47 protein-coding genes (1 of these 47 running past the window's edge) are annotated in these 57,671 nt (G+C 41.7%); 20 read left to right on the top strand and 27 right to left on the bottom strand.

The window, feature by feature from the left end; genetic code table 11:
* The 5 genes from dprA to fmt form a co-directional block, all read right to left on the bottom strand.
* A protein-coding gene (gene dprA / locus QO187_RS07420; RefSeq protein WP_371547882.1) for a DNA-processing protein DprA crosses the window boundary here: on the bottom strand, positions 1 to 937 show its 5' portion. Its footprint begins 314 nt before the window's first position; 937 of the gene's 1,251 nt are visible here — the first part of the coding sequence; it begins with the start codon at positions 935 to 937; its stop codon lies beyond the left edge, outside the window.
* A 75-nt stretch (positions 938 to 1,012) separates the two neighbouring features.
* A complete protein-coding gene (locus QO187_RS07415) occupies positions 1,013 to 2,116 on the bottom strand; it encodes a LysM peptidoglycan-binding domain-containing protein (protein WP_335731824.1) in 1,104 nt (367 codons plus the stop codon).
* A gap of 331 nt (positions 2,117 to 2,447) precedes the next feature.
* Positions 2,448 to 3,869 carry a threonine synthase gene (gene thrC / locus QO187_RS07410; protein ID WP_371547865.1) on the bottom strand — a complete coding sequence of 474 codons (1,422 nt, stop codon included), beginning with the start codon at positions 3,867 to 3,869 and terminating at the stop codon, positions 2,448 to 2,450.
* Positions 3,870 to 3,915: 46 nt separating this feature from the next.
* Positions 3,916 to 5,517 carry a transcription antitermination factor NusB gene (locus QO187_RS07405; protein ID WP_102094848.1) on the bottom strand — a complete coding sequence of 534 codons (1,602 nt, stop codon included), beginning with the start codon at positions 5,515 to 5,517 and terminating at the stop codon, positions 3,916 to 3,918.
* 75 nt (positions 5,518 to 5,592) lie between these two features.
* On the bottom strand, positions 5,593 to 6,654 hold the full coding sequence (fmt, locus tag QO187_RS07400) for a methionyl-tRNA formyltransferase (protein ID WP_102094884.1): 1,062 nt from the start codon (positions 6,652 to 6,654) through the stop codon (positions 5,593 to 5,595).
* 327 nt (positions 6,655 to 6,981) lie between these two features.
* On the opposite strand from fmt, the gene QO187_RS07395 reads away from it, so the two are divergent.
* Complete coding sequence (locus QO187_RS07395; protein WP_102094847.1) at positions 6,982 to 9,738, top strand: hybrid sensor histidine kinase/response regulator; 2,757 nt, start codon at positions 6,982 to 6,984, stop codon at positions 9,736 to 9,738.
* A 105-nt stretch (positions 9,739 to 9,843) separates the two neighbouring features.
* Here the strand turns inward: QO187_RS07395 and QO187_RS07390 are convergent, their stop codons facing one another.
* The 8 genes from QO187_RS07390 to rpmH all read right to left on the bottom strand — a co-directional run bounded on the left by QO187_RS07390 (position 9,844) and on the right by rpmH (position 17,300).
* Positions 9,844 to 10,518, bottom strand: coding sequence for a riboflavin synthase (locus QO187_RS07390; RefSeq protein WP_102094846.1), 675 nt, complete (start codon positions 10,516 to 10,518; stop codon positions 9,844 to 9,846).
* Between the two features lie 432 nt (positions 10,519 to 10,950).
* Positions 10,951 to 12,006 carry a bifunctional diaminohydroxyphosphoribosylaminopyrimidine deaminase/5-amino-6-(5-phosphoribosylamino)uracil reductase RibD gene (ribD, locus tag QO187_RS07385; protein WP_102094845.1) on the bottom strand — a complete coding sequence of 352 codons (1,056 nt, stop codon included), beginning with the start codon at positions 12,004 to 12,006 and terminating at the stop codon, positions 10,951 to 10,953.
* Positions 12,007 to 12,119: 113 nt separating this feature from the next.
* Positions 12,120 to 12,578, bottom strand: coding sequence for a transcriptional regulator NrdR (gene nrdR / locus QO187_RS07380; RefSeq protein ID WP_057762240.1), 459 nt, complete (start codon positions 12,576 to 12,578; stop codon positions 12,120 to 12,122).
* A gap of 87 nt (positions 12,579 to 12,665) precedes the next feature.
* Entirely contained in the window at positions 12,666 to 14,054 is a 1,389-nt protein-coding gene (gene mnmE, locus QO187_RS07375) for a tRNA uridine-5-carboxymethylaminomethyl(34) synthesis GTPase MnmE (RefSeq protein ID WP_102094883.1), read from the bottom strand.
* Positions 14,055 to 14,334: 280 nt separating this feature from the next.
* A complete protein-coding gene (gene yidC / locus QO187_RS07370) occupies positions 14,335 to 16,017 on the bottom strand; it encodes a membrane protein insertase YidC (protein ID WP_102094844.1) in 1,683 nt (560 codons plus the stop codon).
* Between the two features lie 215 nt (positions 16,018 to 16,232).
* Positions 16,233 to 16,613 (bottom strand): membrane protein insertion efficiency factor YidD, encoded by a 381-nt coding sequence (yidD, locus tag QO187_RS07365; protein WP_102094843.1) that lies wholly within the window; start codon positions 16,611 to 16,613, stop codon positions 16,233 to 16,235.
* Between the two features lies 1 nt (position 16,614).
* Positions 16,615 to 16,986 (bottom strand): ribonuclease P protein component, encoded by a 372-nt coding sequence (gene rnpA, locus QO187_RS07360; RefSeq protein WP_102094842.1) that lies wholly within the window; start codon positions 16,984 to 16,986, stop codon positions 16,615 to 16,617.
* 179 nt (positions 16,987 to 17,165) lie between these two features.
* Complete coding sequence (rpmH, locus tag QO187_RS07355; protein WP_007394757.1) at positions 17,166 to 17,300, bottom strand: 50S ribosomal protein L34; 135 nt, start codon at positions 17,298 to 17,300, stop codon at positions 17,166 to 17,168.
* Between the two features lie 591 nt (positions 17,301 to 17,891).
* On the opposite strand from rpmH, the gene dnaA reads away from it, so the two are divergent.
* From dnaA to QO187_RS07330, 5 genes are all read left to right on the top strand, one after another.
* The gene (gene dnaA / locus QO187_RS07350; RefSeq protein ID WP_102094841.1) at positions 17,892 to 19,331 is read left to right on the top strand and encodes a chromosomal replication initiator protein DnaA; all 1,440 of its coding nucleotides are present in this window, start codon (positions 17,892 to 17,894) and stop codon (positions 19,329 to 19,331) included.
* Between the two features lie 160 nt (positions 19,332 to 19,491).
* Positions 19,492 to 20,667, top strand: coding sequence for a DNA polymerase III subunit beta (gene dnaN, locus QO187_RS07345; RefSeq protein ID WP_371547859.1), 1,176 nt, complete (start codon positions 19,492 to 19,494; stop codon positions 20,665 to 20,667).
* Positions 20,668 to 20,805: 138 nt separating this feature from the next.
* Complete coding sequence (locus QO187_RS07340; RefSeq protein WP_102094839.1) at positions 20,806 to 22,017, top strand: DNA replication/repair protein RecF; 1,212 nt, start codon at positions 20,806 to 20,808, stop codon at positions 22,015 to 22,017.
* A 511-nt stretch (positions 22,018 to 22,528) separates the two neighbouring features.
* Positions 22,529 to 25,144 (top strand): DNA topoisomerase (ATP-hydrolyzing) subunit B, encoded by a 2,616-nt coding sequence (gene gyrB / locus QO187_RS07335; protein ID WP_102094838.1) that lies wholly within the window; start codon positions 22,529 to 22,531, stop codon positions 25,142 to 25,144.
* Positions 25,145 to 25,270: 126 nt separating this feature from the next.
* Entirely contained in the window at positions 25,271 to 25,894 is a 624-nt protein-coding gene (locus QO187_RS07330; protein ID WP_102094837.1) for a manganese efflux pump MntP family protein, read from the top strand.
* A 106-nt stretch (positions 25,895 to 26,000) separates the two neighbouring features.
* On the opposite strand, the gene rlmF is transcribed toward QO187_RS07330, so the two are convergent.
* Together rlmF and QO187_RS07320 are read right to left on the bottom strand one after the other, a co-directional pair.
* Positions 26,001 to 27,038: a 23S rRNA (adenine(1618)-N(6))-methyltransferase RlmF gene (gene rlmF / locus QO187_RS07325; RefSeq protein ID WP_102094836.1), complete on the bottom strand. Its 1,038-nt coding sequence runs from the start codon at positions 27,036 to 27,038 to the stop codon at positions 26,001 to 26,003.
* 87 nt (positions 27,039 to 27,125) lie between these two features.
* Positions 27,126 to 27,881: a LysE family translocator gene (locus QO187_RS07320; protein ID WP_102094835.1), complete on the bottom strand. Its 756-nt coding sequence runs from the start codon at positions 27,879 to 27,881 to the stop codon at positions 27,126 to 27,128.
* A 229-nt stretch (positions 27,882 to 28,110) separates the two neighbouring features.
* Between QO187_RS07320 and QO187_RS07315 the strand changes: the two genes are divergently transcribed.
* The 3 genes from QO187_RS07315 to QO187_RS07305 are packed head-to-tail and all read left to right on the top strand — an operon-like array spanning position 28,111 to position 32,502.
* Complete coding sequence (locus QO187_RS07315; RefSeq protein WP_102094834.1) at positions 28,111 to 28,911, top strand: crotonase/enoyl-CoA hydratase family protein; 801 nt, start codon at positions 28,111 to 28,113, stop codon at positions 28,909 to 28,911.
* A 44-nt stretch (positions 28,912 to 28,955) separates the two neighbouring features.
* Entirely contained in the window at positions 28,956 to 31,112 is a 2,157-nt protein-coding gene (locus QO187_RS07310; protein ID WP_102094833.1) for an McrB family protein, read from the top strand.
* Entirely contained in the window at positions 31,090 to 32,502 is a 1,413-nt protein-coding gene (locus QO187_RS07305) for an McrC family protein (protein WP_102094832.1), read from the top strand. The genes QO187_RS07310 and QO187_RS07305 overlap by 23 nt, the downstream gene beginning before the upstream one ends.
* A gap of 235 nt (positions 32,503 to 32,737) precedes the next feature.
* Here QO187_RS07305 and QO187_RS07300 read toward each other — a convergent pair whose 3' ends face one another.
* Entirely contained in the window at positions 32,738 to 33,556 is an 819-nt protein-coding gene (locus QO187_RS07300; protein WP_102094831.1) for a hypothetical protein, read from the bottom strand.
* Between the two features lie 366 nt (positions 33,557 to 33,922).
* Here QO187_RS07300 and QO187_RS07295 point away from each other — a divergent pair, with 366 nt between their 5' ends.
* From QO187_RS07295 to QO187_RS07285, 3 genes are all read left to right on the top strand, one after another.
* A complete protein-coding gene (locus tag QO187_RS07295) occupies positions 33,923 to 35,080 on the top strand; it encodes a MalY/PatB family protein (RefSeq protein ID WP_102094830.1) in 1,158 nt (385 codons plus the stop codon).
* 221 nt (positions 35,081 to 35,301) lie between these two features.
* Complete coding sequence (gene guaA / locus QO187_RS07290) at positions 35,302 to 36,912, top strand: glutamine-hydrolyzing GMP synthase (RefSeq protein WP_102094829.1); 1,611 nt, start codon at positions 35,302 to 35,304, stop codon at positions 36,910 to 36,912.
* A 278-nt stretch (positions 36,913 to 37,190) separates the two neighbouring features.
* Positions 37,191 to 38,237: an RES family NAD+ phosphorylase gene (locus tag QO187_RS07285; protein ID WP_102094828.1), complete on the top strand. Its 1,047-nt coding sequence runs from the start codon at positions 37,191 to 37,193 to the stop codon at positions 38,235 to 38,237.
* Positions 38,238 to 38,381: 144 nt separating this feature from the next.
* Here the strand turns inward: QO187_RS07285 and QO187_RS07280 are convergent, their stop codons facing one another.
* The 3 genes from QO187_RS07280 to QO187_RS07270 form a co-directional block, all read right to left on the bottom strand.
* The gene (locus QO187_RS07280) at positions 38,382 to 39,386 is read right to left on the bottom strand and encodes a YhdH/YhfP family quinone oxidoreductase (protein ID WP_102094827.1); all 1,005 of its coding nucleotides are present in this window, start codon (positions 39,384 to 39,386) and stop codon (positions 38,382 to 38,384) included.
* Between the two features lie 192 nt (positions 39,387 to 39,578).
* A complete protein-coding gene (locus tag QO187_RS07275) occupies positions 39,579 to 40,556 on the bottom strand; it encodes a zinc-binding dehydrogenase (protein ID WP_102094826.1) in 978 nt (325 codons plus the stop codon).
* Positions 40,557 to 40,958: 402 nt separating this feature from the next.
* Positions 40,959 to 41,213 carry a DUF2798 domain-containing protein gene (locus QO187_RS07270; RefSeq protein ID WP_102094825.1) on the bottom strand — a complete coding sequence of 85 codons (255 nt, stop codon included), beginning with the start codon at positions 41,211 to 41,213 and terminating at the stop codon, positions 40,959 to 40,961.
* 340 nt (positions 41,214 to 41,553) lie between these two features.
* On the opposite strand from QO187_RS07270, the gene QO187_RS07265 reads away from it, so the two are divergent.
* Complete coding sequence (locus QO187_RS07265; protein WP_102094824.1) at positions 41,554 to 42,273, top strand: aspartate/glutamate racemase family protein; 720 nt, start codon at positions 41,554 to 41,556, stop codon at positions 42,271 to 42,273.
* 25 nt (positions 42,274 to 42,298) lie between these two features.
* Here QO187_RS07265 and QO187_RS07260 read toward each other — a convergent pair whose 3' ends face one another.
* Positions 42,299 to 43,342 (bottom strand): nitronate monooxygenase family protein, encoded by a 1,044-nt coding sequence (locus tag QO187_RS07260; protein ID WP_102094823.1) that lies wholly within the window; start codon positions 43,340 to 43,342, stop codon positions 42,299 to 42,301.
* Positions 43,343 to 43,524: 182 nt separating this feature from the next.
* On the opposite strand from QO187_RS07260, the gene QO187_RS07255 reads away from it, so the two are divergent.
* Positions 43,525 to 45,417 carry an AAA family ATPase gene (locus QO187_RS07255; RefSeq protein ID WP_102094822.1) on the top strand — a complete coding sequence of 631 codons (1,893 nt, stop codon included), beginning with the start codon at positions 43,525 to 43,527 and terminating at the stop codon, positions 45,415 to 45,417.
* A 98-nt stretch (positions 45,418 to 45,515) separates the two neighbouring features.
* Here the strand turns inward: QO187_RS07255 and QO187_RS07250 are convergent, their stop codons facing one another.
* The 4 genes from QO187_RS07250 to QO187_RS07235 all read right to left on the bottom strand — a co-directional run bounded on the left by QO187_RS07250 (position 45,516) and on the right by QO187_RS07235 (position 48,745).
* A complete protein-coding gene (locus QO187_RS07250; RefSeq protein WP_102094821.1) occupies positions 45,516 to 45,893 on the bottom strand; it encodes a DsrE family protein in 378 nt (125 codons plus the stop codon).
* Between the two features lie 177 nt (positions 45,894 to 46,070).
* Entirely contained in the window at positions 46,071 to 46,622 is a 552-nt protein-coding gene (locus tag QO187_RS07245; RefSeq protein WP_057757622.1) for an acyl-CoA thioesterase, read from the bottom strand.
* A gap of 59 nt (positions 46,623 to 46,681) precedes the next feature.
* The gene (locus tag QO187_RS07240) at positions 46,682 to 47,779 is read right to left on the bottom strand and encodes a YheT family hydrolase (RefSeq protein WP_102094820.1); all 1,098 of its coding nucleotides are present in this window, start codon (positions 47,777 to 47,779) and stop codon (positions 46,682 to 46,684) included.
* 363 nt (positions 47,780 to 48,142) lie between these two features.
* The gene (locus QO187_RS07235) at positions 48,143 to 48,745 is read right to left on the bottom strand and encodes a YigZ family protein (RefSeq protein ID WP_102094819.1); all 603 of its coding nucleotides are present in this window, start codon (positions 48,743 to 48,745) and stop codon (positions 48,143 to 48,145) included.
* Positions 48,746 to 48,941: 196 nt separating this feature from the next.
* Here QO187_RS07235 and QO187_RS07230 point away from each other — a divergent pair, with 196 nt between their 5' ends.
* On the top strand, positions 48,942 to 49,646 hold the full coding sequence (locus QO187_RS07230; RefSeq protein WP_102091327.1) for a pseudouridine synthase: 705 nt from the start codon (positions 48,942 to 48,944) through the stop codon (positions 49,644 to 49,646).
* A 377-nt stretch (positions 49,647 to 50,023) separates the two neighbouring features.
* Complete coding sequence (locus QO187_RS07225) at positions 50,024 to 51,088, top strand: thioredoxin fold domain-containing protein (RefSeq protein WP_102094818.1); 1,065 nt, start codon at positions 50,024 to 50,026, stop codon at positions 51,086 to 51,088.
* Positions 51,089 to 51,241: 153 nt separating this feature from the next.
* Here QO187_RS07225 and QO187_RS07220 read toward each other — a convergent pair whose 3' ends face one another.
* Complete coding sequence (locus QO187_RS07220) at positions 51,242 to 51,892, bottom strand: DUF2939 domain-containing protein (protein ID WP_102094817.1); 651 nt, start codon at positions 51,890 to 51,892, stop codon at positions 51,242 to 51,244.
* A gap of 43 nt (positions 51,893 to 51,935) precedes the next feature.
* On the opposite strand from QO187_RS07220, the gene QO187_RS07215 reads away from it, so the two are divergent.
* The 4 genes from QO187_RS07215 (at position 51,936) to QO187_RS07200 (ending at position 55,480) form a co-directional block, all read left to right on the top strand.
* Entirely contained in the window at positions 51,936 to 52,064 is a 129-nt protein-coding gene (locus QO187_RS07215) for a hypothetical protein (RefSeq protein ID WP_264757037.1), read from the top strand.
* Positions 52,065 to 52,315: 251 nt separating this feature from the next.
* A complete protein-coding gene (dnaJ, locus tag QO187_RS07210; RefSeq protein ID WP_057757637.1) occupies positions 52,316 to 53,452 on the top strand; it encodes a molecular chaperone DnaJ in 1,137 nt (378 codons plus the stop codon).
* Between the two features lie 172 nt (positions 53,453 to 53,624).
* Entirely contained in the window at positions 53,625 to 54,455 is an 831-nt protein-coding gene (gene dapB / locus QO187_RS07205) for a 4-hydroxy-tetrahydrodipicolinate reductase (RefSeq protein WP_102094816.1), read from the top strand.
* 98 nt (positions 54,456 to 54,553) lie between these two features.
* Positions 54,554 to 55,480, top strand: coding sequence for a hypothetical protein (locus QO187_RS07200; protein ID WP_102094815.1), 927 nt, complete (start codon positions 54,554 to 54,556; stop codon positions 55,478 to 55,480).
* 78 nt (positions 55,481 to 55,558) lie between these two features.
* Here the strand turns inward: QO187_RS07200 and QO187_RS07195 are convergent, their stop codons facing one another.
* On the bottom strand, positions 55,559 to 56,734 hold the full coding sequence (locus QO187_RS07195; RefSeq protein ID WP_102094882.1) for a type III PLP-dependent enzyme: 1,176 nt from the start codon (positions 56,732 to 56,734) through the stop codon (positions 55,559 to 55,561).
* 146 nt (positions 56,735 to 56,880) lie between these two features.
* Positions 56,881 to 57,435 carry a peptide deformylase gene (def, locus tag QO187_RS07190; protein WP_057757649.1) on the bottom strand — a complete coding sequence of 185 codons (555 nt, stop codon included), beginning with the start codon at positions 57,433 to 57,435 and terminating at the stop codon, positions 56,881 to 56,883.
* Between the last annotated feature and the right edge of the window lie 236 nt (positions 57,436 to 57,671).

Raw genomic sequence — 57,671 nt, 5'->3', positions numbered from 1 at the left:
TATAAGCGCCTTTATCGTAATCAAGCTGACCATTGACGTCTTCTAGTACTTGCTGCGGATGATAAATCAAGGTCGCACCTTCACGTATCAAATGATGGCAACCCTCTGCATTACTATTATCAATATGACTGGGAATAGCAAAGACCTGTTTACCTTGTTCAGACGTGAGACGTGCTGTTATAAGCGAGCCGCTTTTGATGGTCGCTTCCGTTACAATGGTCGCGAGACTCAGCCCAGCTACCAAACGATTGCGACGCGGAAAAGTATGTTTATGTGGCTGCGTATGCGGTAGTAGCTCACTAATAATGCAGCCACCTTGCTCGATAATTTGAGTAAATAACTGATCCCGATGATTGGGATAGTTTACATCGATCCCCGTACCCATTACACCAACTGTACGTCCCTGATAGTCAGGGTCTGCCTGTGCTAGTGCACCTAAATGTGCGCGTTTATCTACACCCATAGCTAAGCCGCTAGTAACAATATAGCCTGCTTGCGCTAAATACTGTGCCATATCAAACGTGATTTTTTGCGCATGCGCGGTGGGTTTGCGGCTACCTACTATAGCGATTTGTGCTTGATGTAGGCGTGCGCTATTCCCACGATAAAATAATAAAGGTGGCGGGTCGTAGATTTGTGAGAGTTGGGCAGGATAATCGGCGTCATCAGCGAACAGCAAACCATAACGCCCCTCTATCAATGCTTGCTGAATCTTATCGATATTGGCGAGTGTTTGCTCTGGCTGTTCATGACGTTTGAGATGGGTATGGTGAATACCGAGCTGCTTCCATGCCTCTACTTTGGCTTGCCAAGCAAGCTGCGGATAACCGAAAGAAGTGATCAGTGTGTGATAAGCAGATAACGACGCATTCACCTCGTACCACAGCGCTAAGATAGCGCGCTGATCGTCGGATAAAGAAGAGGTGACTGCCGTCATTGTCATCTGTCTCGTATAGGCAAGCTTAGATTAGTATTTAGTTTAATATATTGCTTAATACAGCCTTATAGCTATTTATAAATAAGGGGGTGTTAATAACTGATCGCCAATATTAAGTGGTAGCTCAGAGTCTAGTACATAAGCATAACTGATGTGGTCAAAGGTATTAAAAACCATTACCATACCGCTAGGCTCGTTTGGTAGACGGACTGGTGTGTCATTATCTTTAGTATCACGTACCAAAGGCCCTTTTTGATAAACCGTCAGCACATCACCTGGTTTAGCACCTTGTAAGCTACCCAAATTGATGGCGACCACACTACCCTTCGCAGCCGAGCTGATAGAGTCCATGACACGCACGATCATACCGCCGCGACTGACACTTGCAGGCGTTGGATAAAAGACAGGAGGAATAGCGTTATCTAACTCTACAAATACGCGATCTCCTTCACGCACTTCTTTGCCATAACTATCAATAAGCTGCAAGCTAGTCACACCATTATTTTCTGTAGAAGTTACTAGTCCTGTCGCTACTTGTGTAACTTCCAAGCCGATCACTTCTTGAGTTTTGGGATCTACATATAGCTCACCCTCACGGTAGACGCCGTAACGCTGACCTACGATAAGCGGTACGCCTTTAGCATAGACTTTATCACCACGCGCAGTAATCAAGTTACGGTTTTTAGAAGCTAAAATATAAGGCGTGGTATTAAAGTCTTGAGGATTAACGATAAGCGTTTTATCAAGCCAATGCTGAATAGCTGACCACGGAATAGGAGGAATACTATTGGCCGTCGAGGTAATCGCGACCGTACTCGTACTTACATTTCCAGTAAGCTGCTTTTCAACGCCAGCACAGCCTTCACCAGTATCAACGCCAATCAGTGTTTTTCCTTGAATCACACAAAGGATAAGAACGTCATTAGGGTAAATAAGGTTTGGATTTTTGATTTGCTTATTGGTTGCCCAAATTTCTTTCCAGCGCCATGGGCTGTCTAGGTAGCGACCTGAGATATCCCATAAGGTATCGCCTTTTTTAACGATATAACGATTGGGCGCATCAGCTTTGATAGTTGGCGGCGGATTGTTAGCTTGAGCCGTGCTCATCAACATGGCACTACTAAACGTCGTAACTAATAATCCTTTTGCCAGTGCTTTTGCTGTCTTTTTTAAGCTCATCTTCATCGTTATATCCACAATATGTACCACTGTGTTCGACGCAAAGAACTGTACTAGATTTATTACTGTAAAAATTTCTTAAATTAATAAAAAATCAAATTTATCAGCAATTTATCAATAAAATTCTCATGGCGATTATAGGGTAACTGTTCAGTGTAATTGGCTAGAATAATTCCTAAAAAAGCGCCTAGCACGATGATGACTTGCTGACGCTGTTTCTAATATTACAATTATATCTACCATAACACAATCATAAACACTTTATTACAATGGTGTAACTTTTACGCGGATACTTTTCCTTGTTGATGATAAGCCTTAAGACCGTAATTACTCAAGCAGGATTCGGCGTAACATGTTGGCGGATTTGTTCAGCAACCAGTTCAGCCTTATTATCCAGTACCACTACGTGCTGCGGTAAATCTTCTAACCCTTCAGTGTGCGCTGGACGCTCAATGTCTATTTGACCTACTGCTTCCACAATAGTGTCAGCGAATTTAACGGGTAATGCTGTCTCTGCACAAACAATAAGTTCGCCATCTAACTGTAGCTCTTTGGCAACTTTAATGCCGTCTGCAGTATGTGGATCAACCAATTCACCATGCTGCTCATAAAGCGCTTTGATAGTCTGCAAGCGGTCGCTATGAGTAGATTTACCAGCAGCAAAGCCATAACGCGTATTAACTGCTTCCATCAAGTCAGACAAGTCAAACCCTCGACCTGATTTTACGCCGTCAAATAACTCATGAACGCGCGCACTGTCTTTTTCTAATAATAAATAAACAAAACGCTCAAAGTTAGAGGCTTTTGAAATATCCATTGACGGACTAGAGGTTACATAGGTTTTTTCAGTCGGACGCGGCTGATAAGCGCCTTGGTTAAAGAAATCATTCAACACGTCGTTTTCATTGGTTGCAACAATCAGACGGTCAACTGGCAATCCCATTTCGCGAGCGATGTGACCAGCACAAATATTACCGAAGTTGCCTGATGGTACGCTAAAACTGACTTTTTCATCGTTACTCGTCGTGACCGCAAAGTAAGCTTTAAAGTAATAAACAATCTGCGCTAGGATACGACCCCAGTTGATAGAGTTTACCGTGCCTAGGTTATAAGCCGCTTTAAATTCAGCATCTTGCTGTAGCGCTTTGACGATATCTTGGCAATCATCAAACATCCCATCGATAGCGATATTGTGAATATTAGCATCGGTCAAGCTATACATTTGCGCACGCTGGAATTTACTCATTTTGCCATGTGGTGACAGCATAAATACTTCGATGTTTTCTTTGCCGCGCAATGCATACTCTGCTGCACTACCCGTGTCACCACTGGTCGCACCAATGATCGTAATACGCGCGTCTTTTTTCTTAAGCACATACTCAAAGCCATTGCCCAAAAACTGCATGGCGACATCTTTAAATGCCAATGTCGGACCGTTTGATAATCCTAGAATATATAAGTTATCTTCGAGCTTACGGACAGGAACAATCTCGTCAGAGCCAAACACCTCAGTGGTATAAGTACGCTCAATAATATCTTGCAAATCAGCCGCAGGAATATCCGTCGCAAAACGCTGCATAATCGCCATCGCAAGCTTTGGATAGCTGAGCGTACGCCATTCATCAAGCGTTGCGCTATCGATGTTTGGATAGTGCTCAGGCAACATCAAACCACCATCTGGGGCAAGACCCATCAAAAGCACATCACTAAAATCCATCGGCGCTGTCTGACCACGGGTACTGATATATTTCATTAGATTGTCCTGTCTACAATAATGTTATTCAATAGTTAAAAATGGTTTATTCAGCAGTTTTTTGTAGCAATGCATAATAAAAACCATCGCCACTCGCGCTATCAATCGGTAAGCACTGACGACCGATCGCTTGTTCGATGCCCCATTTGCAATCGTCGGTAAACTCAATCACTACCGCATCATTATGATGAGTAATAAAGTCCTGCATTTGCTCGACGTTTTCTTGCTTTAAGATAGAACATGTCACATACAACAGATAACCACCAGCTTTGAGTTGTGGCCATAAATTATGCAAGATGTCTGCTTGTAGCAGCGCTGTTTGCTCGATATCTTCTTCGGTACGCAAGATACTGATATCTGGATGACGGCGAATCACGCCAGTCGCAGTACAAGGAGAGTCCAATAATATCGCATCAAATACGGGTTCATTTGTCGCCGCTTTTTTATTTTTTCCATGCTGCCATCTGGTCGCATCTGCACAGACGATATTAAGTGCAATGCTGTTATCTGCTTGCTGCAAATCATGCTGACTTAAATTTAGGCGCTGTAAATTCTCACGAATACGCTCGATACGTGGTGCTTCGTTATCGATAGCTGTTACTTTGATGTTGGTATTTTCAGGCGACGTTTCAGATGACATCCCATTGTTATCTTGTTTCACGTGAAACAACGATGACTGGTCGTTAGCACTTATAAGCTCTAACCAATGAGCAAGCTTACCACCAGGGGCTGCACAAGCATCTAGAATATGTATCTCTTTCCTAACACTATCACTGTCAGTATCGTCAGCACTTTTACTTTCAACGCTGAGCTTAGCCATCAATGCTTGATTAATAATAGGTGCAGCTAACTGAGCATGCATATCTTGAACGCTAGCTGTTCCTAAAGCAAAATCAGGCAAAGCGTTAACGGCAGTGCTTTGATGTAGTCTAAGACCTTTGGTTGATAGCGTGGTGGAAGTGGCAGACCCTGATGAGTTTGCTACCTTAAAACCAGTCGTTAGCTCAACGATATCTGCATCAATTTCTGCGCCATCCAATGCATGCTGATAATCCTCTACCGAAGTAACCGCCGAATTCACTCGTAAAAACATCGGGGCTGGTTGGCGCAAGCCTTGTGTCAGCTCATCATACTGTTCGCTCCAATCTTGTTTAAGCTGATAAGCGAGCCAATTCGGTAGACTATGCTTTTTATCGCATTTCTTACGGAATTTGCTTGGATTCTTGGCGACTTTACGCAAAATAGCATTTACTAAACCAGTCGAATGAGCGAACTCAATTTCTTTGGCAGCTTCAACGGTTTCATGAATTGCAGCATGGTCAGCCACTTCTAAATATAGCAACTGTACTAAGCCGACTTGAATAGTGGTACGCACTTCAACTTCGTCGATAGGGTTGTCTGCTAAGCTATCGAGCAAACGTGCCAGCGCATGCCACTGGCGCAATGTCGTGAGCAGTAACGCATGAGCAAAGCCTTTATCGCCATCGTGCAGACTATTCAGTAACGGGTCAAGGACGCTTGAGAGCGACTGACCATTTTGAATAGCCAGTAAGGTACGAATCACACGCACGCGTACGCTGCCATTCATAATAAGATTGCTTGATGGTTTGAGCTTATTGTTTCTAGGCGCAGTACTGTTTTGTCTCATTAAATTTCATTTCCTTGACGTATGATCGATAGCGTCTTGTGCAAGTAGGTTAAATATAAGTAAAAGTTATTTTGATTATGACGTAAATTGATCGCCGTCATTTAATTGGTTGCCGTGGCAAACTTGTTCAGCAGTCATCGGCTTACCACCCGCAAACTGTAAATGGGTAATGGCTAAAGTGGTGGCTGACGATTCAGCGTCACTCTCTTTACCACAAGCGACTAAGATCGCTTTTCGTCCGACACTGATGACAGTTCCAGCAGGCTCATTGGTTTGCTGCGATGTATTTACAGGCAAGCTAGCCAACACTTTGACACGTTGCCCCGCCAAAAAAGTATAAGCACCTGGCCATGGTGTCAGCCCTCGAATTTGGCGTTCAATAGCGGCAGCAGGCTGCGACCAATCAACTTCGCCTTCGGTTTTGACCAGCTTTTCAGCGTAGTTGGCTTGACTATCATCTTGAGCGATAGCTTGAGCTTGATAAGCAGCTAAATCTTTTAGCACCGTACTAATGGCTGTCGCACCAAGTGCAGCCATCTTATCATGTAGGCTAGCAGCGGTATCATCAGAGGCAATACTTTCGCTAACTTTATAAAGCATGTCACCCGTATCAAGACCTTTGTCCATCTGCATAATGGTAATGCCGGTCTCATCGTCTCCGGCCAAGAGTGCTCGATGGATAGGTGCAGCACCGCGCCAGCGTGGCAACAGTGAAGCGTGAATATTCAAGCAACCATGAGTAGGCGTCTCTAATACACCGATAGGTAAAATCAATCCGTAAGCGGCGACAATCATCACATCTGGTTGGTAGGTGCGCAGGGTTTGCCTAGCAGCTAGCCCTTCTGCACTAGACTTTTTAAAAGTGACTGGTTGCTCTACAGCGATATCATGTGCCAATGCAACTTCTTTTACCGCAGATGCTGACAGCTTTTGACCACGACCTGCTTTACGATCAGGCTGCGTATAAACAGCAACTATCTCTATATTCAGCGCTTCTTGCTGATTAATTAACGATTCAAGGCTAATAGCAGCGAATTCAGGTGTACCCGCAAATACTACCCTTAATCGGTTAGTAGTTGGGTTATCATGGTCAGTAAGCGAGTTAGATGTATCAAAGGTAGGAGCAGTTGTAGTCATAATCATGCATTATATAAGGTTTATTTGTTCATTATAGGTGAGTTTACGGCGCAGTGCCATGATTGTAATGACCTCACTTCATGATAACCAATGACATTATTTGCCTTTATAATATCAAGGACATCGAACGTTCTATTTATATCTTTTACAAAACAATTTGGTGTTAATAACCACTCTCTGTAAACAGTAAGCCGTTATTCTGCTATAAATAGAAGGTAACACTAAAAATTTTAGACAATTCAACTGTCGTATAATTCACCTACTATATGTAGAAACCTCATTTTTATTTCACTATATTCTTTCGTGTCGAGATAGGGCCACGCTTTCATGCAACAGTTTCAGTCCTTACAGCGCTTATTGATTTTCTATACCTTGTCTCTCACGGTTATGTTACTGCTGTACTATGTCACACTGTTTGATGGGATAAAAAAACATAGTGAGCAACATAGCATAGATACTTTTTATTCCCTACAGCACAGTATTATTGAGCATGCAGCACCTGTAGATAGTGAAATAAAAAAAATCTTAGAACAACCTACTTTTGATCAACTGAGTTATCAGCTGATTTTGATGATGCCTTCTGGGCAAACCTATATTCATCATAATACTCGTCCTAATGAATCTGCTTTTTCTACCGTTGCTTTCCCTACCATCGGTACATCAGCTTCTAGCAGCAGCGACCATAGCTCCTATACAGTTAATAGCAATGAACTAACAGGAATCATTACTCTAAAAAGCGGACATCAGATTTATATCGTATTACGCCATGAACCTTTTGTTGTCGACTGGATATCTTACCGTTATTGGCTCCCCTTGATGGTCGCCATCGTACTGTTCTTCATGGCATTGCTCTATATGCTCAATCGTCGAACCAACTGGGAACAGTTACTGGTTTATACGGATAATTTGAGTAGCCGCGCAAAAGAATCTTATACGCCGCCGCCATTTCTACAAAAGAAATCTACTACCGAGTTCATGCTGTTAGGTCATGCATTAAGTCGAGTCAGCTACCAACTACATAATGACTATCGGCGTATAAAAACATTGACTCATCGGTTAGAACGCTTGGTTGATCAAGCACCCTTACCAATGTTGATGAGTATACGACATGGTCAAATTAGCTTCTATAATCAACGCTTTGAGCAAGTATTTACCCCTCCTACACAGAGGGAACAGAGCTATGAGCTGACTGATTTCGTTGAAGGGAAAGATGAGGCCACTCAAATACTGTTAAAAACCATCTCAAGTTTACGCGTTACTCGCACACTGATAGTTTATGGCTTGGAGAATAAACAAGCCTACCAACTACACGTAACACCATGGTTCGGTGAACATGGGCAAGTTCATGGTTTTACTGTGATTTTTAATAATGTCGATGAGATTTTCCATCAATCTGAGCAATTACAGCTGCACAACCAACAACTGCAATTACAAATTGATGAATCAAACGAAGCCCAGGCATTTATAGGTCGTAAGTTAAGGTTACCACTAGAGAAGATAATTGATTCGTTGGAACCCATCGACCCTTCAACATTGACAGCTCAAGGCAAAAAAACTCTAAATACATTGATTACAACCAGTCAAAGCATGTTGACTGTGCTCAATGAGACGCTAGCAACAGAGGAAGTTGAAGTCAGAAAAACACGTCTAAGTATAGAAACGGTTGATATTTATAAGGTAAGCAAAGAGGTTAGCAATTTAGTCACAAAAGAAATAAGACAACAAGGGTTAGAATTGATCTATTTCTTTGCGCCAGACTGTCCTCGTTACATCGAAACTGATTACATTCGACTGCACCATATCCTATTAAACATGTTGAAAAACGCTATTAGCTTTACAACATCAGGCTATGTCGCGCTCACTGTTGATCGTGTACCTGAAGATAAAGTAACGCGAATAAGTAATCAGCATTTAACTCCTAACAATGACACGACAATGCCTGCGCAGACATCTTATTGGATTCGGTTTAGCGTAAAAGACACTGGAGCAACTATTACTCCTGAGAGAAAAAATCAATTAGTCAATATCTTGAATCAAAGCAATCATAACTTAGTTGAAGACAGTAATATTGGCTTGAGTGATGCCAATAGCTTTGCTCAGTTACTCGGCGGTTTTATCGAACTAAATAATACGGTGGATAAAGAAACGATATTTAGCCTCTACCTTCCTTATCCTCATGCCACTTATCAATCGGTATATCATCGTTGTTCGCAGCTGCCCCATATTCACCTTATCGCTGTCATCAATCAGCCTCTAGTTGCTGAACATTTACAACGTTTGTGCGAGTACTTAACGATATCCGTGACTATCTACAGCACTTTAGATAGAGCTACTGTACAGCAGCTAAAAAATAAATTAAAACAAGATGAGCAAACCGTCATTCCTATCTTGTTATTAGATTATGAATACAGCCAATCCATCACCTTATCAGCTCATGCGAGCAACAAGTATAGCGAGCAGCAAGAAGCATTAAATGACCTAGTCACTACGCCTTCACTACCAAAGATATTACTTAGCATGAAACTTGAAAGGCATATCCCTTCTACTTTACTAGGCCAGTATGATGGATTTTTGACCAAACCCTTGGACGCAAGTTTACTACTGTCTGAGCTACTACGCTTAACCTTGTTTGCAAGGAAAACGCTAAACATACTGGTCAAACATCAATATGACAGCAGTTCATCTTTTATGGAAGAAGAGATACCTAAGAAAGAAATCTTGTCTCCACTGATTTTGGTGGTAGAGGACAGTCCTACTAACCAAAAGATAGCCTGTAAGATGTTAAGTAAGCTTGGTTATCGTAGTATTGTCGCAGAAGATGGACAGCAAGCACTCGAGAAACTCAAAAGCCAACGTGAAGAGATTTCTTTGATTTTGATGGACTGCAGAATGCCCGTTATGGATGGCTTACAAGCCACACAAGCGATTCGCTCGCAAGGTGATAAAATACCGATTGTGGCGCTAACTGCAAATAATACAGAAGAAGATCGCGAGGCTTGTATGCAAGTTGGTATGGACGAGTTTTTATCCAAACCCATTAGTAAGAAAGACTTAGAATCCGTTTTGCAGAGTTTTATACAATAAATCTCTAGTGCAAATAAAAAACACCCTATCGATATCATTTAATCAAAATAATATCGATAGGGTCGAAAACTTGGTACGAGGATAATATTTCGGTAAGCTTAATTATTATTTCATAAACCCATTATCGGCCAAAAATGTTTCTGTGATTTGGCTTTGCGGGCTTGATGCATTCATACCGCCAGATTGAGATTTATTTAGTAGACGTTCTAGATAACGAGCAACGATATCTACTTCAATATTAACTTTGTTACCTACTAACCAATGCTTAGCGATATTCGTCACTTGAGCAGTATGCGGAATGATATTTAGAGAGACAATATTGTCACGCACTAAATTGGTCGTCAGACTAATACCATCTACTGTAATAGAGCCTTTGGTCGCTGTATAGTGCGCTAGCTCTTGCGGTATCTCAATCTCAATATAGATAGAACGAGCATCTTGTTGTAATTTACTAACGATCCCTACGCCATCTACATGACCAGCGACAATATGACCACCAAAACGAGTTGTCGGTAGCATGGCCTTTTCTAGATTGACCGTATGTCCTGCTTTTAACCCTTCTAATGCTGTTCTAGCAATCGTTTCACGTGAGACATCAACAGAGTAGTAGTTGCTTCCGAGCTCCACCACGGTTAAACAAATACCATTTGATGCAATAGAATCGCCTAGCTTCACGTCACTGAAATCCAAGTCATCAGACTCTACTGTCAAACGTATGTCACCGCCTGTCGCCTGCATCGATTTAATTTTTCCAACGCTTTCTATAATTCCAGTAAACATATTATCCTCATCTCATTACTGAATTGCCTTCATAGGCGAATATTTTAGTTTATCAAATCAGCTATCAATTCTTTATCACAATTTGTTCAAATAGATGACAGTGAAACATCGTTAGACTTGACCTTTAATAGGATAGATTGTGGATAAGTAGGGATAAATCAATAGAGGTATAGCTAGAACCCGCTATAAATACATAGTTATCCACAATAAATAAAAATTTCACATCAAACCTATTTACTTATGAATAGACTTTTAAGGTATTGATTTATATAAGCATTTATTAAAATAATCAAGATATTAACATCTTTTGTGTTTCATGTGGAACAAAGTTATACACAGTTCCATGTGAAACACGTAAAACGAATAACTAATTTATCCACATTTTGGGATTATTATCAGAACTCATGGAAAACATACTTATTTGAAAGATATTTATAAAGGTAATAAGGTTAATTTGAGATCTGGACCAAGCTGCTGATGACTTTCTATATCAAACCGTAATTGCTGAGCAAGGAACATAGGATTGAAATCAACCATTGGCCGAGCGTCATCACCAAGTAAACAAGGTGCTTGATACACGATTAACTCATCTACCAACTGTTGACTCAAAAAACTACCTGCAACGCTAGCACCTGCTTCCACCAACACGTCATAGCATTGATGCTCACTGACTAACTTTACTAACAACGCTGGTAAATCGTCTTCATGCCAATAGATAGTATCTGGATGCTGACACAGCTGATACTCAGACTGTAGACTTCGCTTTAAACGCTGACGCCTATCAAGTATGACTATCTTAGGGTTAGGTATTTTCTCAGGTGGTACGTCCAGTTGTCTTGAGCGCACATTGAGCTGTGGGTTATCAGTTATTACAGTTTCACTACCTGTAATAATCGCGCCACTTTGTGCTCGTAGTTTTTGTACATCTTCGCGAGCAGCTGTCGAGGTAATCCACTTTGATTCACCAGATGCCATCGCTGTACGGCCGTCTAAACTGGTCGCTATTTTCAATCGTACATAGGGCATCTGAGTGCGCATAGCTTTTAGAAACCCACGGTTTAGTGCCTCTGCCTGCTCTGTCAGGACACCGACCGTTACCTCAATACCAGCTTGCTCTAATAGTTTCACACCGCGACCTGCGACCTGCGGATTTGGATCCAGACCTGCAATCACAACGCGCTTTACCTTAGCGGCAACAAGCGCCAATGCACATGGCGGCGTACGTCCCGTATGACTACATGGCTCTAATGTAACGTAAGCAGTTGCCCCTGCTGCCTGTGTACCAGCCTCTTTCAGCGCAAACACTTCTGCATGTGGCTCACCAGCTTTAGGGTGAAACCCTTGACCAACAATCTGCTCTGCCTGAACAATAACGCAGCCCACTGCAGGATTCGGTCTAGTAGTATACAAACCGCGCTTCGCTTGTTCGATAGCAAGCATCATAAAGTAGCGGTCTTGAGCATCTTGAGCATGGCTTTGAGTAGACATAAGGCTAGGCTTAATAAATGATTAAGGGTTCTATATAAGAAAATAAGGTTTGAAAGCTGATTGGTAATTAGAAATTACTTATCAACTAAGGATTACTTAAAAGCTTGCTTCACTTACTTCTCATTTGGACGAATATTGGCAATTTCTTGATGGAATGCATCGATATCTTGAAAGTCGCGATACACGCTAGCAAAGCGTACATAGGCGACATCATCCAAAGTTTTGAGTTCACTCATGATGATTTCACCCAAGACTTTACTACTGATTTCTCGCTCACCCATCTGCCTAACACGCTTTTCAATACGACTAATCATCGCCTCTTGTTCATCGATAGTGATAGGACGCTTTTGTAAAGGTAGTAAAATAGAACGGCGCAGCTTTTCATTGTCATAAGGTTCAATCTTGTTGCTTGATTTGATAATCCTTGGCATGACAACTTCTACCATCTCAAAAGTCGTAAAACGTTCTTGGCAGCTGTTACACGAACGGCGTCGACGCACTTGTGCACCTTCCGCAGCAAGACGTGAGTCAATAACCTTGGTCTCTGACGCATTACAGTACGGACAGTGCATAGCATTTCCTTATTTTACGATTGAGAATAAGAGCAGTATTTCCAAAATAGCTAATTTTATTAAAAAATAAAGAATACCGTTTATCAGTTATTTACCAATACAAAAGCTGCCGAATATCTTACCCAATAAGTCATCAGCACTAAACTCACCTGTGATTTCACCCAAGCTCTGTTGGGCCTGACGTAAACTATCAGCAACCAACTCACCTGCTTCAAATACGGTTAATTGTTCATGTGCTTCTGCCAAGAAATTAGCTGTCCGTCTAAGCGCGTCTAAATGTCTGGTACGAGCAATTAAACTGTTTTCTGGTGGATGAAAGCCTACTTTCTCACATAGTGCTTCAACTAAATCATCAATACCAATACCTGTTTCACATGAAACATTGACTTGCTGATAACCTCTTTTCTTGATCTCAGCTTGAGTCTTAGCAGCACTTTCTTCTCTATCATTATTGCTCAATAAGTCGCTTTTATTAGCAATGATTAGTAAGCGTTTAGCTTCTGGTAACTCACCAAATAACTGTTCAGCAAGCTGTAACGGTGTACTTTCTTCTTCAACATCGCGAGTCACATCGTAGACCATCAGTAGCATATCAGCTTGCGTGATGGCAGTACGGGCACGCTCAATTCCGATACGTTCCACAGTGTCTTCTGTCTCGCGTAGGCCTGCTGTGTCGGTCAGATGTAGTGTCAAACCATTGAGCACAACTGTCTCTTGCAGCGTATCACGTGTAGTACCAGCGACATCAGTCACGATAGCACGCTCTTGTCCTGCAAGACGGTTGAGCAAGCTAGATTTACCTGCGTTTGGCCTACCTGCTAGCACGACATGGATACCATCGCGCAAAAGCTGACCTTGCTTTGCCGTTGATAAAACTTGTTGTATCTTATCTTGCGTCTGCTCAAGTTTGCTTTGTATGACGCCATCAGACAAAAAGTCCACATCCTCTTCATCAGGGAAATCAATCGCTGCTTCGACATGTAAACGAAGGTGAATGAGTTGTTCTAGTAGCTGGTTAATTTTTTGTGAAAACTCACCGCTTAGAGAACGAATCGCACTACTGGCCGCGGCAGCACTAGTCGCATCAATCGCATCAGCGATCGCTTCGGCCTGTACCAAGTCCAATTTATCGTTATCAAAGGCACGGTAAGAGAACTCTCCTGCACTCGCTTGCTTGGCACCTAGCTCAAAAACTCGTGCAAGCAACTGGTTTTGCAAAATAACACCACCATGCCCTTGTAGCTCAATAACGTCCTCACCTGTGAATGAATGCGGACCTTTGAAAAACAAGACCAATCCCTCATCGATGACAGTGCCATCAGCTTGATAAAAACGACAAAAGCTGGCCATCCGCGGCGTAAAAGCAGACTTACCTGTTAAAGCACATGCCATATCGTAAGCACGGCTGCCTGATAGACGTATGACACCCACACCCCCTCGCCCGAGCGGCGTTGCAATCGCAGCAATTGTAGCCAATCCAGATGTATTAGACTTTTCAGAAGAATTAGGTACGGCTAATGCTGTCTCTAAGGAATCCACAATGACTCTCAATGTTTAAAAGCTCCATTATAGACGTCTGGACTCATACTGACAAAGCAAACTTTGAAAGGTAGCCGCATCAGACATATTTTCGTTTTAATATTTATAAACTATGGATAATGTTGATAAGCTGTGGATAACATTTACCACTTATACACCACCTATAAAAAAACCACCGCTTGCGCGATGGTTTTTTATATTTCTAAAAAAGAACTAATTAATCGACTACTTTTACCGTACGACGCTTCTGCTCTTCATCGACTTTCTTATTAACGATATATTGCTGAGTCATACTAAACAAGTTGTTGACTGTCCAATATAAAACCAAACCTGCTGGGAAGAACAACATGAACGCAGTAAAGATAATCGGCAAGAACTTCATGACTTTTGCTTGCATCGGATCTGCTGGCTGCGGGTTCAACTGCTGCTGTACAAACATCGACGCACCCATTAGCAATGGTAAGATAAACCATGGGTCCATCGCTGATAGATCTTGAATCCACAAAATCCATGGTGCATGACGCAGCTCAACACTCTCTACCAACACCCAATATAAAGCTAAGAAAATAGGCATCTGCATCAAGATTGGTAGACAACCTGCCATCGGATTGACTTTTTCTTCTTTGTATATCGCCATCATTTCTTGCGACATTTTCATCCGATCATCGCCATGCTCTTCTTTAAGCACTTTAAGTCTTGGTGCAATGGCACGCATTTTAGCCATCGAGTAGTAGCTCTTATTAGAGAACCACATCAAGGCAATTTTTACTAAGATAGTCAGTAAAATAATTGACCACCCCCAGTTACCAACAACCTTATGCACACCTTCCAAGATAGCAAATAAGACCTTTGATATTGGCCACAGCAGACCATAATCAACTGTTTTGTTAAGGCCTACCGCAACGTCTTTTAGCTCAGACTGAACTTTTGGACCTGCATACAGTGTTGCATTTAAAGTAACTTGTTTGTTTGGTGCTACGTTCACTGGTTGACTATTGAAGCCAATAAAGTAATCACTACCTGTTTCACGTGTAAAGAATTTGCCAGTGAAATTTTCAGGTGTCCAAGCAGATACAAAGTAATGCTGTACGATACCAACCCAGCCTTTATCGCTAGTCGTCGTCAACTCACCATCACTAAAGTCGCCAAATTTCAGCTTATTATAAGGATCATCTGGTGTACCCCAAGCGCCGCCTAGATAAGTCGCCATGCTCAGCGCGCCTTTATCAGACATACCAGGGTCTTTACTATCATCACGCTTTAATTGCGCAAACATCTGACCTTGCCAAGCATTGGTAGACGCGTTTTGGATCTGATAACTAATATCGATTGGATATTTATTTTCAGTGAAAGTGAAAGTCTTGGTGATCGTCACGCCGTCTTTTTTGTAAGTAAGCGGCACTGACAACGTTTGCTGTCCATCTTCCATCACATAATTGTTAGCAGTATGGCTATAAGTCGCTCTACCTTCTGCTGTATCAATACCGTTCTGACCAATAAGTCCAGATTGAGCCACATACACACGGTTACTATTGTTTTCTAACAATACGAAAGGCTTATCGCTATCGAGCGTTGCGTCATACTGCTTTAGCGCAGCATAAACAATATCACCACCTTCTGGATTGATTTTTATATCATAGCGATCAGTTGTTACCGTGATTAGACCAGCGTTTTTCGCAGGCGTCGCTGTCACAGCACTGTTATCCACAGGTAATGTCTGTACCGGGATATCACCTGCTGCACCAGTAGTAGAAGGAATGTCAGCACCTACCGAACTCGTAGTTTCTGGCACCGCATCTACAGCTGGAGCATCGGCATAATCATCTCGCCATGCCAAAATCAGCAGATAAGCGGTAATTAGCATCGCAATGATGATCATCACCCGAAATATCTTTTGCATAAACCTTTCCTAGATTAAAAAATTAGGGAATGAAAAATTAGGGCATGTGTCATGACTGACCTACACAGCTGTCCTGTCACATTGCAACTGAATTAGTAGTCATTTACATAAAATGTGCATCATTTTACTAAAAATCTGTCTCAAATGATACCAAGAGTGTGGATAACTTGTGGGTAACTCAACAGAGTATCTATCTGAGACTAAAGAGGTCAACTTTATGTTGATTTCATCAAATAATTAAGCTGTGAAACATAGCTAGTATTGTCTCGATAGACACCCAAACCCTGAAGGTTGATATTTAGTACATCACTAAAAGATATATATTGATAACTATAGGAAGCTAAGGGTAAGGGTACAAAGTCTATACCGTGCCCACCTAAAGGGTGACACCTACTAAGACGTTTTAACAACAACCAACCACCCTTACAGGCACCATGCCATGTTAAAGCTTGTTTGCCATAATTTGAGCATGTCGGATAATAGCGACAACGAGCAGGTATTACAGGACTAACTATTTTTTGATAAAAAACAATAAAATCAAAAAATACTTTATAGAAAAATTTATTTATATTTTTTATTTTTAATAAAATATTCATTTTATTTTTTTTCTATTTTTTTAAAGATATTAATTATTTGATTTTTTAATTCTTCATTATCTATATCTTTAATAGATTTTTTGACAATAAAAACAATATCTTTATTTTCCATTTTAAAAGCTTTGGTACGGAACTCTTCACGCACATATCTTTTGATTAGATTACGAGCGACAGCAGTAGGGACTTTACGCTTGGTAATAGCCATACCGACTCGCGGCTGTGCATGCTCGTTAGCACGTACAAAAGCCATTAAATGACTCTGATGAATCTTGCGCTCAGGTGCGTCAAATACCTCACGAAAGGCTGCAGGAGTAAGCAGGCGTTGCTGTTTAGTGAAACTAGCTGCAGGTGTATCTGATAGAGTATTGGACATAGTACAACCTAGTAGAATAACGATAGGAGAAATAATAACAAATTATAGAGACAAAAAAAGCGCCGATGTAGGCGCTTTTAATATATGGCTAAGTATCAGTTGTGATGATTGACTATCGCAATCTATAAACAATAAGAACACAACAAGCACTATTAGCCATGCTTATCGCAATCTACTGATTATACAGTAAGGCGATGACGTCCTTTAGCGCGGCGACGAGCTAAGACCTGACGGCCTTTTTTAGTTGCCATACGAGCACGGAAACCGTGAGTACGTTTACGCTTGATCACGCTTGGTTGGAATGTACGTTTCATAACTCACCTATCAAAATAATGGACTAAATTCGTAATAACGGAGGATTATACCATTCAGTATAGTTTTGGTCAATAAACTAATTTGCTTTGTCCCTAAATAGGAAATACCTCATACGAACTTAGTAGAGATATTTCCTTAAAAACTTATTTCTAGTAATCAAATTTTATAGTTATATATTCTATAATTTACAAGGTTATCCACAGCTAGACTGAAATACTATAATAATAATTAATTAATATAAATATAGTATTGTTATTATTGGGACCATGATTATCTGTGGTTAAGTCCATTTTCCTTTTTATTATCAAATTACTAGACTATGGGTAAGCCTGTGGATAAACTGTGGGTTAAATATGGATAACTAACTTATAAAAGTTATACACAAAATTATCCACAGTCTTATCCACAAAAAAACGAGGTTTTATCCACAGGGTATCTGTGTTAAATTAGGCGCTACTTGATATACACCTTCGTATAGGGTGCTAGTACGAACTCTTTGGTTAGTTGTTACGTGTAATATCGAGGCTTAGGTAGCAAGTTATATTGCTAAAAAATAACTATTATTTCAGATCACAAGGTCAGTACTTTTCATGATAGACACAGCAAATATTTGGGATAAATGTCTAAACGATTTGCGTTACAACGTCAAAGACAACGTGTTTACTATGTGGCTGAGACCTCTGTCAGCTCATCAAGAAGCGCAAACTTTGATTATTCTTGCTCCCAATGATTATTTTGTGACGTATATCAAGAAGAATCATCTTCAAGATATTCAGCAGTTGGTGACCAAACACAGTCAAGGTAGTATTGAAGAGGTCGTCGTACGTGTTGATAATGCTGGCCGCAATGCAGAAGATAATAGTCAATCAGGTTCTTTGTTTATAGAAGACGAGGTCTCCCCTACCCCATTCGAACATAAATTTGAATCTATTCATCATAACAACGCAAAAGCAGATATCGACGCGAACATGCGTCATAATGAGCCAGTTGAGTCTGCTGATACAAAATCATTAAGCTACCTGAACCCCGAATTTACTTTTGAAACCTTTGTTACAGGTAAGTCCAATAACTTGGCTTACAAGGCTTGTTATGAACTTGGTAAGCGCCAATCGAAAAATCGTCATAATCCTTTATTTATATACGGCCCTTCTGGATTGGGAAAAACCCATTTAATGCATTCTGTAGCTCATCGCTATTTAAAAAATAATCAAAGTTTTTATTATTTCACTTCTGAAAAATTTATAAATCAATTAGTTTATTCCTTAAGAAATAATAAAATAGAAGATTTTAAAAAGAAAATAAAAAAAGTAGATTTGTTAATTGTAGATGATATTCATGTATTGGCAGGAAAGACTAAAAGTAGTAATGAGTTTCTAACATTATTTGCAGATTTTACTAGTGGTGATAAACAACTTATTTTAGCCTCTGATCGACATCCCTCCCAAATGACAGAATTTGATGAACGATTTAGATCACGGTTTTCTTGGGGGTTAACAGTCGCTGTTGATCCTCCTGAGATTGATACTCGAGTACAAATTCTGCAGAAAAAAGCAGCCTCCTACGGTATGGTATTACCAAAGGAATGTGCGCTATTCATTGCGCAAAATGTGGTGTCTAATGTCAGACGTTTAGAAGGTGCCCTAAATCAGGTGTTTGCCAATGCTAACTTAACAGGGGCACAGATTACCCTTGAGATGGTGCAATACGCACTAAAAGACATCGTTGCGATGCGTGTGCAGGCAGTGAATATGGATAACATCCGTAAGGTAGTGGCTGAGTACTATGATGTCACGGTCAAAGATATTATGGGGCGCAAACGTACGCGTAGTATTGCAAGACCACGTCAAATAGCGATGGCTTTGTCGCGTGAATTAACAGGCGATAGCTTCCCTGAAATTGGTCAGTCGTTCGGTGGACGCGACCATACGACGGTGATGCATGCTTGTGATAAAGTAAATGAGTTGAGAGCAGCAGATCCTGCATTTGATAAGGATTATAAAACCCTAGCTCTGATGTTACAGGCAGGATAAAAGCGCTAGATATCGTTGTATTCTAGTAGATACAGATGGTTTATAATATCGAAAATATAAGTCCACAGATGCTTTGTAGATTATCGTCAGCAGACAAGGTATTATTAAGTCATTACGACAAATTTTTATAAAAGAATCATTCAAATAAGAGTAACTAAGCATGCAATTATCGATCAATCGAGAATCGTTACTAAAAGCTATCAACTTGATCGCCAAAGCCGCTGATAAACGCCACAATATGGTTATATTGGGTAATATGAAGCTACAGCTATCAGACTCCGAGCTTATCTTAACAGCGTCAGATTTAGAGGTAGAGCTGACATCGACATTGAAATTGCCTGCTGGTGCTTGTGTTGAAGCAGGTACAACGACGCTTCCTGCAACCAAGCTAAAAGATATTTGTAAATCGCTACCAGCGCAGGCGCAAGTTAATCTAGCAACTCAGGTAAATGAGCGTTGCTTGTTAACTAGTGGTAAGAGTCGTTTTACATTAGGAACATTGCCAAGCGAAGACTATCCGAGCTTGGGTAACCCTGAAAATATCACACCTCTGACCATTAGCCGTAATCGTCTGACAGATTTGATTCATAAAACGCAGTTTGCAATGGCGATTCAAGATGTACGCTACTACTTAACAGGTATGCTCTTTGACGTTTCACAGCAGCAACTGACAACGGTAGCAACAGATGGCCATAGATTGGCATTAGCCCGTAGTGTGATCAATGTAAGCGCAGATCTCAATATGCAGGCTATCTTGCCACGTAAGGCAGTGATCGAACTTGAGCGTTTGGCTTCTGAGCTTGGTAAAATGTTGGGTGATCAGGACAACGCAGTTACTCTGAGCTTCGGTCGAGAGTTTTTACAAGTAAGTTTGCCATTTGGTGATGTAGATAGTGCAGGGCAGGTCAGCCAAGATCTAATGGTAACATTTACCGCACGTTTAATTGATGGTAAGTTCCCTGATTATCGCCGTGTGATGCCAAGCAATACTGACAAGCTGGCTTTATTCAGTCAGGAAAAAATGACAGATGTTCTACGTCGTGTTGCCATCTTGAGTAATGAAAAATCTCGTGGTGTGGTTTTTAATTTTGCTAGCGATGGTATGGTAGAAGTACGTGCTAATAATGCTGAGCAGGATGAAGCAGTCGAGATGATACAAGCTAAGTATCAAGGTGAGCCAATGGAGTTGTCATTTAATGCTGCTTATCTGCAAGATGTATTAGGCGTCATCCAAGGCGATTTGCAAATGCATATGAGTCAATCGAATGCCTCTGTATTGGTCAATCAACTAAATGATGAATTCCATCAGTATGTCATTATGCCAATGCGTATATAGTGAGTTTTTCTTTGGAAATAAACAAAATTGAATAGAACTAGTATGTTTCAAAGGGTTTTGTTTTCAATACTCAGTATTGATTTTTAATAAACTTTTGACTGCTAAATAAGTAGGCTTTAATGGGCGGCTATCGATACTATGATTGAACGTCTACAAATATCCCATCTTAGAAACCTTACTCAAATTAGTTTAGAGCCTGCTGCCTGCAACATCATTATCGGTGCAAATGGCAGTGGTAAAACCTCGTTGCTTGAAGCTATATTCTTGTTATCAAGAGGTAAGAGCTTTCGTCATCACCAGCCTAAACGTTATATCCAACATCATCAAAATAACACGACTGTTCATGCTAAGCTCAATGATAGTCGTACTTTAGCTATTCAAAAGCAAGCAGATGCTACGACCATCTTACGCCTCAATCAAACCACTGTTTATAACCAAAGTATCTTGACAGAGCAGCTACCTACATTGCTGATAGATCCATCGACGATGGATATGTTGGAGCAGGGAAGTGCGAGCCGTCGACAGCTGCTAGATTGGCTAGTGTTTCACATGAAACAAGGGTTTCATCCACAATGGATGGCTTATCAACGCCTACTGAAACAGCGCAATAGTTTGCTAAAGAGGACTCGTCATTTAACCCAAGTACAGCTTTCTGAGCTGAAATCATGGGATAAAGGGTTGAGTAACCATGCTGCTTTGATTCATCATTATCGCGAGCAAGTATTTACTGAATGGCAGCCTTATTTTGCCAAGAGTATTTTACAGCTATTGCCTTCTTACGCTGAGCAACTGAGCCTAAGCTATAACGCTGGTTATGACACCAGTGTCGCGCTAGATGTGCAGCTTAATGAGCGGTTAGAGCAGGATTTGCAATTGGGATATACTCGTATAGGCAATCATCGTGCTGATATTCATGTGCATTGGCGTTCTAATGAGTCTGTAAACGATCAAACGACAGATCACAGAACAGCAGCTTCAGCAAATAGTATCCAAACCAAATTACCGACTTTAAAAGAGCAGGCAGCAAATGTATTGTCTCGCGGTGAAAAGAAACTGCTCATTACTGCACTGCGCCTATCGCAGCTACCACTGTTGCTAAACGATAAAGAGAGCAGTGACTCACTCAATGATGATTTATCATCGAAAGCAACCCCTGTTGTGCTTCTAGATGATATCACTGCAGAACTAGATGATAGAGCTATAGAAATACTGCTATCGACCCTAGCTCAACTCCCTTGCCAAGTATTTATGACCAGTCTAACAGACGATATTTTACCTTTAGTTAATGAACTTTGGTCACAACCAAATACGTTTCACGTGAAACAAGGAAAAATCTCATTTACTAACTAATATTTCATTCTTCTGCTTATACTTTTGATGATTACCCATCTACTTTAACTTCTCATTATTCAATACACTAGCCACTACTATCTGTCCTGACAGTTACTATGTTAAGACGACCTTTCACAGACCGTAAAACTCTCAGTAAACAGTGACTTAGAAGCAAAAAAATGTTAAAATAACCCTTTATTTTTGTCCTGTGCTCAGCAATTTATTTGATAGCATCATAGAAAAGATTTCTATTTTTCAATTATTCATAAATGTTTGATAAATTTGTATTTTATTTATTTCAATAGTTTTAACAAAGGTTAGAAAAACAAAGACTATTACTAATAAATAATTTACTAATTTTATCTCTGTGCGGCCTTTTTTGAGGCTACCGGTGGTTAGTGGTTTAGCTGCTCATATGCACTTTAGATTATGAATAATAGACGTTAATTCTAAGATGCCACTATGTAGCGGACTTTTTATAAGTGCGCTAATCGTAAATGGCTGATTATGGCTAGATTAAGGAATGTACATGAGTGATTCATTACCTATTGACCACGAGCAATTGATAGACGACAGTGCTACTGAAGCCACCGTGCCTACTGTAGTTTCAGAAGTATTGCCTTCTGATTATAGTTCTAAAGATATTCGCGTATTGCGTGGGTTAGAGGCCGTACGTGTGCGTCCTGGTATGTATATCGGCGATACCGATGATGGCACAGGCTTGCATCATATGGTCTTTGAGGTAGTGGATAACTCTATCGATGAGGCGCTTGCTGGTCACTGTGATCAGATTGATATCGTTATTCACGAAGATGAATCTGTCAGTGTGATGGATAACGGTCGCGGTGTGCCTGTTGATATTCATCCAGAAGAGGGTGTATCAGCGGCGCAGGTTATTATGACGGTCTTGCATGCAGGTGGTAAGTTCGATGACAATAGCTATAAAGTGTCAGGTGGCTTGCACGGTGTGGGGGTATCAGTAGTTAATGCTCTATCTCAAAAACTTGAGATGAATATCTGGCGCGAAGGCTATCATTATCATCAAACTTATACTGATGGTGTACCTGATAGCGATATCCAACAGATGGAAGCCACCGATCAGACGGGCACACAAATCCGTTTTTATCCTAGTAGTGATGTGTTCACTGGTACGATTTTTGAGTACGATATCTTGGCAAAACGCTTACGTGAGCTGTCATTTTTGAACTCTGGTGTGCGTATTGTTTTGACTGATGAGCGTATTGATAAGCGCCATGAGTTTGAGCATAAAGGTGGCTTGCTAGAGTTTGTTAGTTACATCAATGCTGGTAAAGACGGTATCAATGAAGTATTCCATTTTACCAGTCAGCAAGATGACGGTATCAGCGTAGAAGTTGCGCTACAGTGGTCAGATACATATAACGAAAAAGTGCTATGTTTTACCAACAATATCCCGCAAAAAGATGGTGGTACTCACTTATCAGGTTTCAGATCAGCACTGACACGTGGCTTAAATAGCTATATGGATCGCGAGAACTTGTTTAAGAAGGAAAAAGTAGCTGCAACTGGTGATGATGCTCGTGAAGGTTTAACGGCAATCGTCTCTGTTAAAGTACCAGATCCAAAGTTCTCAAGCCAGACGAAAGATAAGCTAGTATCAAGCGAAGTAAAATCTGCTGTCGAATCTGCGATGCACGATAAATTTAACGATTATCTATTAGAAAATCCAAGTGCTGGTAAAGCCATTGCTAATAAAATTATGGAAGCAGCGCGTGCACGTGATGCGGCTCGTAAAGCACGTGAAATGACACGTCGCAAGACCACTTTGGATATTGCAGGTCTGCCTGGCAAGTTGGCTGATTGCCAAGAAAAAGATCCAGTATTATCTGAACTATACATTGTGGAGGGTGACTCTGCAGGTGGGTCAGCTAAACAAGGTCGTAGCCGTAAAACGCAAGCAATCTTGCCACTAAAAGGTAAGATTCTAAACGTCGAGCGTGCTCGTTTTGACAAGATGTTATCATCTGCTGAAGTGGGTAACCTGATTACGGCATTAGGTTGTGGTATTGGTCCTGATGAGTATAATCCTGACAAAGTACGCTACCACAAAATCATCATCATGACCGATGCCGATGTTGATGGATCGCATATTCGTACGTTGTTATTGACGTTCTTCTTCCGTCAAACACCTGAATTGATCGAGCGTGGTTATGTATATATTGCTCAGCCACCGCTATACAAAGTGAAAAAAGGTCGTCAAGAGTTATACCTAAAAGATGATGAAGCGCTTAAAGCGTATCTATTGTCTTCAACGATTGATAATACCAAGCTACATATCAGTGCCGATGCGCCTGCGATTACTGGTCAAGCACTTGAGACACTGCTTAATGACTATAACCAAACTCAGTTGATCAAAGCACGTCTGCAGATTCGTTTCCCAGCGGTGATTTTGGACGCATTGACGCATACGCCAAAACTTAATACTGACATGACTTATGATGAGTCTGCCATGCAGGATTGGAAAGCAGCGATGCAGACTAAGCTAGATCACTTCGGTAGCGATCTAAGCCCTGAGATTGAATTGGTTAATATCCACGCGCCGCAGCCAAAAAATATGGACGCAGCCGCAGCAGATCTATTGGGTATGACGCCAGTAGTAGGTACTGAGGAAGGCGAAGCGTCAGATAGTGAGGCTTTATCTACCAAGGCACAGTGGCTACCACGCGTCACAGTATACGTGCATCAACTGGCGCATCATTATCTGCTAGATGCTAGCTTCATCAACTCTGGTGAGTATAGCAAGTTGCTACGTTTATCAAGCGAATGGAATACGTTGCTTGAGAGCGATGCCTTTATCCGCCGTGAAGCGTCTGCGGGAACGACTAAAGACATCCCAGTACGCGACTTCGATTACCTATGGCAACAAATGATGCTGGATGCGCGTCGTGGTTTAGCTATCCAGCGTTACAAAGGGCTAGGCGAGATGAACGCTGATCAGCTATGGGATACAACGATGGATCCTGAAAATCGTCGTATGCTACGCGTCACTATCGAAGATGCTATCGCCGCTGACCATATGTTTACTTGCTTGATGGGTGATCACGTTGAACCGCGTCGTATCTTCATTGAAGAGAATGCGCTAACAGTATCGAACTTAGATATCTAAATTTGAAACTGGTTACTGACAATTTATAAAAATACCGCTTTGATATTCAAGGCGGTATTTTTGTTTCACGTGAAACTCATTTGTTAGCGTTTCTATTACCTAATAATTATAATTTGTGGGAATCAAATGGTTGAAGTAATTTTACTCGCTATTGCTTTAGCGATGGATGCGTTTGCAGTGTCGATAGGGTTGGGTGCTAAGGCTCAAAAATACAGTCATCAATATGTACTGCGCTTGGCTATCTATGCTGCGCTTTACTTTGGTATTGCTCAAGGTGTCATGCCGCTTATCGGATATTTATTGGGTGCGGCAATGTTGGGTTGGTTGGCCGCTGCTGCACCTTGGATTGGCGGCACTATTTTGATTGCTCTAGGTGGGAAAATGCTTTACGAAGTGTTTACTGCTGATGAGTCGGATGATGACAGTGATGATCTGGACGTCAATGATGTTGCTATTAACACTGGTAGCGACACAGTAATAGCCACGAGTAAGCATGGACATATCAATCATCGCACTATGTTTACGTTAGCGGTTGCAACCAGTATTGATGCAATGGCAGCAGGGTTTACGCTGAATTTATTGGCACTGAACGCGTGGTTAGCTTGCTTTATTATCGCTATAGTAACCGCTATATTTGGCTGGCTCGGGGTCTATTTGGGACGTCGCTCAGGCACATGGCTAGAAGATAAAGCTGAAGCATTGGGCGGTATCGTGCTTATTGCGATTGGTCTAAAAGTAATGTTTTTTTAGCTAATTTAGTTTTTTACTGAGTATTTATACAAAAGCACCGCTTTGAATATCAAAACGGTGCTTTTTTGTTTCACGTGAAACTCAAGTTAGTAGTTTTGCTTAGTGGTTACTCTTCGTCACTGTCAAAGCGCCAAGCTAGTACGCGAGTGCTTTTTTGACCTTGGCTCATTTCGATGATACGCATTTGAGCGACGTTTAGCTGCTTTAATAATAATTGCAATGGCTTAACGTTTTCAGATTTTGATACTAAGGTTGTGAACCAACCAACGTGTTCTGCAAAGCTCTGACTTTCTTTTGCCATCTTGGTCAGGAAGGCAATCTCGCCACCTTCACTCCATAGCTCTTTGTGCTGACCGCCAAAGTTTAGGTTTTGCGCAGCGTTGCCTGATTTGGTTGAGCTACGGCTGATTTGCTCGCTTTCATTTTTACCACGATGGCGCTGCAAATTGTGCTGCTTGCGGCTATTGGCTTCCATCGCTTCTTCTAATGAAGCATGAAACGGAGGGTTACAAACCACGACGTCAAAATAATCTTGACGACCAATGATGTTTTTAAAGATAAATTTAGGCTCAGGCTGTAGCTTTACCTTGACCGCACTCTTTAGCTTTGGATTGGCTTCACAAATCAGCGCTGCGGTATTGACAGAGATGGGGTCAATGTCGCTTGCTGTAAAGCGCCAGCCATAGCTCTGACTACCAACGATAGGATAGATAGCACTGGCACCAGTACCGATATCAAGAGCATGAATTTCTTTACCCGTTGGCGGTGTGTTATCAGCGTTTACGTGAGTGGTTTGCGCCAATAAATCTGCGATGTAGTGAATATAATCGGCACGTCCAGGAATAGGCGGGCATAGATAGCCTTCAGGAATGTCCCAGAATTTAACCCCGTAATAGTTCGCTAACAGTGCTTTATTTAACACGCGAACAGCCTGATGATCCGAGAAGTTAATCGTCGACTCACCTTTAGGGTTGGTAATGGTATGGTCAGCAAGCTCGGGTAAGGCACGAGTCAATACCGCAAAGTCATAACGACCTTGGTGCGGGTTGCGTGGGTGCAGCTGACCGAGTTTTTTCGCGGTCGCAGGAGATCTGTTTCTGTGTTTACTATTTGCAGGGTTACGGGTCATGGGCTTACTTGTCATAATGTCAGGCTACGATATATGGATATAAGTAACCAGTGTAGCAGATTTCGCAGGTTGCTAATTGTTTATCCGCGCTTTATCGGTCGCTTATCGGTGACGCAATATCAAGTTAAGCCCTAATACGATCATCGCAGTACCCAATACGCGGTCGATCCAATGCTCAAACCTTTGGAAGCGTCGATGTACCGCAGGGATAGAGAGTAGCATGACGACCGTACTAAACCACGCCATCTGTAACACCATCATCCATACGCCATAAATAGCCAATTGCCACAGCGGTATGTCAGGTGACAATACGAGTGTGAATATCGCCACAAAATACACGGGCGCTTTTGGATTGAATACATTACAAAAAAAGCCACGGCGCATGGTGGCAAACGTTGATTCGTTATTGCTAGGCGATTTTTCGATAGTGGTTTCTTTGGTTGTAGGTATAGTTTGACTAGTGAGCGTATCTTGTGGAACGTGAGCACTTGAACTTACTTGTGGTTCTGCTTTTTCTAAAGCATGTGTTTTTTCAAAAATATGAGCTGTGTCTAAATCCGCTGGTTTTTTAGGCTTAGCTTGGATACCTTGCCAACCTAAGTAAATTAGATAGCCGCCACCTAACCATTTAATAGTAGTCAATAAAGGCTGTGAATGAGCAATGACAGTCGCCAGTCCTAATACAGAATAGATAATATGGACGGCAAGACCCAAGGTAATACCGAAACTACAGATCAAACCAGTGCGTCGACCTTTTGCCAACGTCTGCTGTGAGACTAAGACAAAATCAGGACCAGGTGAGGCTGCAGCCAATAGATGAACGCTGGTGATGAGTAAAAAGCCGTGCCAAAATTCCATAAAATACTCTAAACAATACCTAGACCTGCATCATAGTTGCACTTATCGCAAATGAGGTCAACTTTTATCGATTTTTGCACTATGCGAGTCATCTCTATTGCTTGTGTTATAGAACAAGGGTGTCTATATTAAAGGTGACTTCTCACTCAATCTCTACCGATAAATTATTGAGAATTGATCATATAACCACTCATTATATGCCAATGATTACTTTAACAAGGATGGAACCATGACTACGGATAGTAACGCCACAGAGAACCGCATCACTTATAACACACAAGGCCATGTTTGCCTTGTCGGGCTAAACCGTGCCAACAAACGCAACGCCTTTGACAGTCATATGATTGCCCAACTGTCTGACGCCATGACTCGCTACGAGCAAGACGACAACTTACGCTGTGCATTAATATTTGCCCATGGAGATCACTTCACTGCTGGGCTAGATTTGGTAGAGCTACAAGACAAGCTAAACGATGGCGTGTTTGAGTTTAATGATGATCAAATCGACCCATGGGGCATTAGCGGGAAACTACGTACCAAACCCGTGGTCGTCGCGGTAAAAGGTACTTGCTTTACGGTAGCTATCGAGCTGATGCTAAATAGTGATGTGGTCATCGCTAGTGATAACTGCAACTTTGCTCAAATGGAAGTCCAGCGAGGCATTATGCCATTTGGCGGTGCGACGGTACGGTTTGTCGCAGCAGCAGGCTGGCAAAAAGCCATGCCGTATCTACTCACTGGTAAAGCATTTGATGCGCAAACGGCCGATAGGATGAATTTGGTCAGTGAAGTAGTAGCAAATGGGACTGAGTACGAGCGAGCATTGACGCTGGCGCAAGAGATATGTAAAGCTGCGCCTTTGGGTGTGAGAGGTGCATTGTCGTCAGCACAAGATGCTAGCCGTAATGGCGCAGCAACGGCATTGGCCAATATCCATAGCTATCTGCCGCCGCTGTTTCATTCAGAAGATGCGAAAGAAGGTGTGATAGCGATGGTTGAGAGACGTGAGGCTGAGTTTAAGGGGCGGTAGTTTTAGGAAAAATACTAAAAAATTATTAATTTATAGGAATAAATATGGAGCAGGTCGTCGTTAGAAGTGATGATTATAATTCTAAATCGCAAGTTACTAAGTATGAATGGTTGGAGATATTATCTGACGATAATTTTATGACCAGTAACTATAAATATGTACTGAGTATCTTTTTTTTAGAACCTGAGTACAAGGCAACCTGTAAATATTTAGCAGAAAAATATCATACACATTCTAACTCTCTTACTGCTCTAGTAACACATTTTAGTAGAGTTGTTCAAGAGCGTTTAAATAGGTTTGAAATAACTACTGAGGAGGGAGATAAGACCTACTGGCTAGTTACAATGCTTGGCAAGAAGGTAGCGGGTAACTTATTTGAATGGAAACTACGGGACGAGTTAGTTGAAGCAATGAAGGAACTCGACTATATCAATGCCAATGCTATCAAAATAGATAGCATTGGTCATTTAGTCAGTCTTATAAACAAAGACGTTGGTGATTTAAAAAGAGACTTTCTTATAGCGAGAAAAGAGCTGACAGGCAATCAAAGAATCACTAACTCTAAATTGCTGTTCAAATATGATAGCGAAGACAGAGAGTGGGCAATTAACGAAGGGGCTGGTACCGAAGTTCAGTACCATATTTACTTGTCAGACAATAGAATTGGTTATGGACTGGGGTTTAATACGCTGTATGTCAGATTCAAAGAAGAAAAGACTCCGATAGAGTATATCAAGCCTTATATAGATGCTTTCATTGCTTTGAAAGACAGTGACGAGATGATCAAGCTTGCCAATAGAGACTTTGCATTAAATACGGATGAATACGACTTCCAAAATCCTGTTAGAGACGAGCATTACTTATTTGGTCGAATAGTAGCGTTAGATGATGAACAAAAACTGCATTTAGTAGAATACTACAATATTATAAATGATCTAAAAGGCGATCTATTTAATGCCTATAAAAATATTTTTAAACTCGCCAATGAATTAAATATGACTGAAAAATCAAGTAATCAAAATCATCAGCCACCTATCACTAATCCTTTGCTACAAGAAATTAGCGAGTTATTACTAGCCAACAAAAACATTGTTCTTACAGGTGCGCCTGGAACAGGTAAAACCTATTTAGCTAAAACGTTGGCTGAGGCATGGGGTGCAGAATATAAACTTATTCAATTTCACCCTTCTTATGACTATACCGACTTTGTAGAAGGCTTACGACCTATTCAAAATGAAGACGGAAAAGTTGGTTTTGAGCTACGAGATGGAAGCTTTAAAAAGTTCTGTAAAGAAGCACGAAAATATCAAAATAATCAACAGTTAAATAATTTTGAAGAAGTTTATCAAAGATTTATAGATGATATATCCGAAAGCGCTATAGACTTAGTGACGCCTAGCCAAGGAAGTCCATTCACAATTATTGTGAACACGCGTGAAAACATCACAGCTGTTTTATCAAGTGAAACACAGAGACAAATCACATTAACTAAATCGTTGATACAAAATTACTTTGAAACAGGCAAAGCGCTCAACTGGAAGCCTTATCTGATTCCAGTATGCGAATATATCAAAAAGAACTACGACTTAACCCTTACCAATACAGATAATCAGAATAAAAAATTCATTATTATCCTTGATGAGATTAATCGGGCTGAAATCTCTAAAGTATTGGGTGAGCTGTTCTTCTCTATTGACCCTGGCTATCGAGGGGAGAGTGGTAGAGTCACTACTCAATACGCCAATTTGCAAACGGATGAAGACGTATTCAAAGAAGGTTTTTATATACCAGATAACGTCTATATTATCGGCACAATGAATGATATCGACCGTAGCGTTGAGTCTTTTGATTTTGCTATGCGCCGCCGTTTTGCATGGAAAGAAATTAAATCAGAAGATCGACTATCTATGTGGGAAGGTCAAATTGATGATTGGGCAGAGGAAGCCGAACAGCGCCTAATGGATTTGAACAAGGCTATCGAATCTGTGCAAGGATTGAATTCGGCTTATCACGTTGGCCCATCTTACTTCCTAAAGCTTGCCAACTATGATGGCGATTTTGATAAGTTATGGACATATCATTTAGAGTCGCTACTTTTTGAATATCTGCGTGGTTATCCTAATGCTGAGCAACAGATTCAAGGATTAAAAGATGCCTATAATCTACAGTTAGGGTTTGATGATGATCGTAACGACGGATAATACCTCATTAATTTTAGGCTCTAATGAGCCAAACGTTAATAAAATTATAGATGATTTATCACTACTCGCTAGTAAAAATATTGGCGAGCTAGTGACCGCACACCCCAATTTATTGATTTTCCCCACACATTTTGAAGATAACGAAGATGATATTGCCAGTAAGCCAATCTTTGAATTAAATGTTAGTGAGTCTCAGACCGTTTTAGAGACAGGCAATGTCATGGGCTTTATTGGTGTAAAAGGTACACAGTTGAAAATCCAGTCCCGTTTTGCTCGGGCATCTGTTGTAGGTAGTGATGACCAAGCCAATCAAGAAGAGGCTATTGAAGAAGATTATTTTCTACATTATATGCTGCAAAAAGTATTGTGTATTAACCTGTTTGATTTAAAGCACAGTAGAAATCAAACCAACCTATTTGATTTTTTAGTATATTTATTTCCTCATTTTCTTAAAAAAGCGCTCTCACAAGGCCTGTATAAAGAGTATCAAAAGCAAAGCTATAACGACAGTAGTCTCAAAGGGGCTATCGATGTCAAAGCCCATCTGCGACAGAATCTGCCGTTTCGAGGCAATGTTGCCTACAGTGTGCGTGAGCATAGTTTTGATAATCCAATTTCCCAGCTCATTCGTCACGCCATAGAGTTTATCAAACAAAAACCCAATCTGAGAGATGTGTTGCATAGCGACAGCGAAACACTTGATTTCGTCAATCTGATTGTCCAACATACTCCGTCATATCATGTACGTGACCGGCATACTATTATCAATACTAACCGTAAGCCTTTTGTACATCCTTACTTTACGGAATACAGTGGCCTGCAAAAAATCTGTCTGCAAATTTTACGTTATGAAGGTTTGAAATACGCTAACAATGATGATAAGGCTCACGGCATTTTGTTTGATGGAGCGTGGTTATGGGAGGAGTACCTCAACACACTACTACGTCCTATCGGATATGACCATCCCACTAATAATAACCGACAAGGTGGTATCAAGGTCTATGCTCAAAAATTTTCAGGTAATAACGTCCGTCGTTATCCTGACTTTGTGAAAGACAATCGTATTATTTTAGACGCTAAATATAAGCGTATGAAAGATAATAAAATCGATAGAGATGACCTTAATCAAGTCCTGTCATACTTGTTTTTGTATAAAGCAGATATCGGAGGTTATATTGCCCCTACAGAAGAGGATGACTTGGCGCTAAATATGGGATTGCTTAATGGTTTTGGTGGCAGTATCCATAAATTTAAGCTATCCATTCCCCAACATGTTGCAAGTTATCCAGAGTTTAAAAAAGCTATTGCTGAAAATGAAGCAAAGTTAGTTAAGAGTATTGATGAGTTATCAGGTATTCAGAGTAGTAATCAACCACTTATGATTATTTAAAATTCGTCACTATATAATATGAGTTTTAAGGTACGTTTTAGCCATGAGATAATCTCTAATGGCAGGATTAGCTCCAATTTTATAATAACTCTGATAACCACAAAATCTAACGCAGCACTCCAAAATACCACCAAGCAAACCAAAAAAGACCTTGCAATTGCGAGGTCTTTTTTATTTTATTGAGTGTAGCTAATTACATCTGTACCAGCGTTAGAAACTAAGCTGTGATTGACGATTATTTAGCCGACTTGTAGTAATCAACCATCATAGTACCCAAAGTGCCGTTGTCATCGATCGTGACGATTCTGACCGTACCTGATTGTGCTGCGGTACTCGACTGCACTTGTCCAGCGTTACCTAGGACGACTTGGTTGTCTTTGGATGCTTTCGCCTCGTTACCGATAGCGATACTGTTCATGCCGCCTGCCATAGATTTATTACCGACCGCCACCGAAGTTGCGCCTTGTGCCATAGCCGCTTCACCGACAGCGGTAGAGCGCATACCGCTTGCATTGGCTAGATGACCAAACGCTTGTGCACGTTCAGCGGTGGCTTTTGACTGCCAGCCGATAGACGTTGAGCCTAGACCAGCAGCATTGGCTTCACCGCCTACGGCAGTGGCTGAGTTGAGACCTGCATTGGCTTTATTACCGACAGCAACCGTGTCATTATTGCCACCTGCCATAGCTGCCTCACCGACAGCGGTAGAGCGTACACCACTTGCATTGGCTAGATGACCAAAAGCTTGCGCACGTTCGGCAGTGGCTTTTGACTGCCAACCGATAGAGGTTGAGCCTAGACCAGCAGCGTTGGCTTGACCGCCAACCGCAGTAGCTGAGTTTAATCCTGCATTGGCCTGACTACCGATGGCAACGGTATCATTGGTGCCGCTAGTTGTGGCAGCATTGCCAAGAGTGATGGCGGTGCTGCTAGTTGCGTTTGCAGTCTGATGGTCAGTTCCTGTTGCCATAGCAGTGCAAGAAGCGGTTGCAGCAATGGCAAAAGTGAGGGCACTAATCTTTAGTACTGATTTCGGTAACAAGTCCATTTTCATTCTTCATTCCTTTTTGTTAGCCTTGATGGCTTATTAGATAGTTTGGGTAGATGTTGATAGATTATAATCATGGCAACATCAGCGCACTCTGGCACAAACAACTTTATGATAGATAGAGTCCGAAACCTTAATGTAGCATTAATTTTTAATCATTATTAAAACAATGTTCACTTTATATCTTTGACGGTTATTTAAGCCGATAAATGGATAATTAAAGTCTAAAAGCACTTTAATTATTTGTAAAAAATCGAATGCGCCTTAATCTACTAGAGCAGATAGCGTAGCGTATATTGATAATATAGTGCACATATTGCGATGTGTTTTTGACGTTTCAAACCATTATTATTCCAAATAAGAAGAGTAGCAATGCAATATAACTTTGATGAAATAATCGACAGACGCGATACCGGCTCACTTAAGTGGCACTATACCGATGACACGATTGCGCTATGGGTCGCGGATATGGATTTTAAGGCTGCCGCACCGATATTAAGTGCGGTTGAGCAAGTCATGCAGCATGGCATCTTGGGTTATACCAAGCCTACTGATGCTTTATACGACTCGATTATTAACTGGCATGGCAGTCGTTATGAATTGCAGTTAGAGAAGCAGAATATCTTGTTTTCCCCTGGTGTCGTGCCAAGCCTAACGCTGATGATGAATGTCTTTACCAAGGTAGGCGAGGCGGTAATGGTCAACGATCCTATTTATACACCCTTTATGAGTAAGGTTGAGCAAAATGGCCGCAAGCTTGTGCTCTCTGCATTAAAGGAAGTCGAAGGTAAATATCATTTAGATTTGGCTGATATCGAAGCCAAAATCATCGAGCATGAGGTTAAGCTTTATCTACTGTGCAATCCACATAATCCTGGCGGGCGTGTATGGACGAGGGACGAGCTGGAAGCGCTACTTGCGATTTGTAAAAAGCACAACGTGGCGATTGTTAGTGACGAGATTCATCAAGATTTGACCTTGACTGGTCATACATTTACGCCATATCTGACGCTGGCAGAAGGCTATGAGCACAACGTCGTCAGCCTGACTTCGATGACCAAAACCTTTAACATCGCTGGTATCAAAGGCTCTATGATATTCGCTAAAGATAAGGCACTAACCAAAAAAATCAGTCAGCAGCAGCAGTTAAATGATGAGTACGAGCTGAACCTATTTGCGTATACAGCCATGCGTAGTGCTTACGAGCACGGCGGTGAGTGGCTAGAGCAGGCGCTTAATTATATCGAGGCCAATATTGAATTGACCGTGCAGTTTTTAAATGAGCATTTGCATAATATTAAAATCATGCGCCCAGAAGCATCGTACCTAATTTGGGTAGATTGCTCAGCATATAGCCAAGACGATCAAGCGCTGTATGATGCGCTTAGAGCCGCCAAAGTTGAGTTAAACGCTGGCATTAAATATGGCAAAGAAGGGCATTTAAAGATGCGCCTAAATGTGGCCTGTCCTAAAGAAGTATTGATACAAGGGTTAAATCGTATGCACTCAGCTTTGAGTGATATTACGTAGTAAACCTAGTAAATGGCTGATGAATAGAGAAGAAGATAGTTTGCTCGTAATTGGGTTTGCTGTCTACTCTTTGCTTATTTTGATCCTTACTTAGGGAGTGATTATTCAAATTGAGGGTATGCGCAAATAATAATCGCGAATAATTAACCATCTAATAGCCAATAGAGGGCGTAAACTTGTTAAAATAGGGCACCAATTTATCTATTGATGGATATCGATTTATGACCACTGCTGCTGCCACTCCTGCAATCAAAGAAGATCGCATCTTAATCCTCGATTTTGGCTCGCAATATAGCCAGTTAATCGCTCGCCGTGTGCGCGATTCTGGGGTGTTTTGTGAGATGTTCCCTTATGACATTGACACTCAGCGCATCATCGATTTTGGCGCAAAAGGCGTCATCCTATCGGGTGGCCCTGAGAGCGTCCACGCAGAAAATAGCCCACGTATTAACGACGCGGTATTTGATCTAGGCGTACCAGTACTAGGTATCTGCTACGGTATGCAAGCAATGGCAGATCGTTTCGGCGGGCAAGTTCATGCCAGTGATATTCATGAGTTTGGTGCGGCGACTATCGAAGTAAATGGGCATTCGCAGCTGACTGACGGTATCGAAGACAGCAAGACTGACGGCGCGGCTGCCAAGCTAAACGTTTGGATGAGCCATGGTGATAAAGTCATCGAAGCGCCTGAAGGCTTTGACATCATTGCTAGTACGCCAAGCTGCCCGATTGCGATTATGGCTAATGATGACAAGCAATACTACGGTCTACAGTTCCACCCAGAAGTGACGCACACCCTACAAGGTCAAGCGCTGCTAGGTCGTTTTGTCCATCAGATTTGCGATTGTGCTGGTGAGTGGACGCCAGACAATATCGCTGATATGCGTATTGCGCAGCTCAAAGAGCAAATCGGTGACAAGCAAGTATTGCTCGGACTATCGGGCGGCGTGGACAGCTCAGTCGTTGCAGCACTATTGCACAAAGCCATTGGCGATCAGCTGACTTGTGTGTTTGTGGATAATGGTCTCTTGCGTCTGCATGAAGGCGACCAAGTGATGCAAATCTTTGCAGAAAACATGGGCGTAAAAGTCATCCGTGTTGATGCCGAAGATTTGTTCTTAGATGCGCTAGCAGGCGAGTCTGATCCAGAGAAAAAACGCAAAATCATTGGTAAAACCTTCATCGACGTATTCGCTGATAGTGCGCGTCAAGTGAGCGAGCAGAGCGATGGTAAAGTTGTTGAGTTCTTAGCACAGGGTACGATTTACCCAGACGTGATCGAATCTGCTAAGTCACATCAAGGTAAAGCACACGTCATTAAGAGCCATCATAACGTTGGCGGTTTGCCAGATGACTTGGCGTTTGAATTGGTTGAGCCGTTACGCGATCTATTTAAAGATGAAGTGCGTAAACTTGGTATCACGCTTGGCCTACCAGAGAAGATGATTTACCGTCATCCGTTCCCAGGGCCAGGTCTAGGCGTGAGAATCCTTGGCGAAGTGAAAAAAGAATATGCTGATATCCTCCGTCTTGCCGATGCTATCTTTATGCAGGAGCTTGAGCGTTCAGGCTGGTATGACAAAACCGCGCAAGCCTTTGCGGTATTCCAACCAATCAAATCTGTCGGCGTGGTCGGTGATGGTCGCCGCTATGCATGGGTAATCGCGCTACGTGCAGTTGAGACCGTAGACTTTATGACGGCTCGCTTTGCGCATCTGCCATATGATTTGATCGAGACAGTATCGAACCGCATTATGAATGAAATCGCTGAAGTATCACGTGTGACTTATGATGTTTCGAGTAAGCCGCCTGCAACGATTGAGTGGGAATAAATTGTTTAAGTGTTCTAAACGGTAACGGCGTTAACCTCGCTAGATATACAAACACGTATTATCTGCGCTCGGCTGCCTTGTTACCATCTTAGACTACGTAAACTTATCTAAACAGCTTTTCAACTCAGTTTTTTGAATTGATATACAGCTTGTCGTCAATAAAAAAACACTCAACTTGGTTGGGTGTTTTTTTTGGTTTATTTAGCCTAGTTAATTCAACTTATTTAACTAATATATAAGGTAAAATTAAAAAAATAATCGACATTATTGGTATAAAAATGAAAGAGTCATTTGTTCTATGTTCAAGTTGTTTTTCTAATCAAGGTTTAAAAATTTCAGCACAGAAGCTCGGTACTAAAAGCAATACGAGCTGTAAAGGTTGTAATGAGAGTAAGGGCTATAAACTGACAAAGAATATTTTAAATGATTTAGCTCATCAGTTTTTCGTAATGGGAAGTAGCATTAAAAGTGATTATGGAGGCGCACCCCGCATCCAGTTCAATGAGCATCAAGAAACAAGCATTATTTGTACTGATGATATTAATCAAGATATAAAGCTATTTGAAAAATATCTTGGTGTGGGATTTTTTCACTATGGGCCTAGATTATGGACTCTAGGTTATATTACACCCTTGGAAGAACTCCAAGATGAAAATAAGAGAATGTATATAATAAAGAGAATAATCAATGAATACCCTATTTTTGAGCTTAACAGTTCAAAAGTATTCTATAGATTGAGAGTTGAGCCGAGTGAACCTAGTAATATAGGCGAGTATGATAGCTCGCCTTTCCCAGGAAAAGGCAGACTAGATTCAAAAGATTTCAAGGTGTTTTATGCCTCACAGGATTTGGAAGTTTGTATTCATGAATGTAGAGTAAGCGTGACTGATGAGTTGTACGTCGCTACAGTTAGACCTGCGAAAAGCTTAAAAATGTTAGATTTGAGTACATCAATTTCAGAACAGTGTACTGAGTTTGAGAGTTTAAATATTTCTCTAATGATGTTGTTCTATGCTGGTAAGCATTCTTACGAAATTTTAAGGTTGCTAAGTTTGGAAGCCTATGAGAAAGGTTTTGACGGTATCATTTTTCCATCCTTCTTTACACAGGCTAGACTAGGCAAGCTACCATTGCCTTCTATATATCAAAGTTTAGATAATAGAATAGATGAGTTTAGAGAGATTGAAATCTCTGGTAAAATTCCGAACATTGCTATTTTTGGGCAACCTATAGAAGATAAACGTGTTGAAGTAGTAAGTATAAATAAGCTAGTTCTAAATAGGGTTGTATATGATTACTTCTTTGGCCCAGCAGATGTGAATTAACCTTATTCATTCTTATTGAACGAGTACTTTCGAAGATTTTATAGTGGTGAACGAATACAAGTTTTAACCATTTACCTGTTCCCAAAAAAAGGCAGCACCTCAAAAGAGATGCTGCCTTTTCTTTATAACGCTAACTCTTAAAACCTAACCCTTCACATTCACCACATAACGCCCAACCACTTTGCTAGACATAAAGCGATCTAGGTATTCTGGCGTTTGCTCTAACGTAATCTCTTCACCATAGCTCTCAAGATTAGGCAGCTTCATATCGGTAGCGACACGTTTCCAGATGGCTTCTTTATCAGCCAATGGGATATAAACCGAGTCGATACCCAATAGCGACACCGCGCGGGTGATAAAAGGAATCACCGACATCGAAAACTCAGCACCACCCGCTAGACCACAGCTCGTCACTGCGCCGCCCGCCTTGGTTTGTTTGAGCAAGTTAGATAGATAGTCGCCGCCGATAGTATCAATGGCGTTTGCCCATAGCTCACGGCCGACAGGTTTGTTACCGATTTCATTGATGGTATCGCGATGACGTACTTCGCTCGCGCCTAATGCCTTTAAGTGTTCGCTTTGCTCTGGCTTACCTGAGAATGCAATCACCTCATAGCCGAGCTGCTTTAAGATAGCGATACTGATTGTACCGACGCCACCTGTTGCACCAGTTACAGCGACTGGGCCATCACTTGGTTTTGCGCCCATTTTTTCTAGCTTTTGGACACTTAGTGCTGCGGTTAGACCGCCAGTACCATAGGTCATTGCTTCTTTTAGCGTCAGCATTTCTGGGCAAGGTAGCGCCCAATCTGCTGGTATAGATATCATCTGACCGAGGCCGCCATCGGTATCCATACCGAGATCATAGCCGAATACTAATACTTCTTGTCCTGCGCTAAACGTGCCTGATTTATCACTGACGACCACGCCAGCGGCGTCGATACCAGGGGTATGTGGGTACTGTTTGGTGATTCGTTTATTACCAGTGGCTGACATCGCATCTTTAAAGTTTAATGATGAATAATGCACTTCGATGAGCAAGTCATTTTCTGGCAAGTCACTAACTTTGCGCTCTTGGATGCTTTTTTTGAATTCGCCATCACTGGTTTCTTCGACGACTAAGGCTTTGAAGGTTGTATCGTTTGACATAGTTATATCCTTATTAAATCTTATTATATGGGTTGATGAGTAATTGTTGATGGCTCTAATTACATTAGAGTCATCATGACAACAGCATGGTTAGAATAAAAAAGCCCATAGTATTATCTAACGAGTAATACAAATGGACTTTTCATATTTATGATGCCTTTAATGACAATCATTACAAGGTTAAAGTATCACTTAAGGTTTTAGGATAACTTTACCTTTTTTGCTTGATTGTACTTTTCCAGAAACGGCAGTCGTGATGTCGTCCAGACTATAGATGGCTTCGATTGGTAATTTTAGGTCGCCGTTCGAAGCACGTTCTAGTAGCTCATCGATTAGACGTTGTTTGTTGTCTAGATCCATTTCTTGACTGGTTTTGCTGCCCCAGAAGCCTTTTACAACGGCTTGCTTAAAGATCAAGCTGCCAGCGTCTAGTGCCATTGGCTTGCCTGACATGATACCAAATGAGACCAGCGTGCCTTTGCTACCAAGTAATGATAGTAGCTCGTTGCTCGACTCACCACCGACTGAATCGACGGCTGCTGTTATCTTGTCATCACCAATGATAGCGCGAACTTGGTCTTTCCAGTCATCATCAGCGGTGACGACATTGTTTTTGATACCGAGTGAGGTCAGCTCTTCTATCGCGTCTTTACTACGTACGAGGTTAATCGTATTTACACCGCGTGCTGCTGCTAGCATCGCAAGCGTTTTACCGACAGCGCCGTTTGCCGCGTTATGAATAATCCATTGACCTTTATCTACTTCCAGGAATTCTAATAGCATTAGGGCAGATAACGGCATCGCAATCAGTTGGGCAGCCAACTCGTCTTCGATGCTATCAGGCATGTTAAATACCATGCTGGCAGGGGCGACAAAATACTCCGCCCACGTCTCGTGCACACTGGCACAAGCCACACGTTGACCAACACTTAGATCTGTCACATCATCGCCCACGGCATCGATAATACCTAGCGCTTCACTACCACCGATGGCTGGCATCTCAGGCTTATAGCCGTATTGACCACTTACGGTTAGCAAGTCATGGTTATGAATAGGGGAGAGAATGGTTTTGATACGGACTTCGTTGGCAGCAGGCTGCGGCATGGGACTGTCGCCAACGCTTAATACGTTGGAGGGTTTGCCAAAGCTGTTATGAATAGCACTACGCATGATGATTTCCTTTATATATTTATGATTTAATTTACGTATAAGTGTATGAATAACCGACTATAAACATCATGTCATTGAGATCACTCATCGATGTATTTTTTCTTCTAGTAGAAACGATACCATGATAATGATGCTTAGAGGTTATCGACTAACAAAGACACTATACTTAAAAATAGACTGGTCGTCTAGGAATTGGATACATTTGCGCTAACGGAATTTTGTTATAGAAAGCTTGGCTTACATCGGTCATATTCTCTAGCGTTAGATAGTCAATCGCATATATATGGAGTACGGCATTAGGCTAGTTCAGTCTATTCTCTATAGAACCTTGACTTGCTTGCCCTATATCTAAACTATCTTATAACGACGATGACTCAGAATTATGATAGCTATCGATACTGTTTAATAAAACTCTATCCTGCTCAGTACATGCTCTTGTACTAGATAGGCGCAGATGTACGCACTTGGCCACGCAAAAATAAAGGCCAGTCCCCAAGAATGCATCAATTCTGTAAAAAAGCCATCAACGTAGCCTACTTTTACTAATAATAGCGCTGACGAGATAATCAGTGACATCATCATCGCCATTAGACCTGTAAATATAAGGCGGTAATATTTGCGGCGCGTACGTATTCTGATAGTGGGGAAGTTGGTCATAGTATTCGGTTGTCCTACATAGTGTTAGCTATGCCCAGCCTATGATGCGGGCATACGTTGTAAGTTAATAGTTAGGTGGTGAGCAGGCATAATAAATGGATAAGGTATTGGCTACCAGTGTTCATCATACTCCGTGAGGTCAAACGGGTAAAATCGTTATTATCAATGGTAGGGTTTGCGATATGTTATTAATATGATTATTGTCTTTAAGGCAGCATTTTAAAGCTTTTTGAAGAGATTATTTCTAAAACGGATATCTCTAAAAATAGCGCGTTCTCAACAGTCGATTTTGCTACGATAACTTACTATAACTAAGAACAAAAACCACTAGGGGTATAGTATGGCAGTTCAAGAGCAACGAGGGTCTCAACAAAAAACATTAGGAATCATCGGAGGTATGAGCTGGGAGAGTACCGAGAGCTATTATCGTCTGATCAATGAAGGTATCAAGCAACAGCTTGGCGGACTACATTCAGCAGATTTGTTGATTCATAGTGTGGATTTTGCGTTGATCAATACGTTACAGGAGCAAGGCAGATGGGACGAGCTAGGCGTGATAATGGCTAGCAGCGCTCAGCGTCTACAAGCAGCTGGCGTACAAGGAATCATGATTGCCTCTAACACGATGCACAAACTTGTCGATGACGTGCGCTCCGCCACAGACTTGCCGTTGACTCATATCGCTGATGCGACTACTGGTGCTATCAAAAAACAAAATCTTACCAAAATAGCCTTACTTGGTACTCAGTTTACGATGACTCAAGATTTTTATAAGCAGCGTCTGATTGATGCGGGTTTACAAGTATTGATACCAGAAGATGAGGCAAGAGCAGAAGTGCACCGCATTATCAAAAAAGAGCTGTGTGTCGGTGAGTTTAAAGACAGCTCACGAGAGTATTATCGTCAAGTGATTAAAGATTTGGCAGCGCAAGGGGCAGAGGGTGTGATCTTGGGCTGCACAGAGATTGGTTTACTTATCAAACAGGCTGATAGCCCGATACCTGTATTTGATACCACAGCTATTCATGCAGCTGCGGCGGTAGATTTTTTATTAGATTAGCGCGGACTGATAAAAATATTTAAGCCTATAACGTTTTTACCAGTCGCTCAAGCAGTTCAAGCGTGCTTTCTTGTTTGACCAAAGTTACCCCTTGTCCTGCCCATAAAGATTGATGTTCTGCATCCATATTTTTAGAGGCATGAGCTCGCATAGATTTGGACATGGCATTTAATTGTGGGTAGGGCGGTAGCTCATCAGCGCTTTCAAATTGAGCAAAATCACGCAGATAATCGTTTAATAAACCACGAGCGAGCTTACCTGAAAACAATCGAGTTAAGCGCGTTTCTGAGCTGCGCCTGCTGTGACTGGCATCGAGTAAGGCTTGTTTATAAATATTATTGATACCGCATTGGTCGGTGGTCAAGAACGCCGTTCCCATTTGTGCAAGCTCAGCACCTGCCGCTTGTACTGCTTTGATATCCTGTCCTGTCATAATGCCACCTGCTGCAATCAAAGGAATATCAGTACAGGCGCGGGTTTGGCCAATCAAAGTCAATAATCCCAATGGATCGCTTTCACTTTGTGGTAACCAACCACCGCGATGTCCACCCGCTTCGACCCCTTGTACACATACCGCATCTGCGCCAATATCTGCCCATGCTTTTGCTTCTAATGGATGATTAGCGGTACCGATGACGCGTGTGCCGAAACTTTGCAGACGCTGAGCTTGCTCAGCACTGATAATGCCAAAGGTAAAACTGGCAACAGGCACAGGGTTGTCATAGAGCACTTGTAGCTGCTCTGCGAAGCTCTGCGCGGGGCGTTCAGGTAGTGTAAATTCGATATTATTGTCTTGATAGTACTCACTCAGCCAAGTGGGGATTTCGGTATCAAAGGTCGTAGATTCTTGCTCAGACAATACCATGAGATTGACCATAAACGGACGGTCGGTGAGCGATTTAATGGTATCAATTTGGCTGGTCAAAACATTTGGCGCAGTCATGCCAGACCCTAATGAGCCCAGCCCACCAAAATTACTCACCCTCGCTGCCAGCTCAGGTGTGGTTGCTCCTGCCATGGGTGCTTGGACGACAGGGTAGGTTAAATTCAGAGTATCAAGTAAGCTCATGACTGGCTGCCTTTTTAGTAGGGTGTTTGCATGACTTACTTTAACAGAGCTGAGTACAGAGTATGTGAGATAGTGTTTATTTAGTTAGGAAATAGGAGGGGTGGGTTTTTGCATTTGAAAAACTATCCTAATGTTTTATTGAAGCTGTTAAAGTGTTTGTATATAAAATCTAGGAGTTCAAAATGTCTTATGATGATGCACTAACTAAAGTATTCGATGCTTCTCATACGAAAGTCTTAGAAAATAAAGAGTTAGCTTTATATTGTAATGCAGATTCTCCACTGTTTGAACAAGCTGAGCAATATTTTGCAAGGTTGAAAAGTCTGAAAACTGAAATATTTTCGTCAAAAATAAATTACAGAAACCAAGTTGTTGATGATAGCTTGAGAATTATAGATGCTTTTAAACCGGAGCTAAGTATAAGTACAAAAGATGTTAAAGAAGAACAGAAACCTTTTATTAAGGATCACTACTTTGATGTACTGAATAAACTTAACAACGCTTTAAAGATAGCAAATTTCAACCTAGAACTATTTAGCAAGTTCAACTTTTTCCATAATAATATCGTAGCAATAGGTGCAAATGGTAGCGGTAAATCTACTTTATCAGCAAAATTAAAAGAGTACTTACCAAAGTCCGCAATGACAATTTCGGCTCAAAAATTGCTAATCATTCCTGTTTTTAAGAATGTTACTAACCCGATTGACACTACAAAAGACTTACAAGAGTCACAGTCTCATGAAAAATCTACTAGATTCAAGTCAGTTTCAGATTCTAACTATTCTCCAGAAACTGATGTAATCAAAAATGAGTTTAAAGTTCTATTAAATAATCTATTATCAGAAAATAATACTTTAAATAACAAATATGTTCAGTCTGTGAGGAACGGAGAAAATTGTAGTGTGCCAGAATCTAAGCTAATTAAAGCTATAGAAATTTGGAATTCACTTATTGAGCATAGAGTTTTAGAGTGCTCTGATGGTATTAATATTAATTTGAAGGCTTTAACTTCTGAAGATAGTTATCCTGCATATCAAATGAGTGATGGTGAAAAAGTTGTTTTATACTATATAGCACATGTACTACAAGCACCTCAGGATGGTTTTATTATTGTTGATGAACCAGAAATATATCTCCATAAAACACTTCTAAGTAAGCTGTGGGATATCCTAGAAACAGAGCGAGAGGATTGTATATTTGTCTATCTTACTCATGATTTAGAGTTTGCTACCAGCCGAAACACTGCTAAAAAAGTATGGATAAAATCTTTCAATCATCCTGATAAATGGGAGATAGAAAACATACCAAGTAATGAGCTTCCTGAAGCCTTACTTTTGAAACTCTTAGGTAGCCGTAAACGTATTCTATTTTGTGAAAGCGAAAGTGGTAAAATCGATGAGAAAATTTATAATATTTTATTACCGAACTTCACTATTACGCCAGTTAAAACATGCTTCGATGTTATCAATTATACAAAAGCGTTTAACGAGCTACCTAACAAGACAGCAGAGTCATTCGGCTTGATCGATTCAGATCACCATGATCCTGATAGGCTATTAAGTCTACAAGCTCAAAACGTGTTTTCATTGAACGTGTCAGAAGTTGAAAACTTACTATTTGACGAAGGCTTTCTAAGAGATTTTAGTAGGCAGATGATGTGTAATGGAGATGTGGTTTCTACTATAAAAAGAGCCGTAATAGAAAAGCTGTCTAATACTAAAGAGCTACAAGTCGCAAACTATATATCTGCCAAAATAAATTACTATTTTAAAAGCTCTCATGTTTCTAAAGGGAATACACGAGACGAAGTCAAAAATCATTATTCCCATTTTACGGATAATATCAATATCGACAAGTGGCATGATACTCGAGAAATTGAATTACAAGATATTATAGATAGTCAAGATTATGATAGAGCATTATTTGTGATTAATGATAAAGGCTTAAAAACTATAGCTAATAGAAACTTCAACATAGGCAACTTTCAAGAAAAAGCTCTTAATTACCTACAGTTCAATCGTGATAGCCATCAGCATTTACTAAAACATTTGCCTAGTGAGTTAACAGCAGGGTAAATCAAAAAGGGTTACCAGTTCAAACTGATAACCCTTTTTAAGGTATTTAAGAAAACTGACCCATTCTTATAACTTTATTAACTGATTTTGCTTATATTTTAATTCAACTGCAATGACCCTTTCGCATTCATCAGTAGCTCAACCACATCATCACCACTAATCACTTCAAAGCGCTTGTCGATATCTGACTCTTCTACACCGTTGTGTTTCATACAAGCGCCGCAGACCAATACTTGCCCACCTTTTTCGATAAAGGCTTCTAGTAACTTACCAGCTGGCTCAAACGGATCGCCGATATCTACATTGTCTAGCGCGTTTGGTTTTGCCAGATGTACGGCATCCACTATTAATATCACAGTAGCAGAATGACCTTTTTTCAGTGCCACGCCTGCCATGGTAAATGCTAAAGTAATTTTGCTTGGGTTCGATTCGCTATTATCAAATAACGTACCGACATAATCTGTTGTATTAGCCATATTATTCTCCTTATAAGACTATATTTGTTTTGTCTGAGTATGTACTCACTACTATCCTAACATTTATTATATGTATTTATATAATGAGTTGTTATGAAATAGTAGCTATAAGGTTGCTTGCTTGTACTATCTGTTAAATAAGTTAAAAGTAATGGATTTCTAGCTTATAAAGTTAAGTTAGTCAGCTGTATCGACAGGCGGCCACGGTCGATCAGCATCACTTTTGATCCACTCAGCCACGTAACCCGTTGGCGGTAGATCCCAGTCAGATTGGCCAAGTGCAGCCAATACTTGTGCCGTGTCAATCACTCTGCCACCTTTGGTCACACCGGTACGCAGTAGACCAGATGAGCAGGGCTGTCCTTTGACCCACATTGATTGCTCAATATATAGCCAGCGCGCGTCGATGCCGACGATTTTGGTTTTGAGCGTGACTTTTTGAAAGGCGCGAATACGCTTACGGTATTGAATAGTGCTGCCAGCGATGACCAAACCCCAACGTTGTTTTAACAACTGCTTGCCAAGCCCAGTCCGTACCGCAAAGTCCATACGACCCAAATCATAAAGCGTAAATACGCGGCCGTTATTCATCTCCAAAAAATTATCTATATCGGATAAGCGGCAGCGGAACTGAATCTCACTGGTGTCCTTAAACGTCAGTGTATCGCCCTTTTTTGCTTTTAGAGCAGCATGAGCAATGGTGCTAGCATAACGGATAAATGGGTACATAAAACACTCTCAAAAGGTTATAAACGTTGGCGTTATTATTTTGTCATTGATGACAGTGATTATTTATTGTCAGAGCCCATATCCTGAGAAGACTCTCTAGTAGAAGCCACACCAATCCAATTAAAATAAGCGCTGACAGTTTCAGGTATCCAGTTAATATCGAATTTTGAAGTCTTGGACTCTTTATCATTGGGGACAGATGATTTGCTTTTGGACTGACCGTTGTCTGAGCGATAACGCAAATAACCGATGTGTCCACCGTGCTCAGTATCTAAGATAGTGACAGCCTCAGAGACATCGTTTGGGGTAGCAGTGAAGCCAATAAAAGGGTCGTCTTTTGCACTGATTAATAGCAGAGGGTGAGTGACGTTGCGCAAATATGGCATGGCGGATGCAGTATGGTAATAGTCGTTTTTGGAGCGATATCCGTGACGCGGCGCAGTAAAGATGTCATCGAAATCACTGATACGATTGGCAGCTTTGATAGAGTTGATTTCATCCTGCGTGAGATCGTTTGCCAATGCTTTTTTGATAATTGGGTTTAGCAGATAAGGCGTATAGATACGATGACTCAAAAAGCTGTGCATAGTAATGGCAGCTGAGGACATATCGACTGGCGCGGAGATAACAACGGCACCTTTACATAGGACTTTGTCCTCATATTCGCCCATGTATTTGGCCAGTGCATTGCCTCCTAATGAGACACCAACGGCATAGATATTGGCATACTGCTCACGCAAATTCTGTAGCGCATGATGCACCTCGTCCGTATCGCCGGCATTATAAAAAACTGTGCCACTAGCAGGAATACCACCGCAACTGCGAAAATGCGCCACTACAAAATGCCAGCCTTGCGCGTGCATTTGGTACGCCAGTGCGCGCGCATAATGACTGTCACTACTGCCTTCCATGCCGTGGAAGAGGACAATCAATGGGGTTTGCTCAAGCTCGCCATCTTTTGATGCTTCTATAGGGTGCGCATCATAGAAGTCATAGGCAATATCACTCTCGTCCAATGAGTCTTTTTCGACCACGCGGCGGTAGGTGGGTGCCTTCGGCGCAAAAAACTTGGGTAAGATGCTTTGCAGATGGGGATTGGTCAGCCAAAATGGTGGCTTAAAAGGTGCTGGAGAAAAAGGTTTGGTTGAAGTTGGCATATATTGGTCTTATTTAATAATCGTGGAAAAACAAATAGAGTAGTGTGATAAGGGTTTTTTATCATAACGCCAGTACCTGTGAAAACCAATAATTTTCAGTGAACGCATAATTACTGAAAACAGCTACTGAAAATTAGCTACTGAAAACAGCTACTGAAAACAGCTACTGAAAATTAGCTACTGAAAACAGCTACTGAAAACAGCTACTGAAAACAGCTACTGAAAACAGCTACTGAAAACAGCTACTGAAAAGTAGGTGCTAAAAATAATTTACCGAACAACAGCTCCTGAAACAATTTAACGAATAAATATACTGAAAAAAGAACTATCTAAAACGGCCGATAAGTAGTTAGTCAGAATTTTTTAGTCTTCTGATTTATCCAATACTCGACCATCCATTGCTAAGCGGGCTTTTAGACTTTCAACATCTGCTTCAGCAAGTGTAGCGGTTAAAGTCACTTGTTTGCTATAGGCGACATCGTCGATATGACCGCCAAGGCTCTCTATCATATAGCGGCATTGCGCTTCAGTCGCAAATTCTGCCAGTATCTGAATCTGGGTCATCGGTACATAAGGGTTTAATATCATTTCATCGACGGCCGCTTGAGCAGAGCCTGCATAAGCACGGGTAAGACCGCCAGCACCTAATTTGATACCACCGAAGTAACGCACCACGACGATAATCACATTGCCGATCGACTTATGCTGAAGGACATTTAATATTGGCCTGCCTGCCGTACCACTTGGCTCGCCATCATCATCGAAACCAGCACTAGTGGTATTATCTGGATCACCGATGATGTATGCCCAACAAAAATGCCGTGCATCGGCATATTGCTCGCGAAGTTGTTCCACGTGAAACATTGCTTGCTCGCGAGAGGTCACCGGATAGGCATAAGCAATAAACTCAGATTTTTTAATTTCGAGTCTCGTGGTAACGGCACGTTTTAGCGTTTGATAGCTCATATTTCATCAGGCTTAGGTTGGATATGTTAAACTGGTCTGACTTTCACTGGCTTTGTATTGAGCACAGTGTTCATTTAATTTTTCATTATAGTACCATTTCTAACCATCGAAGATAACGAGCCGCTCACGGCTGAGTGCTGGCGTCGTTAGTTTCTGATTTAGGGCTGGTATAATAAAACCGATGGTAGTAAATAGTATGCGTTTAGATAAATTCATTAGTAAAGCCACTGAGCTGTCGCGCAAAGAGTCAAAGAAGATCATGCACGCCGGCGAAATCACCGTAAACGATCAAGTTGTTAAAGATCCTGGCTTACATGTCGATGTCGTCAATGATGATGTGATGTGGGCAGGCGAGCCATTATCGGTCGCTGCGGGTAATCGCTATATCTTGTTGTATAAGCCTGAAGGCTTCGAGTGCACGCTAAAAGTTAAAGAGTATCCAATTGTCACCGAACTGATTGCTGTACCAGAATTGGGTAGTCTGCGTATCGCTGGACGTCTCGATGTTGATACTACTGGTGCGTTACTGATGAGTGATGATGGCGGCTGGCTGCACCGTGTCACCAGTCCTAAGCACGAGCATGCAAAGGTGTACGAGCTGACTTTGGCAGATGCAATGGATAGTGATGCACAAGAGAAAGCCGTGAAGAAAGTGGCGGAAGGCATCTTGCTTGAGGGTGATTATGAGCCAACCAAGCCTGCTATTCTTGAGTTCATTGATGAAAAACATGCACGCCTAACATTAGAGCAGGGCAAATACCATCAGGTCAAACGGATGATGGGTTACTTCGGTAATAGAGTAACTGAGCTGCACCGCGCCAGTATCGGTCATATCAATCTAGAAGGCCTAGAAAAAGGCGACAGTCGTTTCTTAACGCCAGAAGAAGTTGCCAAGTTTTAATAAATGAGCACTGAGATTATTAAGCTTTGGCATTGATACTTATCTTGAAATTATCGTTTTAAACCCATTAGCAGCCGCTACCCAGTGTGCTGCTTTTTGCGGTCTGCTATATTAAGTTTATGTCTACTATCTGGCTGTGTTGCCTATCTCTTAAAGCTAAGTAGCAGTTTTGCGACATTAGCCATTTAGTGTTTTGCAAAACTATCCCATATACTACAGTCTTTTTTATCTATATTTTTATGACAGACAACCCTGAAACCAACTCTAAAAATCTGACTAATCAGAAAATGTATTGCTACCTTTGAGTTAGTAATAGCTTTGGAATTGGTCTTAATATCGAAAATCGTCATTATTAAAAACCAGATAGGAATCTCTCTGTGACATTACCTGTATTAAAGTCCGCTAGCCTAATCAGCGTCATACTATTAGCAACCACTGCTTGCGCTCAGCCAAGTTCAGCGGATGCCAACAGTAATAACGTAACGCAAAGCACTACAAATTCGCAAGTAGCTCAGGCAGTGAGTGCGACTGTCGATAAGCGATTGCGCCAAGTACTGACTCAAGCAGGCATCAAAACACAGATTACTTCTATTGTGCCATCCAAACTGCCCAATATGTATCAAGTGAATTTGGCTGGCCAGTTGCCGCTGCACATCACCGAAGATGGTTGCTACGTCATTCAAGGTGAGCTACAGAAGAATCCAAGTAAGCAAGTTATCACCGAAACACCAGTACGTAGCACAAGTGCACAGGTAGGCGAACCTGTCAGTGCCTCAGTCAAATCGTCTATGCTAGCAAATATGGCTGCGCTTAAGAATATGAGTGCTAAAACGCCATTCTTTTATACCGCAGTACCGGGTGTTATCTGGGGAGCAACGCTAGAAGGCATGCCGTTTTTACTATCGGACGATACGCAGTATATTACCGATGGTGAAATATCAGTCATCGAAAATGGTCAATTTATCGGCCTCGATGAGAACTTTGAAAAGCGTAAAAACCAGTCTGTGTTTGCGTCATTGGACAAAGGCCAACTGATTACTTATCCAGCAACCACTACTGAGAGAGCTGTTATCTATGTAGCTGATGATGTGAACTGCCCTTATTGTCGCCGATTACATCAGCAAGTCCCCTCGCTCAATGCAAAAGGCGTGACAGTCAATGTTATCGGCTATCCGATATATGAGGCGTCACCAAAGCAGATGCGTGGTATCTGGTGCCAAGCGGATGAAGACAGTCGTCGTCAGGCATTTGACAAGGCAATGCTGACAGGTGAAATGACACCTGCATCAGCAAGTTGTACGGTTGACCATGTAACACCCAATCGTGAAAAAGCAGCTGGACTCGCGGTAATGGCGACGCCTGCAATCTATCGTGAAGATGGCGTGCTATATCAGGCGAGTTTTGAGAGTCCAGAATTTCTAGAATTCTTGGGCGTTGAATAATCGACTGGTATGGTTAAGTGTTTTTTAGTTTAAAAAATTAAGATATTTGACTGCTAAACAACGTAAAAAGACCGCCTTATGAATCAGTTCATAAGGCGGTCTTTTTGGGTTCTATTCAGAAGTTTTTGCATCTCAAAAGCTGTATTAAATAATTTATGGTAAGACGATATCAACAATTTTCCAATTGATAAGCCCTTCACGCTGCATCTCGATAGTAAGAGGATAGCCTTTTACCTGACCACTAATACTAAAACAATTGATACCGCAGTAGCTCAGCGTTGGCTTTTCACTGTCATTGCCTTGGGCGACTTGCTGCTCAAGTTCTGCCGCTTGTTTTTTCATGACTTGCTGCATTTGGCTTTTGACCACGGCATCGACATCACCGCGCTGAATGATTAAGCTCTGAATTAGGTTTTTCAAGTCGACTTGATCGCTAGCGATGGCCCATGCTGCGGCTAGCTCTTTGGTTGCTGTATTGGCTTGACCTTGGGTATTAATCACTTTTTCGATATTCTGCGGCGTGATAGCACCTTCAACCGCCTGCGCGATAAAACCATTCGCGGCTTCGGTCAACGGCTCACCGCCCAATTCAGAAATTAATGGATACTTAGTCATTGTCGTCGCAAACTGGCTGGTTAGCTGATTTTGGACGCTTGGTCGCACTTGCTCGTAATCAATAGCCGCTGCGATAGTGGCACCGTCTTTATCGTCATAAGCGTTTTTGAGCTGATAAGCGCTGTAGTAAGGCGAGCCTGCATATACTGCTATCGCAATGATGATTAATAGAATAACCAGCTTTTTCATAAGACTTAATACCTTGTCGCAATCGTCATCACTATGAGTATAAATGACCGTAGATGTGACGGTAAATATTAGCACGACTGGGCACCGCTCAGGTACGAAAAGCTTTGCAGTAACCTTAATGAATCGTTTGGCTTTTGCCGCAGCGATGCCAACTGCTAATTTCATCATTTAAGAGCTTGATAAATCAGCAGACCATCTCCATAAATAGCGCAAACTTTTTATAATTGATTTGGCTAAGCAGCCTACACCGTATTTGTTGGTTAAGTCTAAGCATTATGGTTCTATAGCATGGTGAATTATTGTGTTTCATGTGAAACGTTATATATATCTATTAGCTAAGAACCACGAATAAGATTAAGACAACTATCAATTGAGCTGATGATTTGACGAACCGGTGTGGCTGTAAAGACGATAGGAGAGAGCATGAGTAAGCGCGATTTTTATGAAATATTAGGTGTCAGCAAGACCGCTGACAGCAAAGAAATTAAGCGAGCCTACCGTAAGCTTGCCATGAAATACCATCCAGATCGCAACTCTGATGATCCTGATTCGGAAGACAAATTCAAAGAAGCTTCAATGGCTTATGAAGTATTGAGCGACGAAGAGAAACGTTCAGCCTACGACCGTATGGGCCATGCAGCCTTTGAAAACGGCATGGGTGGCGGCGGCTTCGGCGGCGCAGGTGGCGGCAACTTCCAAGATATCTTTGGCGATATCTTTGGTAACTTCGGTGATATCTTCGGTCAGCAACGTGGCGGCGGCGGTGGGCGTTCGCGTCGCGGCTCTGACTTGCGTTATGTGATTGAGCTGACATTAGAAGAAGCTGTACGTGGCTGCAAAAAAGAAATCAGTTTCACGGCTCCTGCGCCTTGTGATACCTGTGATGGTAAAGGGGCAAAAAATGCTTCCGATGTGGTTACCTGTCAGACTTGTCATGGCCAAGGTCAAGTACGTATGCAGCAAGGTTTCTTTGCGGTACAGCAAGCTTGTCCTCATTGCGGCGGTACTGGTAAACAGATCAAAAACCCTTGTTCAGACTGTCATGGCAACGGCGTAAAAGACAAATCACGCACGTTAGAAGTCTCTATCCCTGCAGGCGTCGATGACGGTGATCGCGTTCGTCTAGCAGGCGAAGGCGAAGCGGGCGGCGCTGGCGTACAAAATGGCGATCTATATGTCGAAGTACGCGTCAAACAGCACAATGTATTTACCCGCCAAGGCGCTGACCTATATATGGATGTGCCAGTAAGCATCACTGATGCAGCATTGGGTAAAGAAGTCGAAATCCCAACCTTAGATGGCAAAGTAAAAATCAAAGTGGCAGAAGGTACGCAAAGCGGTAAGTTACTGCGTGTACGCGGCAAAGGTGTGACGCCAGTCCGAACTACTATGAAAGGTGACTTGATTTGCCGTGTGGTTATCGAAACGCCAGTGAATCTGACTCGTGAGCAAAAAGACTTGCTACGCCAATTCCAGGACACGTTGGATGACGACAGCAAGCATCAACAGTCGCCACATAAAAAGTCGTTCTTCAAAAAAATCGGCGATTTATTCGATTAAGAAACAGTCTAACTAAGTAGCTAGTATTAAACTAAGCCCAAAGGTTTCACATGAAACCTTTGGGCTTTTTATTGATGGTATAAAAAGCCATTCATGTGATGATATTTGCTAAACTTACGATAAATATGGTCAAAAATAATTTCACCAAATATAAAACATCTAAGGTAAAAACATGAGCGAACAAGTAAATAATAAATCTATCAACGTTGGGGTAATCGGTGCAGGCGGGCGTATGGGTCGTATGCTTATTGAGGCAGTACAAAACAATCCACAAACTGCATTAAAAGCAGCGATTGAGCGTCAAGGCTCTAGCCTAGTCGGTGCTGATGCCGGCGAAGTTGCTGCTATCGGTCATTTAAGTGTACAAATCGTTGATGACTTAGCCGCTGTGATTAGTGATATCGATGTGCTGATTGATTTTAGCTTGCCTGACGCCACTGAAAAAAACATGCAAGTTTGTGCTGAGCATAATGTTGCTATGGTCATCGGTACCACAGGATTCAATGAACAGCAAGAACAAGTACTGGCAAAAGCAAGTGAGAAAATCACTATCGTATATGCGGGTAACTATTCGACAGGCGTTAATTTATCATTGAAGCTACTCGGTATGGCTGCCAAAGCGTTTGGTAATGATGCTGATGTAGAGATCATCGAAGCACATCATAAGCACAAAATCGATGCACCTTCTGGTACCGCATATATGATGGCTGAAGCCGTCGCAGAAGCTCGTGGACAAAACCTAAAAGACGTCGCTATCTATGGCCGCGAAGGACAAACTGGCGAGCGCGAATCTGGGACAATTGGTATCCACGCTGTACGTGGTGGCGAAATCGTAGGCGACCATACTGTGATGTTTATCGCAGATGGCGAAGTGGTCGAGATTACCCATCGTGCGCGTGCGCGCATGACATTTGCCGCTGGCGCCGTACGTGCCGCAACTTGGGTTGTTGAGCAGGAAGTAGGTCAGTACAACATGCAGGACGTGCTTGGATTAAGTGACTAACGACTATTTATAGTTAATGGTTAATGGTTAATGGTTAATGATTGACTACAAAGTTATAACTGATGGCTCGATGACTTAATAGCAGCAAGGGGGCAGGTATGAATAGTATCAAACGTTATATTAGACATAAACTGATTAGTGCTATTTGTACAATCAACCTTGCCAGCCTATCAGCTTTTGCACTGAGTCTAGCGGTTCTACCAGTAACCGTACAAGCTAGTACTGCTCAAACCTATGTTATCCATACTTATGGCGGGGCTAGCCTACTACCTGCAGTAAGGCAGCAATTAAATAGTAGCGCAGACGGTGGTACGGTGACTACCTATCAAGATAAATTGGTACTGCGAACGACGGCACGCAATTATCAGGCGGTACAGCAATTGTTGTCTCAGATTGACCGTCAGCCACAGGCATTGACGGTCGCCGTACGTGTTGGCAATAGTAGTGGCCTGCAAGGTAGTATTCAGCAGGGTCAAGTCATTATTACCAATCGTGGTATTCAAGGTGCAGGGGTTATTAGTCAGCGTAGCAGCCAGCAGCAGAGTACTAATCTATATCAAGTACAAACATTATCTGGCAGTGCGGCGAGTATCAGCACAGGTACGCTCTACTCACTGACTCAAACCTATAATGCTAATAACTATTCAACTTATCATCGTTCAGCTAACGATAATTTCAAACCACAGATCGTGATTCAGCAGCAAATACTACTGCCAACGACACAAGGGATTGCCGTCACACCAAGACTGCTGCCCAATGGACAGGTGGAAGTACAACTATCCCAAGTAGAAGAAAGCTTAGTGCAGCCGAATTCACCTTATAATCAAATGAGTTCTACTGACAACTCTACTGGCAGTGCTAGCAATGCTATTCGAGGTCAAAGATTGAATAGTACGATTATTGTGCCGCGTGGACAGTGGGTGACGATTGGACAAGCTTCACAAAACTCAAGCAGTAGCACCAGTAACGGTAGCCGAACTATTAATACTAATAATAGCGTGCCTATTTCCTTACGAGTTGACTAGTTATGAAATCGTTACGTACAAAAAAGCGCGATACGGGTATTAACCGTGCCGCGCTTTTTTGTGGAGTAGCATTAAGTACTAGTCAATATAAACCACTTCTAGCGGTGGGAAACCATTGAACTCTACCGATGAGTACGAATTGGTATAAGCACCAGTAGTGAGCCAGTAGATTTTATCACCAATCTCAAGCTCTTCTGGTAGCTGATAACCTGCTTCTTCATACATAATATCAGTTGAATCACAGGTTGGGCCTGCCAGTACTACTGTACCTTCGCTGGTAGACGTCTCCATCTTAGGCGTATAGACAGGGTACTTGATAGCTTCACCTAGCGTCTCGATTAAGCCTTGGAATAGACCAACGTCGGTATATACCCAACGAGTCAAATCGGTATCAGACTTACGAGAGATCAGTACCACATCACTGACCAAAACGCCTGAACCACCAACCAACGAACGACCCGGCTCTAAAATAATCTCCGGCATCTCATTATCATCATAGTCGTCAGTCAGATAGCTGGTAATCTCTTCCGCATAGACTTTAATAGGGTTAACTTCGCTGATGTAATTGGTCGGGAAGCCACCACCCAAATTGATCATTTGTAGCTTGATGCCTTCTTCGTTCTTCATCCAGTCAAACATATATTTAACTTTGGCTAACGCATCATCCCATGCAGCGACGTCTTTTTGCTGGCTACCAACGTGGAATGAGATACCATAAGGCACCAAGCCCAGCTCGCGTGCTTGAACCAGTAGGTCGATGGCCATATTAGGATGGCAACCAAACTTACGTGATAATGGCCATTCTGCTGTCTCTGATCCTTGCACCAAGATACGAACAAATATTTTAGAGCCTGGAGCGTGTTTGGCAATGTTTTTTAGATCCGCTTCTGAATCAGTCGCATATAGATCGATGCCTTTTTCAAAGGCATATTTAACATGCTCAGCTTTTTTGATGGTGTTGCCATACGAGATACGAGATGGATCAACGCCGCAACCAAGCACGCGATCAAGCTCATAAATAGAGGCACAGTCAAAGTTAGAACCAAGGTTTGCTAGTAAATTGATTACTTCCACCGCAGGGCTAGCTTTCATTGCATAATGCAGTTTTGCATTAGGAAAAAGACTTACCATTTCATGGTATTTGGTTTCGATTCGACTAAGGTCAACTACCAAGAAAGGCGTCTCGCGACCTTCAGCAGCCTTGGTAAATTTCTGCCAGCTGGCAGGTTCAAAATATTGGTCAATTTTGATCATTGTCATAGTAGTAAACCTTTTGTGGAAACTGTATCGGTTAGAAAAATTATCGCCAAACGGTGAATGCTAAATATTAACACTCACTGTGACGTAACTATGTGAAGGATAAAGACGAAATAAAAAAGATAAGAATAAAGAGTAGGGCTTTAAGAATTGACGGCTTGTGTCTGTTTTTCTGCTGATTGAGCTTCTTGCTTTTCGCGTATTTTAAGAACTTTGCGAACTTTATCACGAGCACGAGTCTGTTTAAGACGAGACAAGTAGTCAACGAAGATTACGCCATTTAGGTGATCCATTTCATGCTGGATACAAACAGCAAGCAGTCCTTCGACTACTTCGTCGATGACCTCACCGTTACCGTCTAACGCTTCAATACGGACTTTATTAGGACGCTCGACCTTGTCATAGACATCAGGTACAGATAAGCAGCCTTCTTCATACGGTTGCTTTTCTTCTACCAGTGGCGTGACTTTTGGATTGATAAAAACTCTAGGAGAGCTTTTGTCTTCAGACAAATCCATAACGATAAGCTGAATATGATGATCCACTTGACTGGCTGCAAGCCCAATGCCTTGAGCATCATACATCGTCTCGATCATGTCTGCGATTAAGGTTTTGATTTCAGCAGTCACTTCCTTGACAGGCTTGGCGATAGTACGCAAGCGAGGATCTGGGTAACTTAAGATAGGGAGTAGTGCCATAACGCTCACCTCAATGATAGGGACAAAATAGGGTTGGTATTATAAGATAAATGGGGACAAAAGTAATGCTTATCAATACTTTCCCGTTCATATCAGGTTTTATAAGTCTGTAGAATAGAGAGGCTTATGTTTATTGATACAAAAAAAACCTCGCTTAGTTGAACTGAACCCCAAATCTTGGACGGTTTACGTTTATTTCAAGGACTGAGTTCTGTACTGTACAGGACTCAGTCCTT

The organism is Psychrobacter sp. Arc9 (genome assembly GCF_041431295.1).
GTDB lineage: Bacteria > Pseudomonadota > Gammaproteobacteria > Pseudomonadales > Moraxellaceae > Psychrobacter.
This window is presented reverse-complemented; position numbering and strand designations above follow the sequence as displayed.

What these genes read in the sequence shown, in the direction of transcription:
- QO187_RS07415 (WP_335731824.1), bottom strand. Translation starts at nt 2,116, where the DNA reads ATGAGCTTAAAAAAGACAGCAAAAGCACTGGCAAAAGGATTATTAGTT.
- thrC (WP_371547865.1), bottom strand. Translation starts at nt 3,869, where the DNA reads ATGAAATATATCAGTACCCGTGGTCAGACAGCGCCGATGGATTTTAGT.
- QO187_RS07405 (WP_102094848.1), bottom strand. Translation starts at nt 5,517, where the DNA reads ATGAGACAAAACAGTACTGCGCCTAGAAACAATAAGCTCAAACCATCA.
- fmt (WP_102094884.1), bottom strand. Translation starts at nt 6,654, where the DNA reads ATGACTACAACTGCTCCTACCTTTGATACATCTAACTCGCTTACTGAC.
- QO187_RS07395 (WP_102094847.1), top strand. Translation starts at nt 6,982, where the DNA reads ATGCAACAGTTTCAGTCCTTACAGCGCTTATTGATTTTCTATACCTTG.
- QO187_RS07390 (WP_102094846.1), bottom strand. Translation starts at nt 10,518, where the DNA reads ATGTTTACTGGAATTATAGAAAGCGTTGGAAAAATTAAATCGATGCAG.
- ribD (WP_102094845.1), bottom strand. Translation starts at nt 12,006, where the DNA reads ATGTCTACTCAAAGCCATGCTCAAGATGCTCAAGACCGCTACTTTATG.
- nrdR (WP_057762240.1), bottom strand. Translation starts at nt 12,578, where the DNA reads ATGCACTGTCCGTACTGTAATGCGTCAGAGACCAAGGTTATTGACTCA.
- yidC (WP_102094844.1), bottom strand. Translation starts at nt 16,017, where the DNA reads ATGCAAAAGATATTTCGGGTGATGATCATCATTGCGATGCTAATTACC.
- yidD (WP_102094843.1), bottom strand. Translation starts at nt 16,613, where the DNA reads ATGAATATTTTATTAAAAATAAAAAATATAAATAAATTTTTCTATAAA.
- rnpA (WP_102094842.1), bottom strand. Translation starts at nt 16,986, where the DNA reads ATGTCCAATACTCTATCAGATACACCTGCAGCTAGTTTCACTAAACAG.
- rpmH (WP_007394757.1), bottom strand. Translation starts at nt 17,300, where the DNA reads ATGAAACGTACATTCCAACCAAGCGTGATCAAGCGTAAACGTACTCAC.
- dnaA (WP_102094841.1), top strand. Translation starts at nt 17,892, where the DNA reads ATGATAGACACAGCAAATATTTGGGATAAATGTCTAAACGATTTGCGT.
- dnaN (WP_371547859.1), top strand. Translation starts at nt 19,492, where the DNA reads ATGCAATTATCGATCAATCGAGAATCGTTACTAAAAGCTATCAACTTG.
- QO187_RS07340 (WP_102094839.1), top strand. Translation starts at nt 20,806, where the DNA reads ATGATTGAACGTCTACAAATATCCCATCTTAGAAACCTTACTCAAATT.
- gyrB (WP_102094838.1), top strand. Translation starts at nt 22,529, where the DNA reads ATGAGTGATTCATTACCTATTGACCACGAGCAATTGATAGACGACAGT.
- QO187_RS07330 (WP_102094837.1), top strand. Translation starts at nt 25,271, where the DNA reads ATGGTTGAAGTAATTTTACTCGCTATTGCTTTAGCGATGGATGCGTTT.
- rlmF (WP_102094836.1), bottom strand. Translation starts at nt 27,038, where the DNA reads ATGACAAGTAAGCCCATGACCCGTAACCCTGCAAATAGTAAACACAGA.
- QO187_RS07320 (WP_102094835.1), bottom strand. Translation starts at nt 27,881, where the DNA reads ATGGAATTTTGGCACGGCTTTTTACTCATCACCAGCGTTCATCTATTG.
- QO187_RS07315 (WP_102094834.1), top strand. Translation starts at nt 28,111, where the DNA reads ATGACTACGGATAGTAACGCCACAGAGAACCGCATCACTTATAACACA.
- QO187_RS07310 (WP_102094833.1), top strand. Translation starts at nt 28,956, where the DNA reads ATGGAGCAGGTCGTCGTTAGAAGTGATGATTATAATTCTAAATCGCAA.
- QO187_RS07305 (WP_102094832.1), top strand. Translation starts at nt 31,090, where the DNA reads ATGATGATCGTAACGACGGATAATACCTCATTAATTTTAGGCTCTAAT.
- QO187_RS07300 (WP_102094831.1), bottom strand. Translation starts at nt 33,556, where the DNA reads ATGAAAATGGACTTGTTACCGAAATCAGTACTAAAGATTAGTGCCCTC.
- QO187_RS07295 (WP_102094830.1), top strand. Translation starts at nt 33,923, where the DNA reads ATGCAATATAACTTTGATGAAATAATCGACAGACGCGATACCGGCTCA.
- guaA (WP_102094829.1), top strand. Translation starts at nt 35,302, where the DNA reads ATGACCACTGCTGCTGCCACTCCTGCAATCAAAGAAGATCGCATCTTA.
- QO187_RS07285 (WP_102094828.1), top strand. Translation starts at nt 37,191, where the DNA reads ATGAAAGAGTCATTTGTTCTATGTTCAAGTTGTTTTTCTAATCAAGGT.
- QO187_RS07280 (WP_102094827.1), bottom strand. Translation starts at nt 39,386, where the DNA reads ATGTCAAACGATACAACCTTCAAAGCCTTAGTCGTCGAAGAAACCAGT.
- QO187_RS07275 (WP_102094826.1), bottom strand. Translation starts at nt 40,556, where the DNA reads ATGCGTAGTGCTATTCATAACAGCTTTGGCAAACCCTCCAACGTATTA.
- QO187_RS07270 (WP_102094825.1), bottom strand. Translation starts at nt 41,213, where the DNA reads ATGACCAACTTCCCCACTATCAGAATACGTACGCGCCGCAAATATTAC.
- QO187_RS07265 (WP_102094824.1), top strand. Translation starts at nt 41,554, where the DNA reads ATGGCAGTTCAAGAGCAACGAGGGTCTCAACAAAAAACATTAGGAATC.
- QO187_RS07260 (WP_102094823.1), bottom strand. Translation starts at nt 43,342, where the DNA reads ATGAGCTTACTTGATACTCTGAATTTAACCTACCCTGTCGTCCAAGCA.
- QO187_RS07255 (WP_102094822.1), top strand. Translation starts at nt 43,525, where the DNA reads ATGTCTTATGATGATGCACTAACTAAAGTATTCGATGCTTCTCATACG.
- QO187_RS07250 (WP_102094821.1), bottom strand. Translation starts at nt 45,893, where the DNA reads ATGGCTAATACAACAGATTATGTCGGTACGTTATTTGATAATAGCGAA.
- QO187_RS07245 (WP_057757622.1), bottom strand. Translation starts at nt 46,622, where the DNA reads ATGTACCCATTTATCCGTTATGCTAGCACCATTGCTCATGCTGCTCTA.
- QO187_RS07240 (WP_102094820.1), bottom strand. Translation starts at nt 47,779, where the DNA reads ATGCCAACTTCAACCAAACCTTTTTCTCCAGCACCTTTTAAGCCACCA.
- QO187_RS07235 (WP_102094819.1), bottom strand. Translation starts at nt 48,745, where the DNA reads ATGAGCTATCAAACGCTAAAACGTGCCGTTACCACGAGACTCGAAATT.
- QO187_RS07230 (WP_102091327.1), top strand. Translation starts at nt 48,942, where the DNA reads ATGCGTTTAGATAAATTCATTAGTAAAGCCACTGAGCTGTCGCGCAAA.
- QO187_RS07220 (WP_102094817.1), bottom strand. Translation starts at nt 51,892, where the DNA reads ATGAAAAAGCTGGTTATTCTATTAATCATCATTGCGATAGCAGTATAT.
- QO187_RS07215 (WP_264757037.1), top strand. Translation starts at nt 51,936, where the DNA reads ATGACCGTAGATGTGACGGTAAATATTAGCACGACTGGGCACCGCTCA.
- dnaJ (WP_057757637.1), top strand. Translation starts at nt 52,316, where the DNA reads ATGAGTAAGCGCGATTTTTATGAAATATTAGGTGTCAGCAAGACCGCT.
- dapB (WP_102094816.1), top strand. Translation starts at nt 53,625, where the DNA reads ATGAGCGAACAAGTAAATAATAAATCTATCAACGTTGGGGTAATCGGT.
- QO187_RS07200 (WP_102094815.1), top strand. Translation starts at nt 54,554, where the DNA reads ATGAATAGTATCAAACGTTATATTAGACATAAACTGATTAGTGCTATT.
- QO187_RS07195 (WP_102094882.1), bottom strand. Translation starts at nt 56,734, where the DNA reads ATGATCAAAATTGACCAATATTTTGAACCTGCCAGCTGGCAGAAATTT.
- def (WP_057757649.1), bottom strand. Translation starts at nt 57,435, where the DNA reads ATGGCACTACTCCCTATCTTAAGTTACCCAGATCCTCGCTTGCGTACT.